This window comes from Paenibacillus terreus, assembly GCF_042138595.1.
GTDB lineage: Bacteria > Bacillota > Bacilli > Paenibacillales > Paenibacillaceae > Paenibacillus > Paenibacillus terreus.
In genome coordinates this window covers 1-57,671 of sequence record NZ_JBHIRX010000011.1, presented here as the reverse complement: position 1 = coordinate 57,671, position 57,671 = coordinate 1, and the positions used below count along the sequence as shown (strand labels likewise).

53 protein-coding genes are annotated in these 57,671 nt (G+C 50.5%); 39 read left to right on the top strand and 14 right to left on the bottom strand.

Annotated features, from left to right (window positions below):
• Nucleotides 1-352 precede the first annotated feature (352 nt).
• From ACE5KN_RS19335 to ACE5KN_RS19295, 9 genes are all read left to right on the top strand, one after another.
• Complete coding sequence (locus ACE5KN_RS19335) at nucleotides 353-1,705, top strand: DEAD/DEAH box helicase (RefSeq protein WP_375524337.1); 1,353 nt, start codon at nucleotides 353-355, stop codon at nucleotides 1,703-1,705.
• Nucleotides 1,706-1,791: 86 nt separating this feature from the next.
• The gene (locus ACE5KN_RS19330) at nucleotides 1,792-2,538 is read left to right on the top strand and encodes an ABC transporter ATP-binding protein (protein WP_375524429.1); all 747 of its coding nucleotides are present in this window, start codon (nucleotides 1,792-1,794) and stop codon (nucleotides 2,536-2,538) included.
• A gap of 2 nt (nucleotides 2,539-2,540) precedes the next feature.
• A complete protein-coding gene (locus ACE5KN_RS19325; protein WP_375524338.1) occupies nucleotides 2,541-3,755 on the top strand; it encodes an ABC transporter permease in 1,215 nt (404 codons plus the stop codon).
• Nucleotides 3,756-4,539: 784 nt separating this feature from the next.
• The gene (locus ACE5KN_RS19320; protein ID WP_375524339.1) at nucleotides 4,540-6,699 is read left to right on the top strand and encodes an OmpL47-type beta-barrel domain-containing protein; all 2,160 of its coding nucleotides are present in this window, start codon (nucleotides 4,540-4,542) and stop codon (nucleotides 6,697-6,699) included.
• Nucleotides 6,700-6,791: 92 nt separating this feature from the next.
• Complete coding sequence (locus ACE5KN_RS19315; RefSeq protein WP_375533134.1) at nucleotides 6,792-13,145, top strand: polymorphic toxin-type HINT domain-containing protein; 6,354 nt, start codon at nucleotides 6,792-6,794, stop codon at nucleotides 13,143-13,145.
• Nucleotides 13,142-13,738 (top strand): hypothetical protein, encoded by a 597-nt coding sequence (locus ACE5KN_RS19310; protein ID WP_375524341.1) that lies wholly within the window; start codon nucleotides 13,142-13,144, stop codon nucleotides 13,736-13,738. Before ACE5KN_RS19315 ends, ACE5KN_RS19310 begins: the two co-directional genes overlap by 4 nt.
• Nucleotides 13,739-13,917: 179 nt before the next feature.
• Nucleotides 13,918-14,382 carry a hypothetical protein gene (locus tag ACE5KN_RS19305; RefSeq protein WP_375524342.1) on the top strand — a complete coding sequence of 155 codons (465 nt, stop codon included), beginning with the start codon at nucleotides 13,918-13,920 and terminating at the stop codon, nucleotides 14,380-14,382.
• Between the two features lie 39 nt (nucleotides 14,383-14,421).
• A complete protein-coding gene (locus tag ACE5KN_RS19300; RefSeq protein WP_375533133.1) occupies nucleotides 14,422-14,616 on the top strand; it encodes a hypothetical protein in 195 nt (64 codons plus the stop codon).
• Between the two features lie 102 nt (nucleotides 14,617-14,718).
• A complete protein-coding gene (locus tag ACE5KN_RS19295) occupies nucleotides 14,719-15,717 on the top strand; it encodes a hypothetical protein (protein ID WP_375524344.1) in 999 nt (332 codons plus the stop codon).
• A 128-nt stretch (nucleotides 15,718-15,845) separates the two neighbouring features.
• On the opposite strand, the gene ACE5KN_RS19290 is transcribed toward ACE5KN_RS19295, so the two are convergent.
• Both ACE5KN_RS19290 and ACE5KN_RS19285 read right to left on the bottom strand, forming a co-directional pair.
• On the bottom strand, nucleotides 15,846-17,144 hold the full coding sequence (locus tag ACE5KN_RS19290; protein WP_375524345.1) for an aminotransferase class I/II-fold pyridoxal phosphate-dependent enzyme: 1,299 nt from the start codon (nucleotides 17,142-17,144) through the stop codon (nucleotides 15,846-15,848).
• A 129-nt stretch (nucleotides 17,145-17,273) separates the two neighbouring features.
• Complete coding sequence (locus ACE5KN_RS19285; RefSeq protein WP_375524346.1) at nucleotides 17,274-18,143, bottom strand: LysR family transcriptional regulator; 870 nt, start codon at nucleotides 18,141-18,143, stop codon at nucleotides 17,274-17,276.
• 157 nt (nucleotides 18,144-18,300) lie between these two features.
• Between ACE5KN_RS19285 and ACE5KN_RS19280 the strand changes: the two genes are divergently transcribed.
• Both ACE5KN_RS19280 and ACE5KN_RS19275 read left to right on the top strand, forming a co-directional pair.
• On the top strand, nucleotides 18,301-19,257 hold the full coding sequence (locus tag ACE5KN_RS19280) for an NADP-dependent oxidoreductase (protein WP_375524347.1): 957 nt from the start codon (nucleotides 18,301-18,303) through the stop codon (nucleotides 19,255-19,257).
• 46 nt (nucleotides 19,258-19,303) lie between these two features.
• Nucleotides 19,304-19,690, top strand: a complete 387-nt coding sequence (locus tag ACE5KN_RS19275; RefSeq protein WP_375524348.1) for a hypothetical protein — start codon at nucleotides 19,304-19,306, stop codon at nucleotides 19,688-19,690.
• Between the two features lie 10 nt (nucleotides 19,691-19,700).
• Here ACE5KN_RS19275 and ACE5KN_RS19270 read toward each other — a convergent pair whose 3' ends face one another.
• Entirely contained in the window at nucleotides 19,701-20,315 is a 615-nt protein-coding gene (locus ACE5KN_RS19270; protein WP_375524349.1) for a pyridoxamine 5'-phosphate oxidase family protein, read from the bottom strand.
• A 147-nt stretch (nucleotides 20,316-20,462) separates the two neighbouring features.
• Here ACE5KN_RS19270 and pdxR point away from each other — a divergent pair, with 147 nt between their 5' ends.
• On the top strand, nucleotides 20,463-21,932 hold the full coding sequence (gene pdxR / locus ACE5KN_RS19265; protein ID WP_375524350.1) for a MocR-like pyridoxine biosynthesis transcription factor PdxR: 1,470 nt from the start codon (nucleotides 20,463-20,465) through the stop codon (nucleotides 21,930-21,932).
• Between the two features lie 325 nt (nucleotides 21,933-22,257).
• Here the strand turns inward: pdxR and ACE5KN_RS19260 are convergent, their stop codons facing one another.
• From ACE5KN_RS19260 to ACE5KN_RS19245, 4 genes are all read right to left on the bottom strand, one after another.
• Nucleotides 22,258-23,112, bottom strand: a complete 855-nt coding sequence (locus tag ACE5KN_RS19260; protein WP_375524351.1) for an aminoglycoside 6-adenylyltransferase — start codon at nucleotides 23,110-23,112, stop codon at nucleotides 22,258-22,260.
• A gap of 114 nt (nucleotides 23,113-23,226) precedes the next feature.
• Nucleotides 23,227-23,802: a GNAT family N-acetyltransferase gene (locus ACE5KN_RS19255; RefSeq protein ID WP_375524352.1), complete on the bottom strand. Its 576-nt coding sequence runs from the start codon at nucleotides 23,800-23,802 to the stop codon at nucleotides 23,227-23,229.
• 106 nt (nucleotides 23,803-23,908) lie between these two features.
• Nucleotides 23,909-24,709, bottom strand: a complete 801-nt coding sequence (gene asd / locus ACE5KN_RS19250) for an archaetidylserine decarboxylase (protein ID WP_375524353.1) — start codon at nucleotides 24,707-24,709, stop codon at nucleotides 23,909-23,911.
• An 89-nt stretch (nucleotides 24,710-24,798) separates the two neighbouring features.
• Nucleotides 24,799-25,923, bottom strand: coding sequence for a YheC/YheD family endospore coat-associated protein (locus ACE5KN_RS19245; RefSeq protein ID WP_375524354.1), 1,125 nt, complete (start codon nucleotides 25,921-25,923; stop codon nucleotides 24,799-24,801).
• Between the two features lie 169 nt (nucleotides 25,924-26,092).
• Between ACE5KN_RS19245 and ACE5KN_RS19240 the strand changes: the two genes are divergently transcribed.
• Nucleotides 26,093-27,271 (top strand): glycosyltransferase family 4 protein, encoded by a 1,179-nt coding sequence (locus ACE5KN_RS19240; protein WP_375533132.1) that lies wholly within the window; start codon nucleotides 26,093-26,095, stop codon nucleotides 27,269-27,271.
• 192 nt (nucleotides 27,272-27,463) lie between these two features.
• On the opposite strand, the gene ACE5KN_RS19235 is transcribed toward ACE5KN_RS19240, so the two are convergent.
• Nucleotides 27,464-29,131: a M4 family metallopeptidase gene (locus ACE5KN_RS19235; RefSeq protein ID WP_375533131.1), complete on the bottom strand. Its 1,668-nt coding sequence runs from the start codon at nucleotides 29,129-29,131 to the stop codon at nucleotides 27,464-27,466.
• Nucleotides 29,132-29,736: 605 nt separating this feature from the next.
• On the opposite strand from ACE5KN_RS19235, the gene ACE5KN_RS19230 reads away from it, so the two are divergent.
• From ACE5KN_RS19230 to ACE5KN_RS19120, 23 genes are all read left to right on the top strand, one after another.
• Entirely contained in the window at nucleotides 29,737-30,465 is a 729-nt protein-coding gene (locus ACE5KN_RS19230; RefSeq protein WP_375533130.1) for a glycosyltransferase family 2 protein, read from the top strand.
• Nucleotides 30,462-31,382, top strand: a complete 921-nt coding sequence (locus ACE5KN_RS19225) for a glycosyltransferase family 2 protein (RefSeq protein WP_375524358.1) — start codon at nucleotides 30,462-30,464, stop codon at nucleotides 31,380-31,382. The genes ACE5KN_RS19230 and ACE5KN_RS19225 overlap by 4 nt, the downstream gene beginning before the upstream one ends.
• Nucleotides 31,373-32,170 carry a glycosyltransferase family 2 protein gene (locus ACE5KN_RS19220; RefSeq protein WP_375524430.1) on the top strand — a complete coding sequence of 266 codons (798 nt, stop codon included), beginning with the start codon at nucleotides 31,373-31,375 and terminating at the stop codon, nucleotides 32,168-32,170. Before ACE5KN_RS19225 ends, ACE5KN_RS19220 begins: the two co-directional genes overlap by 10 nt.
• Nucleotides 32,167-32,898, top strand: a complete 732-nt coding sequence (locus ACE5KN_RS19215; protein WP_375524359.1) for a sugar phosphate nucleotidyltransferase — start codon at nucleotides 32,167-32,169, stop codon at nucleotides 32,896-32,898. The genes ACE5KN_RS19220 and ACE5KN_RS19215 overlap by 4 nt, the downstream gene beginning before the upstream one ends.
• Before the next feature lie 149 nt (nucleotides 32,899-33,047).
• Nucleotides 33,048-33,335: a nucleoside-diphosphate sugar epimerase gene (locus ACE5KN_RS19210; protein WP_375524360.1), complete on the top strand. Its 288-nt coding sequence runs from the start codon at nucleotides 33,048-33,050 to the stop codon at nucleotides 33,333-33,335.
• 25 nt (nucleotides 33,336-33,360) lie between these two features.
• Nucleotides 33,361-33,702: an alpha-helical endospore appendage domain-containing protein gene (locus tag ACE5KN_RS19205; RefSeq protein ID WP_375524361.1), complete on the top strand. Its 342-nt coding sequence runs from the start codon at nucleotides 33,361-33,363 to the stop codon at nucleotides 33,700-33,702.
• Nucleotides 33,699-34,007, top strand: coding sequence for a hypothetical protein (locus ACE5KN_RS19200; protein WP_375524362.1), 309 nt, complete (start codon nucleotides 33,699-33,701; stop codon nucleotides 34,005-34,007). The genes ACE5KN_RS19205 and ACE5KN_RS19200 overlap by 4 nt, the downstream gene beginning before the upstream one ends.
• Complete coding sequence (locus ACE5KN_RS19195) at nucleotides 34,004-34,393, top strand: FliH/SctL family protein (protein ID WP_375524363.1); 390 nt, start codon at nucleotides 34,004-34,006, stop codon at nucleotides 34,391-34,393. The genes ACE5KN_RS19200 and ACE5KN_RS19195 overlap by 4 nt, the downstream gene beginning before the upstream one ends.
• Nucleotides 34,394-34,424: 31 nt before the next feature.
• The gene (locus ACE5KN_RS19190) at nucleotides 34,425-34,619 is read left to right on the top strand and encodes a hypothetical protein (protein ID WP_375524364.1); all 195 of its coding nucleotides are present in this window, start codon (nucleotides 34,425-34,427) and stop codon (nucleotides 34,617-34,619) included.
• A 139-nt stretch (nucleotides 34,620-34,758) separates the two neighbouring features.
• Entirely contained in the window at nucleotides 34,759-35,766 is a 1,008-nt protein-coding gene (locus ACE5KN_RS19185) for a CgeB family protein (RefSeq protein ID WP_375524365.1), read from the top strand.
• Nucleotides 35,767-35,799: 33 nt separating this feature from the next.
• Nucleotides 35,800-36,927: a CgeB family protein gene (locus ACE5KN_RS19180; RefSeq protein ID WP_375524366.1), complete on the top strand. Its 1,128-nt coding sequence runs from the start codon at nucleotides 35,800-35,802 to the stop codon at nucleotides 36,925-36,927.
• 36 nt (nucleotides 36,928-36,963) lie between these two features.
• Nucleotides 36,964-38,502, top strand: coding sequence for a glycosyltransferase (locus ACE5KN_RS19175; RefSeq protein ID WP_375524367.1), 1,539 nt, complete (start codon nucleotides 36,964-36,966; stop codon nucleotides 38,500-38,502).
• The gene (gene wecB, locus ACE5KN_RS19170) at nucleotides 38,499-39,590 is read left to right on the top strand and encodes a non-hydrolyzing UDP-N-acetylglucosamine 2-epimerase (protein WP_375524368.1); all 1,092 of its coding nucleotides are present in this window, start codon (nucleotides 38,499-38,501) and stop codon (nucleotides 39,588-39,590) included. Before ACE5KN_RS19175 ends, wecB begins: the two co-directional genes overlap by 4 nt.
• On the top strand, nucleotides 39,583-40,569 hold the full coding sequence (locus ACE5KN_RS19165; protein ID WP_375524369.1) for a polysaccharide biosynthesis protein: 987 nt from the start codon (nucleotides 39,583-39,585) through the stop codon (nucleotides 40,567-40,569). Before wecB ends, ACE5KN_RS19165 begins: the two co-directional genes overlap by 8 nt.
• Complete coding sequence (locus ACE5KN_RS19160) at nucleotides 40,566-41,441, top strand: dTDP-4-dehydrorhamnose reductase family protein (protein WP_375524370.1); 876 nt, start codon at nucleotides 40,566-40,568, stop codon at nucleotides 41,439-41,441. Before ACE5KN_RS19165 ends, ACE5KN_RS19160 begins: the two co-directional genes overlap by 4 nt.
• Nucleotides 41,375-42,310 (top strand): NAD-dependent epimerase/dehydratase family protein, encoded by a 936-nt coding sequence (locus ACE5KN_RS19155; RefSeq protein WP_375524371.1) that lies wholly within the window; start codon nucleotides 41,375-41,377, stop codon nucleotides 42,308-42,310. The genes ACE5KN_RS19160 and ACE5KN_RS19155 overlap by 67 nt, the downstream gene beginning before the upstream one ends.
• Complete coding sequence (locus ACE5KN_RS19150; protein ID WP_375524372.1) at nucleotides 42,307-43,029, top strand: glycosyltransferase; 723 nt, start codon at nucleotides 42,307-42,309, stop codon at nucleotides 43,027-43,029. The genes ACE5KN_RS19155 and ACE5KN_RS19150 overlap by 4 nt, the downstream gene beginning before the upstream one ends.
• A gap of 43 nt (nucleotides 43,030-43,072) precedes the next feature.
• A complete protein-coding gene (locus tag ACE5KN_RS19145; RefSeq protein WP_375524373.1) occupies nucleotides 43,073-44,302 on the top strand; it encodes a glycosyltransferase family 4 protein in 1,230 nt (409 codons plus the stop codon).
• Nucleotides 44,303-44,329: 27 nt separating this feature from the next.
• On the top strand, nucleotides 44,330-44,503 hold the full coding sequence (locus ACE5KN_RS19140) for a hypothetical protein (protein ID WP_375524374.1): 174 nt from the start codon (nucleotides 44,330-44,332) through the stop codon (nucleotides 44,501-44,503).
• A 152-nt stretch (nucleotides 44,504-44,655) separates the two neighbouring features.
• On the top strand, nucleotides 44,656-45,873 hold the full coding sequence (locus ACE5KN_RS19135) for a glycosyltransferase family 4 protein (protein WP_375524375.1): 1,218 nt from the start codon (nucleotides 44,656-44,658) through the stop codon (nucleotides 45,871-45,873).
• Between the two features lie 49 nt (nucleotides 45,874-45,922).
• The gene (locus ACE5KN_RS19130) at nucleotides 45,923-46,096 is read left to right on the top strand and encodes a hypothetical protein (protein ID WP_375524376.1); all 174 of its coding nucleotides are present in this window, start codon (nucleotides 45,923-45,925) and stop codon (nucleotides 46,094-46,096) included.
• Between the two features lie 124 nt (nucleotides 46,097-46,220).
• Nucleotides 46,221-47,432 carry a glycosyltransferase family 4 protein gene (locus ACE5KN_RS19125; RefSeq protein ID WP_375524377.1) on the top strand — a complete coding sequence of 404 codons (1,212 nt, stop codon included), beginning with the start codon at nucleotides 46,221-46,223 and terminating at the stop codon, nucleotides 47,430-47,432.
• 81 nt (nucleotides 47,433-47,513) lie between these two features.
• Nucleotides 47,514-48,734 (top strand): glycosyltransferase family 4 protein, encoded by a 1,221-nt coding sequence (locus tag ACE5KN_RS19120; RefSeq protein WP_375524378.1) that lies wholly within the window; start codon nucleotides 47,514-47,516, stop codon nucleotides 48,732-48,734.
• A 190-nt stretch (nucleotides 48,735-48,924) separates the two neighbouring features.
• Here ACE5KN_RS19120 and ACE5KN_RS19115 read toward each other — a convergent pair whose 3' ends face one another.
• The gene (locus ACE5KN_RS19115) at nucleotides 48,925-49,272 is read right to left on the bottom strand and encodes a hypothetical protein (protein ID WP_375524379.1); all 348 of its coding nucleotides are present in this window, start codon (nucleotides 49,270-49,272) and stop codon (nucleotides 48,925-48,927) included.
• 207 nt (nucleotides 49,273-49,479) lie between these two features.
• On the opposite strand from ACE5KN_RS19115, the gene ACE5KN_RS19110 reads away from it, so the two are divergent.
• Nucleotides 49,480-50,397, top strand: a complete 918-nt coding sequence (locus ACE5KN_RS19110) for an NAD-dependent epimerase/dehydratase family protein (RefSeq protein WP_375524380.1) — start codon at nucleotides 49,480-49,482, stop codon at nucleotides 50,395-50,397.
• Nucleotides 50,398-50,468: 71 nt separating this feature from the next.
• Here ACE5KN_RS19110 and ACE5KN_RS19105 read toward each other — a convergent pair whose 3' ends face one another.
• On the bottom strand, nucleotides 50,469-51,554 hold the full coding sequence (locus tag ACE5KN_RS19105; protein ID WP_375524381.1) for a glycosyltransferase family 4 protein: 1,086 nt from the start codon (nucleotides 51,552-51,554) through the stop codon (nucleotides 50,469-50,471).
• Between the two features lie 337 nt (nucleotides 51,555-51,891).
• Entirely contained in the window at nucleotides 51,892-52,296 is a 405-nt protein-coding gene (locus ACE5KN_RS19100; RefSeq protein WP_375524382.1) for a hypothetical protein, read from the bottom strand.
• Between the two features lie 223 nt (nucleotides 52,297-52,519).
• Here ACE5KN_RS19100 and ACE5KN_RS19095 point away from each other — a divergent pair, with 223 nt between their 5' ends.
• Together ACE5KN_RS19095 and ACE5KN_RS19090 are read left to right on the top strand one after the other, a co-directional pair.
• The gene (locus tag ACE5KN_RS19095; protein WP_375524383.1) at nucleotides 52,520-53,149 is read left to right on the top strand and encodes a DUF1796 family putative cysteine peptidase; all 630 of its coding nucleotides are present in this window, start codon (nucleotides 52,520-52,522) and stop codon (nucleotides 53,147-53,149) included.
• A 53-nt stretch (nucleotides 53,150-53,202) separates the two neighbouring features.
• On the top strand, nucleotides 53,203-53,829 hold the full coding sequence (locus ACE5KN_RS19090) for a DUF1796 family putative cysteine peptidase (protein ID WP_375524384.1): 627 nt from the start codon (nucleotides 53,203-53,205) through the stop codon (nucleotides 53,827-53,829).
• 157 nt (nucleotides 53,830-53,986) lie between these two features.
• Here the strand turns inward: ACE5KN_RS19090 and ACE5KN_RS19085 are convergent, their stop codons facing one another.
• The 3 genes from ACE5KN_RS19085 to ACE5KN_RS19075 all read right to left on the bottom strand — a co-directional run.
• On the bottom strand, nucleotides 53,987-55,093 hold the full coding sequence (locus ACE5KN_RS19085) for a glycosyltransferase family 4 protein (RefSeq protein WP_375533129.1): 1,107 nt from the start codon (nucleotides 55,091-55,093) through the stop codon (nucleotides 53,987-53,989).
• A 92-nt stretch (nucleotides 55,094-55,185) separates the two neighbouring features.
• The gene (locus ACE5KN_RS19080; protein WP_375524386.1) at nucleotides 55,186-56,292 is read right to left on the bottom strand and encodes a tetratricopeptide repeat-containing glycosyltransferase family 2 protein; all 1,107 of its coding nucleotides are present in this window, start codon (nucleotides 56,290-56,292) and stop codon (nucleotides 55,186-55,188) included.
• Between the two features lie 101 nt (nucleotides 56,293-56,393).
• On the bottom strand, nucleotides 56,394-57,671 hold a 1,278-nt coding region (locus tag ACE5KN_RS19075; protein ID WP_375533128.1), incomplete at its 5' end, for a hypothetical protein.

Sequence of the window (57,671 nt, the reverse complement as noted above, 5' to 3'; positions counted from 1 at the left end):
TCACCTGTTCTCGGCCTTTTGTGCCTGGCGGTATTTGGTGAATGGCGCGTATTCGCATATAATGGATATCGGAAAGAGGATTTGGCAGAACCTTTCACCTCAAAGGTGGAGGGGGATGTAATCTTATAGTGCGAGTTCAAAAAGTCAGGTTTTCAGCACCGAGAAGGTTGGATGAAGCTAGGGACTGAGGAGCGGAGCGTACTAGGGGTACGTGAGCACCGGAAGTCCCGGCTGAATTCAAGATTCGATGTCGAGTCCACTTCCTGACTTCCTTCGTGATCAAAAGATGACTTTTTGAACAACCTCTTATAGATAGATCCGTTTGAATTTACGTTAGGGGTTGGACTTGCTCATGAAATCTAATTTTGCAGCGCTGGGCGTATCCGGCGTTCTTGCCGCCAAGCTGGCGGAGCACGGAATTAAGGAGCCGTCTCCCGTTCAGCAGGAGGCTATTCCGCTGATTCTGGAAGGAAGGGATGTCATAGCCCGCTCCCAGACCGGCACAGGTAAAACGCTGGCTTATCTGCTGCCGATTTTGCAAAGCATCAAGCCGGAGCTGAAAGCTACGCAGAAACTGGTGCTGGCCCCCAGTCAGGAGTTGGCCATGCAGATCGTTCGTGAAGCACAGCGCTATATGGACAGCGATATTGGGGTGCTAGGGCTGATTGGCGGAGCGGCTGTGAAGCGGCAGATTGAAAAGCTGCGCGAGCATCCGCGGCTGGTGGTGGGAACGCCGGGGCGTGTGCGGGAGCTGATCGCACTGAAGAAGCTGAAGATGCACAACATCTCAACCATCGTGGTAGATGAAGTGGATCAGATTTTTCAGCTTGGCGATGCGGGCGAGGTGAATCAGATCATCAACAGCGCGCTGCGCGACCGGCAGCTTGTATTCCTGTCGGCTACGGTCAGCGAGGATATTCGCGCGATGGCCAGCCGGGAGATGAAGAATGCGGCCGAGGTCGGCATTGAGCCGGAACGAGTGACAGCGGCTGGCCTTGAGCATTACTATTTTGTCTGCGAGGAAAGGGATAAGGCGGATATACTGCGCCGTATTGTGCGGACCTATAATCCGCGCAAGGCAATCGTATTTGTCAACATGACCGACACCATCGGAGAGCTGGAAGCCAAGCTGAATCATGTCGGGCTGAAGACAGCCGCTTTGTATGGCGACGCGGATAAAGTAACCCGTGCCACGGTTCTGTCCCAATTCCGCGCGGACAAGCTCAAGTTGCTGGTGGCGACGGATGTGGCCGCGCGCGGGCTGGATATCGAAGGGCTGGATATGGTCATTCAATTCGATCCGGCACCGGATTCGGAGCATTACGTGCATCGCGCCGGCCGCACGGGTAGAATGGGCCGCAAGGGCACGGTCATCTCCATTATCACGGAACGGGAGCGCTTCATCATGAACAAATTCTCCCGTGATATCGGGGAGGATATCCGCGAGCGTATGCTGCGGAATGGAATGGTGATCGAGCCGGGCCAGACAGGCGTGCGCAGAACGGCACCGGCCAAGCCTAAGACGGAGGCGTCCCGTCCGGCTGCTCCTGCTGCAGGCAGAGGCATGAAGGCAGCGCCCCGCCCTGCTGCGCGAAAAGGCGGGCAGGCGCAGAACGGGCTCAAAAGCAAAAGCGAGCGGGAGCGTGACCGGAAGAATAAAGGGGCTCCAAGATGGCTGAAGGAAAAGGGGCAGAAGCCTGAGTAATAGCCGTCGGAGGAATAACGGTAAACAACGGATATCCGGTGGGACCGCCGCAGGGGCGGATTGCCGGATGGAAAGAAGGGGAAGCCATGCAGAAGAATCCTGTTCTGCAAATTAGCGGTCTGACGGGCGGATACAGCGCGAAGCGGCCGGTGCTGCATGATATTTCGCTGGAGGTGCAGCCTGGCGAAATGGTGGGACTCATCGGCCTGAACGGAGCCGGCAAGAGTACAACGATGAAGCATATTCTGGGGCTGATGACTCCGCAGCGCGGCGAAATCCGCGTAAACGGCCATACGAGAGAGGAGAACCCTGAACAGTATCAGGGGGCGATCTCCTTTGTCCCCGAAGCGCCGGAGCTGTATCCCGAGCTGACCGTCATGGAGCATCTTGAATTTACGGCCAGAGCTTACGGAGTAAGCGAAGCGGATTTTCAGTCCAGAACAGAGCATTTGCTGGACCTGTTCCGCATGCAGGAGAAAAGCGGCAGCCTGTCGATGCATCTGTCCAAAGGGATGAGGCAGAAGGTGATGATTATGTGCGCTTTTTTGGCAGGGCCGCCGCTCTATATTATTGACGAGCCGTTTCTTGGCCTTGATCCGCTCGGCATTCGCTCACTGCTTGATTTTATGGTGGAGATCAAGCGCTCCGGCTCTTCAATTCTGCTGAGCTCGCATATTTTGTCCACCATTGAAAATTATTGCGACCGTTTCATTGTGCTTCACCGGGGAGCCGTCATCGCACAGGGCACGCTTGATGAGGTTAAGGCACAGGCGGGGAAACCGGGCATTCCCCTCGAAGAAGTATTTTATTCTCTCGTTCAGGACAGGGACTAAGCATGGATTTAAAAGCACTGCGCAGGGAAAGGCGGGCCGCATTCTGGGGGAAGGTGCTTCCGTATCTCGGCTACGTTATGCAAAGCGGTCTGGCGGCTCTGTTCATGGCCTTTTTGATCACCTTTGCCGCCTGGTATACTTCCTTGATCCTTCACCTTCCGCCGGACCTGCCCATCCGGTGGATTATGATGCTGCTCGTATTGCCCGCGGCCTGGAGCAGCTTCCGTACGTATCTGAATGACGCGGATATCGTGTTTCTGCGTCCGCAGGAATACCGGCTGCACGTATATTTCAGCGGCGCGAGAATCAGCGGAGTGGTGTATAAAATCATCGGCATGCTGCTTCTGTTCATGCTGCTGTGGCCGCTGTATATCCGCAGTGATGAAGCTCCGCGGCCGCTTCTGCCGTTCCTGCTCCTGCTTGTGCTGCTGAAGCTGCTCTTCAGCTACGGTGGCTGGCAGGAGCAGCATATGGCTTCGCGAAGCACGGCCGGCGCATATCGGCTGCTGCGCTGGGCGCTTGCCGTCCTTACCCTCGGCGCCTGGGTATGGCAGCCGCCGCTGCGCAGCCTGCCATTCATCCTGCTGGTGGCGGCGCTGTATTACGTCGTCCTGCGCCTGCCGGCCAAGCATAAAGTCCCGTGGGAGCATCTGATCCGGGTGGAACAGGCCCAGGCGGGACGTGTCATGCGCACTCTCGCCTGGTTCGTGGACGTCCCCGCCTGGACGCAGCGGGTGACGCGGCGGCCCTGGCTGGCCTGGCTCGGCAGCCGTATTCCCTGGAGCCGGGAGGCGGCTTACCGCTACCTGCTGGTGAAGACCTTCAGCCGCACGGAGCCAGCGGGCATCGTGACCCGGCTGCTGATTCTGGGGCTGCTGCTGATCTGGATACTGAGCGGGGGCTGGGCGGGCAGTGCTGTATATCTGCTGTTCGTATTTTTAATCGGCGTGCAGCTTGCCGCCCTGCGGCGGACACATCGGGATTCCCTGTGGCTGCAGCTTTATCCGATCCCGGTGAGCGCCCGCGGGAATGCCTTTCTCCGTTTTTACATGCAGATCATGCTTCCTGCAGCGGTCGTTCTATGGCTGCCGCTGCTGGCCGGCGGAGCGGGACGCTGGTCTGCCGTATGGTTTTCTCTGGCGGCAGGCCTGCTGCTGATTCTGCTGCAGCGCAGAATGCAAGCGAAGAAATGGGCCAGTGACACGGATGAAGAATAGAGGGGAGATGTCCTTCGCTTGATTGCCCCTGTCAAGTAGATTGTTAATAAAGAAATTTAAACAACCTGAGTTCTGTATATATTCAGAGCTCAGGTTGTTTGTTTTTTGGCAAATCGTTTGCTTGGGATACAAAAAAATGTTCGACTAACTTAGTGTTTATCCGACAAATTTCGCTAAATATTCCTTCCCCCTAATTTCCGATATTAAAGTGTTAACATGTATTTTATTGAATATATCATATTGGAGGTATGGACATAGGAATATGGCACAATGACTTCAAGTTAGAGTCTTGATAAAAAAGGGGAACAGTATGAAAAGAAAAAGAGTAAGCAAACAATTTCGTTTTATATTCATCGCAGTATTCCTAATATCGTCTTTTGCAATCTTATATCCATCCAATAATGCAAAGGCAGCAGGTGAATGGAAAGCGATATATAGCAACACTAACAGAGTGGATAGGTATATGAGTAGTTCTTATCTGGTATATGATACAAATATTCCTAGCAGTGAATATGGGAATTACCGAATAGATATTTCCTGGAGGTTTTCTTCTTCTATTGAAGGCGAATATTCGAGCGGTCAGGCGATGGGGTATTACAACATTATAGCGGATGATTCTCGTTTCTCTGGCAGCAGCTTTGTTGTTCCAGACACTACCTTAAAATATTCACGTAATGGCGGTTCCGCGTCCTATATGCTTTCTCAAAATAACAGAGAGTCTATCACAAACAGGATCCAGGTTGGTTTTAAAACCAATAAAACGAATGTTCTAAGCACGGTAAGCATGACCATCTATCAAAGAGATGTAACACCTCCAACGAATCCGGTCATCTCTGTCAATCCTCCGGGATATACTCAGGGCAATGTAACTGTCTCTGTTGGAGGAAGTACGGACTCCAATGGAGTTGCCAGATATGAGTACAGCCTGCAGGGAGCTCATAATTTAGGATGGACGGTATATAACAACCCAATAACGATTACCAACCCTGGGCAAACGATCATCAGTGCAAGAGCTGTTGACGTGGAAGGTAATGTCAGCGGGGTCAGCACAGCCAGCGCTTACATAGACCGGGCTGGTCCGGCTGCACCGGCAGTCTACATCAGCCGCCAGGGCTGGAGCAATACGGATGTCACAGTCGGAATTAGCAGCCACGGGGCAGATAGCCAATCAGGCGTATCCCGCAGTGAAATTGCTGTAACAGGCGCCACCAATATTGGATGGCAAACTTATACGGGCACCTTCAACATATCCTCAAATGGTCAGAGCGTCGTTCATGCCCGTACCATTGATAATGCCGGCAATGTGGGTCCGGAGAGCACAGGTGTTGTTTATATCGATAAGCTGGCTCCAAACCGGCCTACGATCTCTATGGATGGCAGCTGGAAAAGCAGCAAGCAGTTTACCCTTCAGCACGGAGCGGATAATGGGGCGAGCGGCGTCAATCGAAGCCAATACAAGCTGGGAGACAGCGGGGCCTGGACGGATTATACGGGACCTGTCACCGTCAGTCAGGAAAGCCTCGTGGTGTATGCCCGCACGATTGATAATGCCGGGAATGCGAGTGAGGCTGCGCAGTTGAACGGAAATATTGACCGAACTGCTCCGACTTTGCCAGCTATTACTTTAAGCGAGACAACATACACTTCCAAGGATGTGTCGGTGACCGTAACGAATGGACAGGATGGCATGAGCGGTGTGCTGAAATCTCAATACCGCATCGGTAGTTCAGGGGCTTGGACGGATTATACCGGGCCTTTTAAGGTGACAACCGAAGGGGCAACAACAGTGTATGCACGAACAGTGGATAAAGCGGGGAATGTAAGTGGAGAGGCATCTGCCGTGGCCAAAATCGTTCGGACGAAGCCCGTAAAACCGGCAGTGAATTTAAATCCTGTTGATTGGACAACTCAGAGCGTTACGGCCTCGGTAATAAATTCAAACAACTCTAGTGGAAGCATCTCTTATAGAGCGCAGTACAAAATTGGCGATACAGGCAGTTGGACAGATTATCAGTCTCCCATCACCATCGGGGATGAAGGCATCAAAGTCTATGCGAGAGTCGTCGATATTGCTGGAAATATGAGTGATGAAGTGATGGTAGAACCCAGAATCGACCAAACGGCTCCGACAGAACCTGTTATTCAGAGCGTTTTAAATCCTAGCGGGACTGGGGCCAATATCACAGTGACACCCGGAATGGATTCCCTTAGTGGAGTAAGCAAAACCGAGTACAAAATTGGTGACCAGGGCACTTGGATAGCTTATACCTCAGCGTTTGACGTAAGCCTTCAGGAAACTGCGACGGTCTATGCGAGGACAATAGACAGGGTTGGCAACGTGTCGACTGAGGCCGTTGAAATAATTGAGGGGAATATGTATGAAAAAGCGCTGGTAGAAGCCATCAAAGCAGTTGAAAAAGCAGAGGCTTCCAAACTTCAATCCGATATGAATACCGCTCGCAGTTTAATAAGTGATCTTAAGACTTCCGACCAGCAGCCATTACTGGAAAGGCTGAATCGGATTCAGATTATTCCCGATGTGCCGCAGGACCAAACCAAACCGTCAGCCCCTGTTGGCCTGATCGGAACGAATGTGACGCCGACCAGCATCAAGCTTGCCTGGAAAGCTGCAACGGATGATGCCGGCAGAGTCAGCTATGAAATTTATGATGGCGGCCAGCTCGTTGGTGAGACAAGAGAGCTTTTTTATGAATTGAACAATCTAAACCCGCAGCAAAGCTATGTGTTTACCGTGAAGGCGAAAGATGCTGCCGGGAATTACTCAGATCCAAGCAATGCGGTAAGCAAAGGGGTGTCCAAGAATTACAAATATATTTATGATGCGGCCGGAAGACTGGATAAGATCGAGTTGGACGGTAGGGTGCTATTCGATTATCAATATGACAAGAACGGGAATTTGCTGCGAATCGTGCCTAACCCGTAAATGAACCATGGATTGAATTTGATAGGATGGGAGATATTCTTTTGAAAGCTAGTTGGCAACGGATCATTTCAATTATATTAATCACTGTTTTTATGTTCGGTTATGTGGGAAACATCATTCCGCAAAATGTGTTCGCCGATGAAGAGGAAGAGGCCTTTGATGAGGCCTATAATCTTACCATAGATCGGATTTTGCAGCAGTTCCCGAACGTATCCCGCTCCTTTGTCGAAGCAGAATTGGCCAAGGGACATACATTGCTGCAAGTTTTCAGTGCTTTGTCTGTGGCGGAAGAAAAAAATATGAGCTACGAAAGCGCGTTTGACTTCCTGTATCCGACGGAGGTCAATCCGTCGCAAGACGTCACAGGCGACGTCTATAATTCATTCTTTACACTTGCTAGTCTGCAAGGAGTAGCTGAGGACGTGTATGGCCAGCCTCCGATCCATGCGGGAGCTTTTATAGAGCTGGGTGAAGATGAGTTGCCGCAAACGGTGTTTGGTAATGTATATGGAGAGAAACCGTTAACACCGGTGGTTGATGATGTATACACAGAGTCAGCGGATGAAGTGAAGGTGAAACAGAAACGGGAAGCATTTCTTGCCGGGCCAAATACCTTCAGTGCAATGGCTGCCACCAAGCCGGATATTATCGAACAACCGCCGGTCTATGATAAAAACAAGCTGAATCAGGCTCCTTTTTCTATAGGAGAAAGCGGGGAATCCATTTCAACGTTATCCGGCGGCTTATCTTTGGAGAGCACAGACATGTCTCTGCCTGGCCGTAATGGTCTTGGTTTTACCCTGAAACGTCAGTATAACTCCAATGATGCCCAGTTTTATGATATGACCGTAAAGGATCATTCTTACAATCAAGGAGTGTTTAAGCATTGGGTCATTTATAATATCATCAAAAAGAAGATTATTGCTCAATATATGCTCGACTACAAGGAGCGCAGGTGGAAGCAGTATGATTACAACAATGACGGACTGGTTGATACGGAAACGACTTCGTATATTATAAGCAGCGAGAAAGGCCCTTATAATTCAGAAGTTCAAGCGCGGAATGTAGGAGCGGAAATGAAGACCTATACGATTCCGGCGGATTCCAGACGTGTAACGGACTCCAGAACGGGGAAAACCAATCAATTCCCAAGTCCGCTTTCGTATAACAAAAATGGATACTCCGGAAAGCTGTACTTTGACGGATCACCTGTTGTCATTTCAGGCAGCTATTCTCCGGGCGGAACGAAAACGGCAACCAAGACATGTACAACAAAAATCGAGGGCAAATACGATGCCAATGGGGTATGGAAGCAAACCGGGAGTAATTCCCCATCATGTCCTCAATCCTATAAGTATGACAGTGATGGCTATAAGGGAACGTTAACCAGAACAACAACGGAAACTGTAAAGGCGTGTCCATCTCCGAATAAAAGCTACAAGAACTATAAATGTACAAAAACGTACAGAGCTAATTATTCGGGCAAGGTAAGCAAGCCGGCCGTTGATACCCGTACTTGGAAGCAGAGCTATAGTGGAACGGTAACGAAACCCGGATACACGAGCACGATCGGCTACAGCAACTGGGTGAGCGATGGCCGGGGAAGTATGGTGCGGGATGCTTATACCTTGTCCGGAACCCCTTCCGTGAGACAGATTGAAGGGGAAGGCAATCCGGAAAAGCAGAAAGTATCTTATGGGTACACAGAAGATCCTGACGACCCCAAATTTGATCCTTACCAGCAAGCCAAGGCAGAGGCAGAAATTATCAATGATGTGCCTGGCGGGATCTTGTTGGAGAACAAAGGGGGCTATCGTTATTATACCTCTGCTATTCCAAACGCATATGTGTGGACGGAAACCATTGGTTCCTATCGTGTTCGTGTGTACAACAATGAGCTGACCAAACCGACGCGGGACAAGCTGTACCCGATTGGTAAAGGCTGGACCTGGAAGCTGCCTTATATCGAGACTGAACTGGGCACACAATACATCCGATTGGCAGATGGCGGCAGATATGAGATCGAAGGTAATAAACTGAAGGGATACGAGTGGGAAGGCTTGTCCTTTAAACCGGATACTTCCGTTACCGTCAATAATGAAAGATCGGCCTATGTGCTTACTTCCATGGATGAGACATGGAAGCAGCATTTTACGGCGGATGGGCGTATTTTGCAAATCTCGGACAATTACAATAATCAGGTGCTGTTTGGCTACACAAAACAAGCGAACGGGGAAACATGGCTCACCTCCGTTCAGGATGCGATAGGCAACACCATCCGTATTGCTTATTCTGCTACAGCTGTCGTGTTAACCAAAGGCAATGAGCGGGTTGTCTACCAAAAACACACCGAACAGAATGTGGATATCCTGGATGCGGTGACCGATGCCAAAGGGCTCAAAACGTCTTATGGTTATAAAATAGCCGGGGCCAATGTCAATCTGGTGGCGTATGATCCGGCGCGGGGCTTGTCCAACCCTTATGTGCTGCTGACCAAGGTGCAGCATCCGACAGGAGCAGAATCACGGTATGAATATGAGGGCAGTCCGGTTAAACGGTATATGGGCGAGAAATCGTATAACGAAGCTTACCGGATAAAAACGCGTGCGGATCAGATTACGTATACCAACGGTTTTGTCAATGAATTCAATCCGCAGACGATGTTTTATACCGGGGACATGGGTTCAACGTACAAACAGAATATTCAGTTCTCGGTAGCCGTTGATAACGGTCTGCAGGTCAAAACTTACAATTATAAGAAAAACTATATCGATGATAAAACGAGCGAGCAATACTATCTGGATTCGGTGGTAGAGAAAGCGGAAAGCTTGCAGCGCACCACCACCATGAGTTATGGCAAAACGGTAACAGGCCGTGCTTACCCGGTATCACAGCCTACGACAACGCGCTTAACCAACAGCATGAATGCAGATACGCTGGTGGCTGCGACCGAGTATAACGATTACGGAAATGTGCTCAAGCAGACGGAGCCTACAGGAGCAACAACCGTTAACACATATGACGGCAAGCAGCTGCTGCAATCGACAAAGACATCGGCCAACGCCAACGGTGACGTATATGTAGAATACACGCGTAATTCATACGGTGATGTCACACGTATGGTGGTCCGGCAGGATGGACCGTCTGGTAAAGTTCTGCAGCAGGTCGATTATAACGGGTTTGATTCGTACGGAAATGTCACGAACCAGACGATTTATAATGATAACAAGCAAATCGCGACCACGACCGAGTACAGCAGCTCCTACGCAGGCGCTTTCCCTACGGCGCAATCCGTGACCGTGACCGATGCGGATGGACGTAAGTCTGTGGTACAAGTACATTCAGAGTACGACCCCGCAACGGGACTTATGACTTCGTCTACAGATGGGAAGAACCAGCGCACACAGTATAAATATGATGTTTTAGGCCGTGTAACAGAGGTTGTGAACCCGGACGGTACGCAAATTCAGGCCAGCTATGATGATATACAAAACACGGTCACGATCCAGGATGAGCTTGGCACGAAATCCCGTACCCGCTGGAATGCGCTGGGCTGGCAGACGGAGAGCGGATTGTTTACCGGACAGGGCTTCAAAGTACAGTCCCGTGCAGATTATGACGCGTTTGGCCGTTTAAGTTGGGAAGCCGATGGGCTAGGCAATACAACCAACTACTACTATGACAACTGGAGCAGACCGGTGCAGACGAGCTACGCGGATGGCTCAGCGACCAGAGTACAGTACAATGATGCTGCGCGTACAACAGCTACGTTTGATGGAGAGTTTAACAAAGTCATTCAAACCTTTGATCCATTTGGGCGGCAGGTAAAAACAGAAGAGGCCACTGCTCTGGACGGCACATTGCGTCAGGTCGAGAAGAAAAGCTATGATCCGATTAGCGATAATGTAACCAAGGCGTGGGATGGGAACGATCAACCGACCTCTTACAGCTATGATTTTTTAGGACAACTGACTTCGGTTACGAATGCCAAAGATGAAGTGACCAAATATTCCTATGATCAGTTAGGAAACAACACGGCGATTCAACATCCGGACGGTAACCGAAAACAAAAGACGTATAACGAGTTGAATCAGATCGTTTCCCAAACGGATGAAAAGGGCCAGACCACCAAGCTGTATTATGATGCTAACAACAACATGACGAAGCGGATCGACCGCAACGGGAACCAGACGCAGTATGAGTACGATGCCCGTAACCGGCTGGTGAAACAAACGAGCCAAGATCAGACCGTATCCTTCACCTACGATGATACCGGCAAACGGCTGAGCATGACGGACAATACCGGCAAAACATCGTACCAGTATGATCGGTATACAGGATTGCTCAAGACGGTGACCTATCCGGATGGTCTGAAATTAACGAATGAGTACGATCTGAATGGAAACCGAACGCAAGTGACAGATCCGTTTGGTCAGGTGACCAAGTACGTATATGACGGTCTTAATCGTGTCACGGCACTGGGCTCGAATGTAGCATACCCGGTGGCGAAATATGCGTATACGAAAAATGGTCTGGCCGCAAAGACGCTTTCCCGCAACGGAGTAGTCCATGAATCCCAGTATGACGGCGGAGTTTTGGCAGAATTGCTGGTCAAGCAGAATCTCATGACAGCCAACACGTTCAAGTATACAAGGGACGGCAATAAAAATATCGTTGGACGTGAGCAAAACGGGGCTATAGATACGTTTAAATACGATCAGCTTAGTCGGATTGCCGCTTCCAGCGAATTCAACGAGACGTACAGCTATGACCAACGCGGGAACCGTCAAACGTTAACGACAGATCAGGCACCGAATATATCACCGTCAGAGTACACTTTCGATGCCCAGGACCGGTTAACGCAGGTGCAGAGAAACAGTAAAACCGTTCAGTATAAGTACAACGGAGACGGACTGCTGGTAGGGCGTATTCAGGATGGCGTAGAAACCAGGTATTATTATGATGGCGATCAGATCATCGCAGAGGCTGTGGTTGAGAGCGGCACACCGAAGCTCAAGGCCAGTTATGTGCGGGGCAGCAAGCTGGAGGCGATTGTCTATCCAGACGGAAGCGAAGCCTATCCGGTGTATAATGGACATGGCGATCTTATCGAGCTGCGGGATAAGATCGGCAATATACTGAATAAATACAGCTATGATATCTGGGGCAATATTACTAATTCACAAGAGCAGGTTCATAACCCGTTCCGCTATTCCGGAGAGCTGTGGGATGAGGATGCAGAACTACAGTACCTCAGAGCCCGCTGGTATGATCCGGCTGTTGGGCGATTTATTAATGAGGATACGAATGAAGGGGAAACGACAAATCCGCTGAGCTTGAATTTGTATACTTATGTTGTCAATAACCCTTTAATCTATATGGATCCGAGTGGACATTATTTTGAGACACTTGATTATCAAGAACTCAGAATATTATTAAATGAAGCCAGTGATAAATCGAATTCGAGTAAGAATCAGAATTATAAGCTGTACAAGGATTTCATACGGGAAAGATACGACTTTGCATCTATCTTCGGTGGGGAGAATCGGTACAATTATTTATACGACTTATTAACGGGAACAAGTGGCTATAAGAATAGCGCAGGCAAATCCGATTGGGCACGAGAACAGTTATTGGATGCATATCAAAAGTGGACTGATAAACAAGTTCTCGAGGTAGCTGCAGGCGGATTGGTTGGTGGAGGCAAGTACACTGGTAAAGGAAAAGCCAAATCAGGAACAGTAAAAGCAGGAGCAAGAGGGTGTAACTGTTTTACAGCAGGAACGAAAGTGCAAACAGACGAAGGGGAGAAGAATATCGAAGACATTGAGGTCGGAGATAAGGTTCTCGCCAAGGATGAGAATAACCCTGATGGAGAATTGGCTTACAAGGAAGTCACCAATCTTTACCGCAACCAACGTGATGATATTATTAAATTGCATGTTGGGGAGCAAATTATCGAGACTACAGACAACCATCCATTCTGGGTTGAAGGTAAAGGGTGGGTCTTCGCTGATGAGCTTCAAGTAGGTGACAAACTCCAAAAGGCTGATGGAAGCAACCTAACAATTGATAAGGTTGAGTTCGTTAAACTGGATGAGCCAGTTACGGTTTATAACTTTACCGTTGCTGACTATCATACGTATTATGTAACGGATATTGGGATTTGGGTGCATAATACTCAATGTGGTTACAAAGACATAACAGTAGGGAAAAGTGTAAGGAATATTGAAACTAATGTCACGAGAGTAGATTTTGAAAAGAGTCTTGTGAAAGATGGTTGGACTAAATCTGTAAGTAAAGATGGAAAAAGTACTATGTATTCTAAAGACGGAGCATCATACCGGATTCGGGATAAATCAGATCAGGGATTACAAACTGCTGATTATTGGGCTAAGGGCGCGACAAAGGTAACTACTAAAATTAGATTGGGGGCTACCGATTGAGTAAAATTATTAAAGACACAACTGATTTTGAAGAAGCGCAGCACTTGGTTTCAAACGTAGTTTATGTTGAAGAGCGACTGCCAAACCAAGTATTTAAAGTTCCATTTCAAAATAAAGTTGTACTTGATTTCGATCATGCAATGAGTTATGGTTTTTGGAACGAAGTGGAGCAACTTACAGGCATTTTTGATGATTCTTTCGTCATCATGGCTGTGTTAGACCCACACCCAGTAAACTATTATTATACCGAATTTTCTCAGTATAATTGGTGCATGCTAAATAAAGGAACAACATCGGATGAGTACTGGAATACTCTTCAGCAAAGCCCTATAGAAAGTCCTGCAGATTCCATTTTATCTAATTCTGAAGTAATCGTATGGCTACCATCTTCGATGAAATGGGCGTTGTGGGGAGAAAGGAGTTACGGTATTTGTATTCTTGGTTTCAGTGACGATATTGGTGACTACAAAAGTGAATCATGGTTTACTATGGATAAAGCTATCACCGATCTAGTATCACTTAACTTTAGAAATTATACCGTTCCCGATGAGATTATCTCAAAGTTAATGAAGTACTACAGCAGCATTAAGTAAGAATTTATTAGACCTTGGGGGCCACAATCCTCAGGGTCTTTCTTTTACCACACCCAATGCCGAATGAATTTGTGCGGCGTGACCTAAATGAATGTAACTATCAAATTGCATATACTATCTATATTATAAAAAATAGAGTTTCCAGTTAAAATATACAACAATCTATTAGTTACATCAATTTGGTAAGCGACAATCAGGACGGTATGCTGGGGGGCGCCGCCTATACCTTGTATGAAGCTTCTCACGACAACGACCGAGTACAGCGGCTTTACGGAGGAGCCTTCCCTACTGCGCAATCCGTGACGGTTACCGATGCGGATGGGCGCAAGTCTGTGGTGCAAGTCAAATCGGAGTACGATGCTTCTACAGGACTCATCACTTCATCTACAGATGGGAAGAATCGGCGTACCCAGTACAAATATGATATTTTGGGCCGTGTCACAGAGGTTACTAACCCGGACGGTACCCAAATTCAGGCCAGCTATGATGAGGTGCAGAACACCGTTACGATCAAGAAGGCACCAAGTCCCGTACCCGCTGGAATGCGCTGGGCTGGCAGACGGAGAGCGGCATCTATACCGGACAGGGTTTCAGAGTGCAGTCCCGTGCGGATTATGACGCGTTGGCCGTTTAAGTTGGATTAACGCAGGTACAGAGTTCAATACAAGTATAATGGGGACGGATTGTTGGTAGGGCGTATTCAGAACGGCGTGGAAACCCGGTATTATTATGATGGGGATCAGATCATCGCAGAGGCTGTGATTGAGAACGGCACGCCGAAGCTAAAGGCCAGTTATGTGCGAGGCAGCAAGTTGGAGGCGATTGTCAGGGACAAAAGGGAGTCGACGCATTTCTTAAGTCAGCCAATAAAGGCTTAGTAGGCGAAACAGGACAAAACGGTATTAAGGCGCTAAGTGGTGAAGAAATAAGAATAGGTGGAATTAAGTATAATTTTGAGAAGTTCGTAAATAATACGTTATGTGACATTTGAAGTAAGGGGGAGATCTGTCATTCAACCAAAAATCGATAAAAATGCACGTCAATTTATTGCTGAATTTATTCGAAATTTCAATCAGAACATTTTGAAGTTTGACCCCAACAAAAAAATGCTAATTAATGATAAAGAAATAATTAATACCATAAAATATATATATTCTATGATTAAAGAAAATTATAGAATAGTGCATAAAAATTTAAATGAGGACCTAACACTTTCACTAGTTGGATTAACTTATACTACATACTTTAGTCTTGCTGTAAACCAAGATGATCACTCAAATCCAATGAGTAAAGATTTTAATGATGAAAACTTAGGAACTCTAAAACCCAATGAACTGTATGAGAATATGATAGGTATTATTAGCAATCATATATTGTCAATTATAAAATTAATAGAAGGTGGACTTGATACCTCAGCACGAGCATTACTTAGAGTATTAGCAGAAACAATTTACATTTTTATTATAGTGTTCTCCAGTAAAAAACATTTTTTAAGCTATTGTAACGGGATGAATGATGAAGACGCTAGATTGATTTGGTATAAGTTCTTCACTCCCAAGAAAACAGAAGTGGAGCTCAGAAAGATTGAAAGTAGAATCGGATTACCAGACAAAATAATTAGTGAAATTAATAGTATGAGGACATCAATCTATAAAGAATTTTCCAGTGTAGTTCATTCATCGGCATATACAAGTATCATAGGATCATATGCTTTTGACTTTCATGACGATAAATTGCATATAGGAATCGGAGGGAAAGCATCTAAGGCGTCTAAAAACACACTTGCAACGCTGAATTGGTTATTATTCTACTTTGCGCTAATGACTAAAGGGATTTTGAATCAAATATTTGAATTTAAACCTCGATCAGATAACCAAATGTGGAGGGCGGTCTTTCCAATTAGAGAGTGTTTTATTGGAATGTATTTAAAAATCACATATAAAGATGAGTATGTAGGCAATACATTGAACGTCACATAACATTATATTGGATCGAAAGGGGGCCTGGCGATCGCCTACCGTCAGCCAAAGGCAAAGACCGGGTTTCTCGACAAACTAAGAAGGATGCTCTTAGCCGTATGGCTTCGGGCATCCTTCTTTTAGATTGATTAGGCTTCAAGTAAATCCTGTACCCCTTGATAGATAAGATTGTATAAGTCCTCCAGGGAAGCTTCTTCAATACAGGAGAAAGCAACGCGCAAATCCTGCTCCCCAAGGGCAATCGTGCCGACCCCGTACTGCTGCAGCAAATGGGTGCGCAGCGCCTCGGCCTGGACCGTCTTCAGCTTCAGACACATGAAGTAGCCCGAGTTGAAAGGGTAATAGTCCCATGCGTCATCGTACTTGCCGCTGTCAAGCAGCCTTTTGACGGTATTGGCGCGGCCCTTCATGACGGCGAATTTCTCGGCTTTCTGCTGTTCGAACTCCGGCGATTTCAATGCCTCCAGCACAAAGGTCTGCGAAGGATGCGGTCCGCTGGAAATGGTGGCACGAATAATGCCGAGCGTCTTCTGCTCCAGCGCCGACAGCACTTCGCTGCTGTCCGAAGCATAGGTGATGAAGCCGACGCGGAAGCCCCACACATACTCTTCTTTGGTGGCGCCGTCTACCTTGACAGCCAGCACACGCGGATGGATGGATGCCAGCTTGCCGAACAGCGATTCCTGCAGGGACTCCTCGAAAAACAGGCCAAAATAGGCGTCATCCGTAACCGCAACCACATTGATGCCGGCTTCGGCGGCCTCGCGGACGGCGGCGACGATTTCCTCGCCTTCACGGGCTCCCGGCGTGTAGCCGGTAGGATTGTTGGGGAAGTTGAGGATCACGATGGCTTTGCCTGCATCCTTCTGTGCCAGCAGTGCGTCACGCAGCCCCTGGCTGTTGAAGGTCATCTGCTCCGTGAACAGCGGGAAGTTGACGAGCCGTGCGTGGCGGCGGATGCCGAAGGTCAGCTCGTAGTTTTCCCAGTTTTTGTCCGGATAGATCACCGCATCGCCCTCGTCAGCGAACAGATCGGCTACGACGCTCAGGCCATGGGTCAGCGCATTGGTTACAATCGGATTTCCGAACGATTTATTGTGCAGCGAAGGATTCTCCTTCAGCATCTTCTCACGCCATGCGGTGCGCAGTTCAGGCTTGCCGGCAGGCGGCGCATAAGGATACAGGTCCTTTGGATTGAAGGCCGACAGCTTTTCATGAATGACGTTAAGGTGCATCGGCCCGCCTGCTTCCGTGGCAATCCCGATTGTAGCATTGTATTTCTTGGCCAGCTTGCCCGCTTCTGCGGACTGGCTCAAAATCCCTTCCTTCGGAAAATAAATTTCCTTGCCGAGCTGGGACAGCATATCGTACACATGCTCGTTACTTGTCTGAATACTTTGGTTTAATTGCACAGCCAGTGGATTCATCCCGGTTTTCATCCTTCCAGTCATGTAAGGTTATTGCAGGAATGCGCAGGGATCGCCATCATACGGTCCGCTCTGTTTTCTGCTGCCAATTATTATAGCATTTCACCGCGTTACAGTCACGGGAAAAGCTTACGTGAATTGCTTGATAAGAAAGTCACGAAATGTACGTGCCGCCACGGATAAATAATGTTTTTCGGACCAGGTTAACTGATAGGTGCGCCGGCAAACGGGCTCTAAAATACGCAAATAGTGAAAGGGATTCTCTTTTTCCAATAAAGATTCTAACCAGAAAGCAACTCCAATTTCCTTTCTGACCAATTCTATGATCGTCTTTGAGTCATCGGTTTCACATATGATGTTTGGTGCAAACCCTGCCTTCCGGCATATTTCATCCGTATCCTCCCGGAAGGAATGTCCCTTTTTAAAGTGTATGAAAGGCTCGTTTGCAACCTCACTCAATTTAATACTTTGCCGATTTGCAAATCGATGTGTAATGGGTACTGTCAGTACAATTTCTTCCGTTAATATAGGCATATTGTAGATGCCGCTCCGTTTAATCGGGTTGCAGGAAATGGAAAAGTCTATTTCTCCAGCTTCCAGCAGCCGCTCCCTTTTCTCCATTGTTGAAACTTGAGAAATACGAAAATGAACATCGGGAAATTTTGAGCGAAACATATTCATGGTATCTGAAAATAGCGGTAGAAAAGTGGTGTCTATAGAAATGGTTCCCCGTTCTAATCCGGCCATATCTTTAACTTCCCGCTGCCCCTCTTCGAGTAGTTTCAGCGCCGGCTCTACTTTTTCCAGAAAGGCTTCCCCATATTTATTGAGGCGAATCTGTCTCCCTTGACGATCGAAAAGAGGAACTCCCAAATCCTTTTCTAACTTTGAAATGGTTTGACTTAAAGAAGGCTGGGTGATGTGCAGTTCTTGCGCCGCTTGTGTCAAATGATTTAATCGTGCAATCTTCTGAAAATACCTCAACTGAAGTAAATCCATTTTGTTCGCCCCTATCATAAGTTTAGAGTTATGAATATATAAACAAATATACATTTTTAATTATTTATAATCAATCTTACAATTGAGTTGTCAAAGGAGCAGTAAAGAAGGATCTTCAATTGTTTCCCTATCAGGAAGATCGGAAAGGAGTTTTATGATGAATACACCTATGATAAAAGCTGTACGTGTCCATCGATACGGAGGGCCAGAAGAACTCAAGTTAGAACAAATTTCACGCCCAAATCCATTGGCTGGAGAAGTATTGATTCGTATTTATGCGGCAGGCATTCTCCCCTACGATTGGAAGTACCGTCAGGGACGCTTTGAAAGCATTCGTCCTGCAAAATTTCCTTATATTCCTGGCTCCTCCTTTGCGGGAATTATAGAGGAGGTAGGCGCAGATGTCACTGAGTTTCGTAAAGGAGAAGCCGTTTTCGGCCGCAGTGACAACGGCACCTATGCTGAATATACAACGGCTGCTGCCAAAGGACTTTTTCTTAAACCGGAAGGCCTAACTTTTGATGAGGCAGTTACTATACCGGGGAGCGCCTTGCCCGCCTGGTTAACGCTATTTCATGATAGTGGATTAAAGCCAGGCCAAAAAGTGCTGATTCATGCGGCCGCAGGAGGGTTTGGAACGTTTGCGGCTCAATTTGCCAAGTGGAAAGGAGCTTATGTGATCGGTACCTGTTCAACAAATAATGTTGAGCTTGTGCATACTTTGGGTGCAAATCACGTGATCGATTATACCTCGGAACGGTTCGAACAAAGCGTTTCAGATGTTGATCTTGTGATTGATACCGTGGGGGGAAATACATTGGAGCGGTCATGGTCTGTTGTAAGACAGGGAGGAATACTTCTGTCTATTGTGGAGGAGCTGTCCCTGGAAAAAGCAAAAGCACGAGGGGTGAATGTAATAAAACCGGGTATAAATTCCATGCCTTCACCCGAAGAATTACAGGAGATTTCTCAGCAAATTGCTCAAATGATTGTGGAGGGACAAATAGAATCCGTTATAAATAAAAAATTCCCCTTACATGCAGTTCAACAAGCTCATGAGCTTAGTCAAACCGGGCATGGAAGAGGACGAATTGTTCTTCAAATTGCAGATTAGAAAATGAATAGGGCAAGCAAAAGAAAAACAACTGGAGGCGAGAAAATTGCTAGGTCAAAAAATCACTTTAATTGCACGTATTGTATTCGGGCTTTTGTTGTTAGTACCAGGTTTAAACAATTTGATAAATCCGTCATATTCAATGGAATTTTCTGAACCTGCTAACAAATTCATGATGGCTTTAGCTGAGACAGGGTATATTATGGTCATCGTCTACAGCTTGATGGTTCTTGCAGGTTTCTCTCTATTGATAAATCGTTTTGTACCATTGGTACTCGTTGTGTTTGCACCTGTTTCCTTAAATATGGTACTTTTTCATGTGTTTCTGGATTTAAAATCCATTATTCCTTCCTTGATCATGTTTTTTCTAAATATATTTCTTCTTTTTGCTCATATTGCGAGTTATCATCTTCTTTTCAAAGCGAAAAGTTAACCAATTTTTACTATGTGTGATACGGGCAATATTGGCGCATCAAGTCCGCTGTTTCCTGATCGCGGTTTTGCCCGCGCTCTTGCAGCTGCCGGATCAGGCTTTCTCTGTCGGCTTGCTCCAGATTTTGGCCGAATTTAAACTTGGCGGTGATGGAATCCGGGACGATGCGTGTCAGCGATACAGCTTTAAGGGCGACCCTGTAGCGGTCATCCTGCGGATCAATGGGAGCATATCCGCCCTCTGGCTGCAGCTTGCTCATAAAGCTTGTGAAGATCCGCGCCTTCTCCTCCAGATCGCGTACGGCTTCCGCCCGCCCGGAAGCTGTTACGCTTTTGAAGTAGGACGTAGCTGGACATGCCATTTCGGGGTCGGAAAAATAGGACGGAATCAGCGCATATTCATCGGCCACGGTAAAGCTTACAACGTCGCTGCCCTGCAAATGTTTCATTTTCTCTCCGGCGTAGCTGCCGTGGAAGTAAAAATAGCCGTCCACATATACAAAATTTAGCGGTGTAACACGCGGCCGCCCGTCAGGTCCGACGGTGCCCAAAAAGCCGAAGCTCATTCCCTGCAAAAAGCGGCTGATTTCCTCTTCCTCTGTTACTGTGAATTCTTTTCTTCTCATGTATGGATCCTCCTTAATGAAACTGGCGGGATATTACCCGATAACTTGTTCTTCCAGCATAATCTGCAAATTGACATGTAATAAGAGCCAATTTAGAGTATTTATATTAAGCCAATTTGACTGCTGGAAGGAGTTCGGTCATTCATTATGGAGTTCATGCTGCCGTTTGATTCCTATCTGGAAAGGTATCATTATAAATATGCCGCGCTATATCACGCCCTGCGGGACGCCATCCTTAACGGCACGCTACAGGGTGGGGCCAGGTTGCCTTCGTCGCGCTGGTTGGCGGAGCATTACGGGCTGTCCCGGGGCTCGGTTGCGGAAGCTTACGATATGCTGCTTGCCGACGGGTATGTGCAGGCCGAGGTCGGGCGCGGCACGTTCGTTGCGCCAGCGGCCAGCCCGCAGCCCCGGGCCGGTCGGGAGGCAAGCATCGTGCTCTCGCCCTGGGGGCAGCGGCTGATGCGGATAAAAGACTCCGGACAGGAGTATGCCTCACAGAATACTACCATTCCAGGGTGGCAGGGGCCAGAACACAAGGATATGATCAGACTTGTTCCACAGGGAATGCAGCAGGAGCATTTTCCACATGAGGAGTGGAAGAGCGCGCTCTATGCCGCGGCCCGGGAAGCGGCGGAGCCCGGGGCGGAAGACGGCGCGGGAGCCGCCGAGCTGCGTGAAAGCATCGCCGCCCACCTGCGCCTGACCCGCGGAATTCGCGCAGAGGCGGACGCCATCATCCTTTTCAGCGGTTCCATGCAGGGCATTGCCCTGCTGACACAGCTGCTCGTCGCGGAGGGAGAGGATGTCGTGCTGGAGCAGATCTGCTACCCGGGCATTCAGGCAGCGGTAAGATCATGCGGAGGCAGGCTGCTGCCGGCGGCACTGGACCGGGATGGCATCATCCCCGGCAACTGGGACTCCAGGCTGCTGTTCGTCACGCCTGCCCGCCAGTTTCCGACAGGCGCCGTGCTCAGCCTGGGCAGACGCCGTGAGCTGCTCGGCTGGGCATCCCGGCACAATGCCGTCATTATCGAGGACGATTATGACAGCGAGTTCCGGTGGGGCGGCAGGCCGTTCGAACCGCTGAAGGCGCTGGACACGGAAGAACGTGTCGTCTATATCGGCTCCTTCTCGAAGACGATGCCGGCAGGCTTCCGCCTGGGCTATGCGCTTGTGCCGCCGGCTCTTGTCGGCCCACTGCTGGAGGCCAAGCAGCTCTACGATCCGCTCCCGCCCGGGTTGCTGGAGCAGCGCGCCCTTGCCCGCTTCATGGCCCGCGGCGGCTACGCGCGCCACCTGCGGCGCATGACCAGGCTGTATGGTGCCAGGCATGATCATTTCCGCAAAAGCATGAGCCGCCATACTGCCGGGCTGTTCGAGCTGGAGCCGGGCGATGCCGGACTGCATATCTACGCTCGCTGGAAGCAGGACCCGGCCCGCTATCCAGCTTTTATGGAGGCCGCAGCGGCGCACGGGGTCATTCTCCGGGATATGTCTGCTTATCATCTTGTCCCTGCTTCCCCGTCTGTCAGTTTGGGATTTGCACACCTGGATGAGGAGCGGCTGGAGGAGGGGGCGAGACGATTGGCGGCGGCATGGCAAAGCTTGAAGTAAGCCCGTTTTATTTTGCGGTAGGACAGAAAAACCACCGGAAAGGAGGCAGCACCTCCAACCGGTGGTTTTAAATACAGATGCAATTGTCCTGCTCTTGCTATCGTTAACAGATCGCGTTCAAAAAATCAGGTTTTCAGCACCGAGAAGATTGGATGAAGGTAGGGACTGAGGAGCGGAGCGTACTTGGGGTACGTGAGCACCTGAAATGTTTCCGTAGGAAACATGCTTCGGAAGCATCTGCTTAGTCCCGGCTGAATTCAAGATTCGATGTCGAGTTCGCTTCCTGACTTTCTTCGTGATCAAAAGATGACTTTTTGAACAACCTCTAATAGATCGCGGTCGCCCCAGGTTCTAGATGGCGCACCCGCTGTAAATGAGCTGTAACCCGTCTGTCGTCTTCCTGGGGATATTCAAAGTGCAAATGTTTTGCGACATCCTGCGCGGTGCTGCGGAACAGCTCTCCCATCACAAACAGGGCGTTCCAGATATCCTCGTAGCTCCCGCCTGGATAGGTACGCATAAGCTGCAGCCAGCTCTCCCTGTCCATATATTTCTCCAGATATTTTCCGTTTTTTCCTGTGCTTACAGAAAAATCGGTGTTTACGCCGACCTGCCATTCCAGCATTTGTATAAGCATGGGCCTTACATACAAGTTCAGATGGTCCATTGCGTATAGAATTTCCTGTCTCCACAGCCCCTTCGCCACGTACGTGGATACCCACCAAAACTCGTTGCAGCAATCCGCATAACCTTCGGCTGATGGCCGCCGAACCCGGTAATCCTCATCTGTTGGAGCCGCAAGCTTGGGGAGGGACTTATCCTTATCCAACAACACCACGGACAGTTTGTCGCCGCCGTTCCAAACATCCCTTTTTTCAACAGGGCATAATGTAAGGTCGATCCGGTTGCCGTCCGTAAACAGCATCAGATAAGAGAAGTATCCATCCAATACAGGCTCCGGTGTTTGCATGATAATCCGGCTGCCGAAGTAATCGACCCACTGGGGATGATCAACAAAAGAGTGTATGTCCTTCACGACAAAGACAATGTCATAATCCTGAAACACGTCCTTAGGCGCATTTGGATTCGTTCGGGAACCATTCATGCCGACTGCTCTTATACGCTCATCATTTCTGGCAAAGCCCAGAATCAGCTCCATCATTTCTTTTTCGCTTCTCATTTTCCAGCCTCCATATTTTTGTTGTGGAAAAGCTTCACCTGGAAAAAGGAGGGGACTTTCCCCCTAATGTAAAAACAGCAGCCGTAGATCACAATATGGAGCCTCTGGCTGCTGTTAGTCGAAGGTTTTGATGAAATTTTTTTGTTCCTTTGTGAAAATATATCCTCTGTGCTCATAGAGCCTGTGTGCGTGAATTCTGCTCGGATGGGACAGCAGCTTAATTCCGGAAAATCCGTTGTCTTTAGCCCAAGCTTCAAGGCTTGCAATCAATTTGGTCCCCACACCGCGCTTTCTATATTTCTCTTTCACCACAAACCCCAAAATGTTGACCAAAGAATCAGAAAAAAGCAGCTCATGAGGACTTCCGTGAATGTAACCAATAACCTCGTTATTATATTCGCCGACTAAAATCATATCATTGGTACTGCGAATAATCCGCTCGATCCGTTCTTTCACCCGATCTTCAGAAAAAGAAGCCAGTCTGGGATTAAAGTCTTGATTTAATAAATAAATATGAGGATAATCTGCTGCTCTTATTTTTCTTATGATCAACTCTTTGATATACAAGCACCCCAATTCACGATTGGATTGATGAACCTGAAATTTATTATAGACGCAGGCTGATGTTCCCGGCAACCGGCCTTGAAAGTGAGTGAGAGCTTCACATCCGGGGACTGCCGTTACGCTCATTATGCCTGTCTGGACTATCTTCACGAGCAAGAGGCCAGGAACGGGGATGTTGTCTTTGTTCCTGGCCTCTTTTTTAGGCGAGCTATGTGTGCGGAAGCGGAGGGGCCTAAGCCCCGGGCTTGTCCGATTTGAACTGGCCGAGTGCTTCGCCCATGTTCACTCTGTCTCCCTGGTGCAGGGAAGGATCGGGGGAAAAGGTGCCGCTCTCCGTCAGCAGCACAACCGTGGAACCAAACTCGAAATAAGCCAGTTCGTCGCCGGCCGTCCAAGCCTTGGCGTCTTCATCGCTGTAGCGGATGCTGCTAACATTCATGGCGCCGACCTTCACCAGGGCAATTTCCCCGTATTCGTGGGCAATATATGCGATTTTGCGTTCATTGCGGCTTAACACGGTTCTCATATGGGTAAGTCCGAATTCATTTACCGGATACACTTTACCCTTTACATGCTCTTTTTCAACCAGATTTCCCGTCACAGGGGCGTGAATCCTGTGATAATCTGTTGGGCTCAGATAGAGCACAAATGCGTGCCCGTGCGTATATTTCTCAAGCCGGGGCGAGAAATTAAGCAGTTCTTCCAATGTGTAATCCTGTCCTTTGACATTCAGCAGCGTACCGTCAGTGACCTCGCCGTTATACGTGATCAATGCGTCAACAGGGCTGACCATAACATCCGGAGCCGTATGTACCGGTCTTGCGCCTGCCTTCAGCCTGCGTGTAAAAAAAGCATTCAGCGAAGGATACTGCCGCCAGTCCTGCTCGGCCTCCTCCGCTGCAATTTGATAGACTCGGATAAATGTAGGGATCATATGCCGGCTGGCACCGCTTTGAGCAAAAGCTCCCATCAACCGGCAGACCCATTTGCGGGATGAGAGCTCTGTCATCAGCCGCAGCCACCGTTTTGCCATTACTGCTCCCCCTTGTCATTGTTCAGGGCCTTACGAACCGAATCGTGTCCGACCGCTCTGCATTATATTGACATATTACGTGATGTAAATCAATATGGCAGGTTGTGGGGGAGCTGTACGCCTTGATCCAGCAGCCAGCGCGCGTAGCCCATGGGATGGGTATAGGACATTTTCCATTCACGAAGCATGCCCGCCTGTTCAAAACCGTAACGCAAATCGCGCCCGTTGCATTCAATGAAGAAGAACTCACCCTTCGCCGTAATTCCGACGTCAAGCCCTACATCGGCAAGGTGCGGAAGTTTTTCTGCCAGCGCTTCAGCGAGCTCCAGGGCAAAGCTCCTCAGCTTGCTGATCAGCGACCGGGTATCGAGGCCGGGAAGGGCGGAGGAAAGCGTTTCAGCAACCGAAGCGACCGAGCCGCCCTGCGCTACATTGGAGACAAATGTATAGGGCGGAGCGATTTTGGCGAACATGCCGGTCAAATGCCAGCCTCCGCCGTAGCTGCGCTGCACTGTCATGCGAATATCGAACGGACGCCCTTCCTGGGCAGCCAGCGGAATGGTCTGCTGAATGATGCAAGGCTCTCTTCTTGTTATTTTGCCCACTCTATGGATCGCCTCGTGCATGCCCAGGTATCTTGTTACCCAGTTTTGCTTTCTCGTCCCTGATTGTCTGTTCTGCTTATATTGAAGCTTCCAGAAACCGCCGTTCTTCTGCAGACGCATAATCCCTTTGCCGACACTGCCGAAGCAGGGTTTTATGATAAGGTCTTCATACTGTCCCATCATCTGCTGCAGAGCGGACCGCCTGAGCGGCAAGGTTGCAGGCACATGGCGGCTCAGCTCCGGATGTTGGGATAGTATCGTATGAATATCCCATTTGCTGAAACGGGTCTGCAGGTTGTAAATCCGGACACCCTTCTTCCACAGAGCCGCAAGCTTCTGCCGGCTTGCCCGGCCGCTGTGTATGGCGCGATTGTGAATTACGGAGGGCAGCGGGATCACCGCCCTGGTGAAGCGGCCATTATATAAGAGATATGCGATGCATTCGTTAGCGGAAGGATTGATGTCCTTCAGGCGCAGATAACAGGGGATCACCCCGTAGCGGCCACCGGCTTCTTCATAATTCATCAGCCATTCATGACCCGTCCGCCCTGTTGGAATTTTGCCGTATGCGGCAGAGCTCAGCAATATACCGGCGTACTCGAGGGGCATGGCCAATCCTCCTTGTCAGGCACAGTATCGAACAATGGCATTATATGTGCCCGCTTGGCCGAAGGGACTGGACAACCGCCTGAACTTGCGGCGGATGACATGAATTGGGCCGGAACCCGTACTCAGGAGAAGGAGCTGTATATGATGTATTCAATGCTGTATAAGCCGATTGAGAAAGGGTGTGAATGCTCCAGTGTATCCTCCCAGACTGGCTGTCGTGACACCGGGATCCTTTGTCATTCCTTCATCCCGGAGCAGTTCTGTTGAACGTGTGATCGAACATACGATTCCCCCGGTGGCTGATCCGCAGCGGACGCGGATTTATGGAATCCGGGGAGAAGGGCTGCCTGCCCGGGGCAGGCTGAACCGTATCCCGTGCATCCGTTTTCCGCGCGGAAAAAGATACATTCCCTCGGTTATCAAGGCTTTGAAGAGATGGCCCGCACAGCTCGCGGATGTGCACAACCGTCCTTTCGCCGCTTACAGGATCAAGAAGGCATGTCCCCGTATACCCGTTATTTTGACGCTTCATTCCACGACCTTTATGCGTCCTCCTTATATGATCCCAGGAAAGGAGAGCATGCTGCTTGCGCCGCTCGACCGGATCGTGGTAAACAGCGAGTATGTCAAACAGGCCATCATCAGCAGGGTGCCACAGGCGGCGGAGAAGATAACAATCAATTACCCGGGGGTTCGGATAGACCATTTTCGGCAGCGGTGGACTGCAGAAGGCGAAGCGGCACGCACGGCGGGATTGAACAAGGCAGGCTGGCATAACAGGAGAATTCTTCTGTACGTGGGCAGGCTGGTACCGGGTAAGGGAGTGCACCGTCTGCTTGAGGCGCTGCCCCGGATCATTGCTTCCTGTCCGGATGTGCTGCTGCTTGTGGTCGGAAGCGCTTTTTACGGCAGCCGCCGTTCCACAGCATATACAAGGAAGCTGCGGGCACAGGCGGTGAACGTAAAAGACCACGTGCGTTTTATCCCTTATACCCCCCACGAGGAGCTGGCAGGCTTGTATCAGCTTGCCGATATTGTCGTTGTGCCATCGCTGCGGGATGAGGCCTTCGGTCTGGTCAATCTGGAAGCGATGGCGGCAGCGGTGCCCGTTGTGGCAGCGCGTACGGGAGGAATTCCGGAGGTGGTAAAGGACGGCATTACGGGTTTGCTGATCTCGCCCGAACGGATAGAACAGGAGCTTGCCGAAGCGGTGATACGCCTGCTGCAGGAGCCGATGACAAGAAGGCGGATGGGGCTCGCGGGATTGAGGGAAGCAAACAGCCGCTTTTTGTGGGAGCACTCTTCACGGCGGTGGGCGGAAATCATTGAACAGGTAGCCCGTAAATGAACGGAAGAGAAACAAATGCGGCCTGTAAGCCTGTATGTCCTTCATCGGAACCGCAGGTACAGGCCGTTATTTGTTCAAGAACAATAGGAGCGGACCGGGATGCACGTTATTATGAGAATATACGTAATATTTTGAAAATAACGGATTCTCGGTCCGCGACGATGTCAACTGCGGATGGCCTTGCCCTGCAGATTAATGGACGCCAACCGCATCGAATGCCAGACCGACAGAGGTGGCCTCGGCTGAACCTGCCCCGTACAGATCAACGGCGGATTGCACGAGGGCATCACGTGCGGCTGCGAAGTTGGACGTTGGCGTCAAATAATAGACAAAGGCGTTATAGTAGATTTCCACAGCCTTGTCGCGTCCGATTCCCGGCACGGTCACACCATGGTGCGTTCCGCCTGCAGCCGTCAAATAGTACGCTTTGTTAATAATGCCGCTGTTGATATGAACACCGCCGTAATCCGCAGTACCTCTATAACGGTCATCATAATGGTCAGGTTGATTAAACAGTGTCGGGTTTGCCAAGGATCTTAGTGCATCTCCCGGGATACCGGGTGTATAGATCTCATTGCCGATGAACCAATCCTCCCGTTCTACATCATTTCCGATAATATCGGAGAAGGCTTCGTCAAGCGCTCCGGGTTCGTTAAGATATTCCAGGCCCGAGGTGAATTCGGTAACCCCGTGAGTCAGCTCGTGGCCGACTACATCAAGGCTGCCGGACAACAGGGTGAATTCGACACCATCGCCGTCACCGTACGCCATACCGACGCCGTTCCAGCCGGCATTATTATAATTCACGCCATAATGAACCGTTGAACGAAGCTGATAGCCGTTGCCGTCCAGACTGTTGCGGTTGAATTTGTCGAGATAGTAATCGTACACCTCGGCAGCGTAAGCATGGGCATCGACCGCCGCGGCGTCTGTCCAGACATTATCCGCATCTGTCAGCAATGTGCCGGGCCAGGTATATCTTCTGTTCGCGGTATAGGTTAGGATTCCGTTCCCCCTGGTCGTATCTCTTAGCTGATAGGTACTGCCAGACTGGGTTGTTGTGAATGTTTTGGCATCGCCAAGCACGCCTGTCCCCCTGCCTGTAGCCATGGCCAGGATATCGTATTGGAACACGATGCTGCCGTCCAGTGCATCAATGAAGTAGCGGGTGCGGAGCAGGACAGGATCAAGCAAATTGACCTCTGTCATATACACCAGCCGTGCTGACTCCCCTTCCGGATAAATGTACAGCTCCGCTTTAGGCTCTGCCGCACGTTCACCCAGAACGGAATCCGATAGCGAAATTCGTTCTCCATCCGGACTGTTTTCCGCATATACGTCATCTGTTACCTCGGCAGTCTTCAGGTCCAGTTCCTTGGCGATACGGGCAGCGGCTTCCTGCTCCGCAATATACACGGCATCACTTGCGCTGATCTTCGGCGTTGTGCCGCCGGGGATGTTTTGATAGCTTTCGGCGATTGCGGCACCGAGAAGGGAGGTAACCTGTTCGTCCTTATCCAAATGTACCGTCTGCACCGCTCCGTAGACCGGGATTCCGTCAATATACTGCTGCAGACGGTAATGAAGCAGCCCTTGTTTGTCCTTTTCACGTTTGACAATTTTCAGCTGTTTCTGCACTCCCTCACTACTCAAGCCGAGTGTTTTGGAGCTTTTCTGCAGAAAGTTCAATACCTTCTGGTCATTGGAGGCAAAAGCCGGTGTCTTTGCGACCTCTGCTACAAACTTTGGCGTTAATTCCACAGGACTACTGTCCGAAGGTTCAGCGCCCACACCCGAGGCAAGTGCGCCAAAAAGCAGCGTGCCTCCTGCCAGGAGTGTTCCTGTTTTTTTCATCCGCATTTCATCCACTCTCCCATAAACAGATTTTTAGATATGCTGGAAACCGACTTTCCGGCATCAGGTGTCTGGTAGCCGATGGAAAGAAAAGCATCGTTAGCAGGATCAGGAAGCAAGCTGATTTGAAGTAGAGGTCAAAGAGGAAAGTCATTTCTGTGTACGATTGTCGTAGAGTTGTTAAGCAGAAGTATAAAGGCAGGGGTTGTACAAGTCAGATGGGCAGTCCTCCCTTCGCGATAGGATAGATGTGCAGCCGGGATGCAGAAGGACAGGGGTTGGAATACATAAAAGTTATTATTTGTAAGTCCTTCGAATCTGAAATTGATATTATCACAGAGTCATAGATTCGAGAAGAGGTTTTTTGAGATTTTTCTCTGAAATCCGCTGAAATATGGCAAGCTTTTTGTACAAGGAACTTTGATAGAGTAGGACAAATGCCGTTGCGGGGCACTGACGGGCTTCATAAAATGCTGAAGGCTTGCAGCGTTGATGCAAGGGAGGACGATAGACCAATGAAGAGAACGCAACGGAGGTTTATTCGAACAAAAAAATCCGCACCGGCAAAGCTAACCGGCAGGGGTCTCCTCCGCCGAATGGTACGTCCCCTGGTGTCCGTTATCATCCCTGCGATGAATGAAAGCCGAACGATCGGCAGAGTCGTCCATGAGGCTGGCCGGGTCAGCAATCCTGTGGAGGTCATTGTCGTGGACAACGGGTCGAAGGATAACTCCGCTGCGCTGGCTGCAGCGGCTGGAGCCAAGGTGATCCGCTATGCCGAGCCGCTTGGTCATGATGTCGGGCGCAGGATCGGGGCCGAGGCGGCCGCAGGAGAGATCCTTGTCTTTCTTGATGCAGATATGGTCATCCCGGCTGCTGAACTGCAGCCCTTTATTGAAACCATCCTGCAGGGAGCCGATGTAGCGCTGAATAGCTACAGCGGACCTGTGGACCGGAATCCGGTTCATCGGGTCGTAGAAGCGAAATTCATGCTGAACATCCTGTTAGGCCGTCCCGATTTAAAGGGAGCCTCCTTAATGGCTGTGCCTCATGCGCTGAGCCGCAAAGCTGCCCAATTGGTTGGGAAAGCTTTGGGCCAGCCTCCGCTTGCTCAAGCAATGGCTGCCGTTGCGGGTTTGGATGTCAGAACGGCAGCAGGTGTGCATGTAGGAAAATTAAATGTCAAACGATGGTACGGCAGCAGCCACGACCCCTTGGAGGATGTTGTGCTGGAGGATCACGTGCAGGCGATCCGCTGGTTAACCAGTCAGTTGGGCCCCCGTGCCGGATTCAGTGATCTGGAGCGAAGACGCAATGCAATCGGAGGGGGAGCGCCATGATTCGGGGGAACAGAAAATCCGGTTCCAGGCTGCAGCGCCGGTCGATCCGCCGGGTGCGGACCAAGGGCATACGGAGGGTTCGGCCCGCTTCGGCACAGGCTCCGTTAAAAAGAAGCAGGAACGGGCAGCCGGCTGCCGCCACCCCTTTTGTCTTAAACAGAACCGCAGCAGCCGTTGTAGCAGCCTGCAACGAAGAGGCTACGATTGTCGATGTGCTTAATGAGCTTAAACGACTCCCTTTGCAGGAGATTATCGTTGTACTGAATGGTTGCAGTGATGGAACATACCGCAGGGCGCTTGAAATTCCGGGGATTCGGATCGTGAGCATTCCTGAAAAGCTTGGATATGATGTGGGAAGGGGGGTTGGCGCCCGCCTGAGCACGGCGGACTGCATTTTATTTGTGGACGGCGACATGGTGATTCCCGCAGAGGAGCTTTATCCGTTTCTGTCAGCTATCGATCATGGATACGATGTGGCGCTCAATCATTTGACTCCGCTGCTGCCGCCGTTCAAAAGGCAGGACAGCGTGACCCGCTGCAAGGGATACCTGAACAGGCTGCTGAAACGTCCCGACCTGGGAAGCGACTCCATGACGGCTGTCCCTCATGCGCTTTCCCGCCGCGGCTTGAAGGAGATCGGGACCGAAGCACTTGCCGTACCGCCGTTAGCCCAGGCAATCGCAATGCTGAAAGGGATGAAGGTTGCCTCTGCCCATACAGTAGATGTGCTTATCCGTAACAGAAGGCGCAATTCATTAAACGAGGGTAAAGGAAATCCGGTGGAAGCGCTGATTGTGGGAGACCATGCCGAAGCCATAGCTTACGTGCTTTCCATGACGGGCAGAGGCGGGCTTCCGGCAACGCATTCCATGACCCGGATTGAACTCGCCAGAAGGAGGAATGGGCTATTCCGTTGACCAGCATTATTATTCCGACTTACAACGGCCTGCATTTGCTGCAGCCGTGCGTGGAGGCAATCCGCGCTTTTACGGACACCCCTTATGAAATCATTGTTGTTGATAACGGTTCGAGTGACGGAACATGGGCTTACTGTGAAAAAGAGCGGCTCATCAGTATTTGGAATCCTGACAACAGCGGTTATGCAGCTGCCTGTAATTTAGGATTAAGGCTGGCGTCGGGGGATCTTCTGCTTCTGATGAACAACGATGTGACTGTTATGCCAGACTGGCTGAACAATTTGCAGACCGCGCTGCACAGCAGCGAGCGGATCGGAATGGTAGGGCCTGTCACCAATTATGCAAGCGGCATTCAGAAGGTGGAAACCGGGGCGGACAGCATGGAGGCTTTTATGCGGTATGCTGCGGACAACAACCGGAGCGACCCGTCCCGCTGGATCGAAACGGAAAGGCTTGTAGGCCTCTGCCTTTTATTCCGCAGAGAGCTGCTGCAGCGGGTAGGGTATCTGGATGAGATCTTCAGCGGAGGCCATTATGAAGATGATGACTACTGCTTCAGGATTCGGGCGCATGGATTCCGCTTGCTAGCATGCGCCGATTGTTTTGTTCACCATCAGGGAAGCGCCAGCTTCAATTTAATGGCGGAGGAAGAACTGAAGGCATTGATACAACGCAATCATCAACGGTTTGTGGATAAATGGCAGGTGGATCCCGAATGTTTTATCGAAAAACCTGCCGGAACCATACAACCCGTGCTCAGACGGGATAAAGAGGGAGTGAAGTTATGAAGGGGGTTATTTTGGCAGGAGGCAAGGGTACGCGGCTGCTCCCGCTGACTTCAATCGTCAACAAACATCTGCTTCCGGTAGGCCAATATCCGATGATTTTGTATGGGATTGAACGTTTGAGGCAAGCGGGCGTTACGGAAATTATGCTGGTTATAGGCACACAATCAGCCGGCCTGTATACCGAGCTGCTCGGCAGCGGGAGCAGATATGGTGTGGAAATCACGTACCGCATTCAGGAAGAGGCGGGCGGAATTGCCGAGGCGTTGATGCTGGCTAAAGGTTTTTTCAAGCCACAGGAGAGATTTATCGTCCTGCTTGGGGATAACCTTTTTACGGATGATTTGCTGCCGGTTATGCAACGTTACCAGCAGCAGCAGCCAGGGAGCGCAAGAATTCTGCTTAAAGAAGTTGAGGATGCAAGAAGATACGGGGTCCCTGTATTTCACTCGGACAACCCGCACAAGATTGAACGAATTGAGGAGAAGCCGGAGCATCCGCAATCCTCCTTCTGTGTCACCGGCATTTATTTATACGACACGTCCGTGTTCGAGATCATTCAGCAAATCAACCCGTCTGCCAGAGGAGAACTTGAAATTACAGATGTGAACAACCGTTATGCCGCCGCGAATCGTTTGGAATACGACATCCTGCAGGGTTATTGGGGCGATGCCGGAACCTTTGAGTCCTTAAGCGAGGCAGGATTGCATATGGTGAACAGACAGATTTGAAACCGCCAAGCGGTCCCGGTCTGGCCGAATAGGCGCTTGCTTATGAACCAGGAGCCCTTGTTTTGAATAGTTATGTATAGACGTCAGCACTGATTCTCTGCAGGGAGAACGACGATTCGGAATGGGGATAACCGGACAAGGGGGGACTTATGGAACAAAAGGTTGACGAAATACTGCTGCATGTATCCCAATCCCAGCAGCAGCTGACCCGACTCCTGGAAACGGAAAGGCATGTTGCCGTCCGCATGGCGCAAATTATTCATAATTTGCCTGACGAGGATCCGGAGTTCGGCAATTTGGGCGGGCTGATGGACAACTCGTCCGAGGTGAACAAAAGTGTGATTGCTTACCTGAATGGTCTCGCCGATCTGCAGGAGTCCATGGCAGAGCTGTTGGAAAAGGTGATGAAGGAATTAAACGGACAGGACGAGGAGTAGATGTGAACCGGGCGGTGATGAAAGCATGAGCAGAGAACAGGCCATGATGCATATGCTGGAATCCGCTGCGAAAATGCAGTGGGATATCGCTATGATTCTGGAGGCCAAAACGGTTGAAGCTGAGAAAGCCCGCAATTGGATTATCAATCATGTCGGAACTCAGGCTTTCGAGCAGCACGAGGACCAGCTTAAAAAACCGCTGGAAATTCATGAACAGCTGGTAGAAATGCTGGAGGGGCTGACCCGGGTACAGACAGGGCTTTGCAATAACATGAAGGCACTGCTGGATTCTGACGGGGGCTCCGGGGGCGGCGGCATGGGAGGAATGTTTGGCGATGCCATGAGCGGGGAAGATTTCGATACATGAACCGGGGAAACGAGCAGGAGGTAAAGCTTTCTCTTCTGGAATCGATTGCTGTTAGCCAGCAGGCTGTGGCAAGGATGATGAACAGCGTATCGGATGTCATCCCGCATTCGGGCATGTCCGCCAAGAGTCTGGAGGAGACGCTTCGTCTTCTGACGTCTTACCAGGAACAGATTACCCGTATGATCGCAGGGATCTCGCTGAATCGGCGGCTGGAGGGAAGCCCTGGCTTGCCGTGGATGAACAGCATGGAAGGCTTATACGCCCCTGTATCTGACCGGCATGCAAGGGAAGGAGGGACCGAATGAAACCGAAACCTGGCATCAGGAGGAAAACACGCAAAAATAGATTGGGTTACGGCAAACCCCTTTTAAAGAGAAGGCGCGTCCGCAAGCTGAAAGCGAGGAAAAGAGGACTTGTCCGGCGTAAACGGACGCCAGGGCAAGCGAGGAAACGGCGCATTCTTCGTCGTAAGCGGCATGTCCGGCCGCGGGATTTTACCGTTCCGGTTGAAGCTCCTCATATTCCTGCTCCGGCGCCGGGAGTTGACCCGCAGGCACTGGAGCCCGCAGCGGCGCTGCCGCATGATGGCACGGCCTTCAATAAAGGATACGAGGATGCTTACGAGGAAGGCTTTAATCAGGGCTTTTCTAAAGGCTACGAAGAGGGCAGCAGCCTGGCCAATCAGGCATAGGCACCCCCGCCAGTACAGGCGAACGGAAGAAATGGCAGACGCTGCAAGCAAATGCTTGCGGCTGTCTGCCATTTCTATTTTTGACATCAAAAATATTAGCTTTGGCGGCCTGATATTCCTGTTTTTGCTAAAAAAACTACTGCTGACGGTGTTCTGTCTCTTGATCATAGGCGGATTAAGAGAGGGCAATCGCCGCTTTTTCCCTTACGGAGGCAGTCGTCCATGATGTATTTGACCCCACGGCATATATAGATTAAGAGACGGAAGTCGAGTCTACAAAAAGACAGGTGATGCTGGTGGCGATAAGCCGAGATCCAAAAATGACAAGCAGTATTTTCCGAATGGGATACAGGGAAGGTCGAAGAATGGGGGGATGCCAGGCGATGGTGGAGCGCACTCCGGTGAATCCGCAGCTGGTGGATTGCCGGGTGCTTTTTATCCCGCAAGGCTTTCCGGCCATAGACAGCGGGGTGACGAGGGCGCTTCAGCGGTGTACCAAGGAGTGTATGGTAGGAACAGCGGAAACCATGTTTGAGTCGGCAGCGTCCTTCCGCCCTGATCTGATGCTGGTAATGAACGGGCTGCATGTGTTCCCGCCGGATCATCTGGAGCAGGTGGAAAAGGTAAGGTCACTAGGTATCCGAACAGGGATCTGGTTTGCGGATGACCCTTACTTTACAGAAGACACTTCCGCCATCGCGCTTCATTATGATGTTGTATTTACCCACGAGCTGTCCTGTGTCTCGTTCTACAGGTCGCTTGGTGCTGGAAATGTTCACTACATGCCCCTTGGGGTGGATGAAGAAATGTTTCATCCCCGCCGGGTAGATTTCCGGTATGATGTCTGCTTTATAGGGAACGCCTTCTGGAACAGGGTGGAGCTGTTTGATCAGCTTGCGCCTTTTCTGGCGGATAAAAAGGTGATTATTGTAGGCGGGCATTGGGACCGTTTGAAGCGAACCGATCTGCTCGGAAGGTTTATCCATGACCGCTGGATGGAACCGACGGAGACGGTGAATTATTACAATGCTTCGAAGATCGTGATCAATCTTCACCGCCCCAGCGAAATGGGCATGGATAACAGGAACACCTACCGGCAGCCGGCGATGTCGATCAATCCGCGAACCTATGAGATCAGCGCGTGCGGGACACTGCAGTTGACCGATGTAAGGGATGACTTAACGAGTCATTACCGCCCCGGTTACGATCTTGAGACGTTTGCGAACGCGGATGAATTAAGGGCCAAAATAGCCTACTATCTGAGATTCGGCAGGCAGCGCGAGCATATCGCTTGGCGGGGCGTGTATACGACACGCCGAAATCATACCTATACAAGCAGGATACCGAAGCTGCTGAACATCGCCTTGAGTTAGAAGCCGGAATTCCAACGAACAGGAGTGAACTGCATGGAAGAGCAGCAACCGGTAAATGTAAATTCATTGGCTGCGGCTGTCTCCTACAACAAAGGTCGCGAATACGGGGCGCATGCCGGCTATGAAGAAGGATATCTCAGGGGGAGAGCGAACGCCGTTGCGGCCCGAATCGAAACAAAGTTTCCAAAACGCCCGCTTCACATTTTGTACGTGTCCTCCGGCAAGCAGTATCCTTATTCACCGATCGATCAGGCGATTCATACAACGCTGCAGGACATGGTGCATCATGTGACGCTTGCGGATCCGCGCCAGCAGGTTGCCGATATCGCCGCGCATCTCAAACCTGATCTGGTATTGGTGCTGGATGGCTTGGAGCTGCCGGTAAATCAGGTGGATGAAATCCGTAAAAAAGGAATTCGGACAGCGGTATGGCTGACAGACGATCCTTACTATACCGATATTACAGCCAAAATGGCCCCTCATTTTGATGATATCTTCACACTGGAAATTAATTGCATTGATCTTTACCATAAATTAGGCTGCTCTTCTGTACACTATTTGCCCTTTGCAGCTTACAGGAGCCATTACTTTCCTTTGACAACCCCGTCCACGGTGCGGAGGGAGGTTAACTTTACAGGATCTGCATACTGGAGCCGCATCTACTTCATGAACCCCATCATGCCGCAGCTGATGTCCCACAACACGGGCATTAACGGCCTCTGGTGGGACCGGATCGAGAACTACCACATGTACGCGGATAAAATCGAGGTGAATAAATGGCATGATCCGGAAGAAACGAATCAGGTGTACAACGGCACCAAAATCGTCATTAACCTGCATCGCTCGCATTTGGACGATTCCGTGAACAATAATTCAAATTTGAAAATCCCGCCTGCTTCACCCAATCCGAGAAGCTTTGAAATTTGCGCGGCTTCAGCCTTTCAGCTCACGGATGCGCGGGACGACATGGCTCGTTTCTATAAGGCGGGGGAGGAGATCGAAACCTATACCACACCGCAGGAACTGATAGAAAAGGTCGAATACTATCTCACTCATGAGAAGGAGCGCCAGGAGATTGCGCTGAGAGGCCTCAAACGGACCTTGAAGGAGCATACGTATGCTCACAGGCTTCATCAGATGCTGTCCATCCTGTTTCCATAATGAAGACGCTGAATTGAAGCTGGAGAAAGGAGGCCGATGGCAATTAAACCCCGTATGATGCTGTTCAGCCATGTCAGTAACGCCTATACAATCACGGGCGCCGAAAGGCTGCTCCTGCGCTTCTGTCAGGAAATGTCCGCTTATTTTGAATGTGTGCTGGTCGCACCGGATGAAGGGAAAATCACGGCGGAAGCGAGGAAAAGGGGAATCGCTGTCGAGGTTCAAATCTTTCCGCTGATCTATAACATGTACACACCATATGAGGGATTGGAGCATGAGGTTGAGAAGTTAAAAGATGATCCTTATTTTGAGAAAATTGTGAATTTGATCAGAGCTGTTCAGCCCGATTTGATTTTGACCAACACCTGTGTGAACGTCATGCCTGCCATAGCAGCAAAAGCTCTTGGGATTCCGGTCGTGTGGAAGATCACGGAAATGATCAGAATCAATGCGCACACCGCTGAAGCGGTTCGGATGATCGATCGCTACAGTGACTGGGTCATCGGGATATCGAATACGGTGCTCATCCCCCTAAGGGAAGGATTGGCGGAAGAAAAAACAAGTGTGATCGAGCCTTCGCGAAGCATTACCGCGGCGGACCTGGAAAAATTGAGCGTTGTCAGAGAGAAGAAAAGAGCTCAGTTGGGACTGAAAGGCTCCCATTTTTGTGTAGGATATATCTCTTCATTTATTTACGAGGCCAAGGGTCTGCTGCACTTTGTGGAAATGGCCATAAAGCTGTGCAGAATCTATCCCCAGTGCAGGTTCTGGATTATCGGCAAACCGTCCGACTCCGTCTATTATTCGCAGTGCATTGCGATGATCCGGAAATCGAGGTATAGCAAAAGGTTTGTGCTGACTGCATTTGAAGAATCCCTTACGACAGTGTACGGCGTGATGGATGCTGTAGTGGTGCCGAGCATGGTGGAAGAAGGCTTCGGCCTTACCGCACTTGAGGGGCTGTTGTATGGCAGACCGGTCGTTGCCTTCGCCCAGGGCGGATTGGCCGAGTTGATGCATCAGACGGGCAATGCGGAATTCCTGGTGGAGCCCGGTAACAGCGACGGCCTGGTGGCTCGCGTGTCCCGATTCATCAATAACCCGGAGGAATGCAGAGCGATTGGCTGGCGGAACCGGCAGGAGGCTGACCGGATTTACGGGCTTGAGTCTTATCAAGTCAAAATAAGAGGTACAGTTGAGCGTTGGATGAACGAACGGCCGGAATGGTTTACTGTGCAGCGATCAGAAGGAGAGACTGAGATCATCGCGGGGGAACACAGTCCGCCGCCGGAAGCAGCAGGGCCCACGCTGATTGCAGAGGAGCAGGGAGCTGCCGCATCCCCTGATGCTGCTATAAAGAAACGTCGCACCGGTGGTCCGGCACGTCCCCGCAGGAGAGTACGGTTAATCCTCCGCATTACCCGGCGCGGCAAAAAAAGGAACCGCCTTTCGGCCAGGCGCCATCGCAGGCTTCCCAAGCGGATCAAGCGCGGAAGGCATAAACTGAGACTTACAAGGAGGGGCAGAATGAAAACCGGCTCAGCCGGCTCACGCAGAAAGGGTGCTGGGAGATGAAAATACTGACGATTCTGGGTACAAGGCCTGAAATTATCCGTCTCAGCCTGATTATTCGGAAATTGGACCGATGGGCTGGGAAGCATGTGCTCGTGCACACCGGGCAGAACTACACCGAAAGTCTGAGCGGGCAGTTCTTTCGTGAATTGGGCCTTCGCACCCCGGATTATGTGCTGCAGGAGAAAGCGGGAAGCCTTGGCTCACAATTGTCCGCCATGTTCTCTCAGATGGAGGAGATCCTGCTGCGGGAGCAGCCGGACCGTGTCCTGCTGCTGGGAGATACGAACAGCGCGTTATGCGCTGTGCTGGCCGAAAGGCTGGGCTTTCCCGTGGTGCATATGGAAGCAGGGAACCGCTGCTTCGATCTGGATGTGCCCGAGGAGAAGAACAGAAGGGTCATCGATGCCATATCAAGCATCAATATGCCTTACACGGAGCAAAGCAAACAGCACCTGCTTCGCGAAGGCTTTCCCGTGCAGCGGATTGTCATAACTGGGAATCCGATTCATGAAGTCATGAAGCACTACGAGCCCCAGATCAATGGCAGCGATATATTGACAAAGCTGGGACTCTCCAAGAACGACTATTTTCTGGTTACTGCACACCGTGCGGAAAATGTGGATCATCCTCTTCATCTCAAGGCGATTCTTGAAGGGCTCCACAGGGTTGCGGAAAGGTTCGGACAGCGGATTATCTGCAGCCTTCATCCCCGCACGGCCGCAAGAATTGCAGCCGCTCCGGGCATCAGCCTGCATCCGCTAATTGAGCTGCATGAGCCTTTCGGTTTCTTCGATTTTGTTCATCTGGAGCATCATGCGCGGTGTGCGCTGACCGACAGCGGAACCGTGCAGGAGGAATGCTGTATTCTGCAGGTGCCGACGGTTACGATGCGCCGGACGACAGAAAGGCCGGAAACGGTGGATTGCGGCAGCAATATCGTGTCAGGCCTTGACGGACCTGCCATCGAACGTGCTGCGGTGCTGATGACGGAGATGAACAAAGGCTGGCAGTGTCCAGCCGGATACCTGGCCGAAGATGTTTCCGACAAAGTGGTCAAATATTTGCTTGGGGGGAAAAAGCATGTTTAAAAATAAGCGAATTCTGGTAACTGGTGGCACGGGTTCCTGGGGATATGAGCTGGTTGCGCAGCTGCTGCAGTTTGAACCTCGTGAGATTATCGTGTTCTCACGTGGTGAGTCAAGCCAGGTCGCGATGAACAGGCACTTCGAGGACAGCCGGCTCAGCTTCTGCATCGGCGATATCCGGGACAGAGAAGCTCTGATGGCGGCCTGCCAGGGAGTGGATTATATCTATCACCTGGCGGCTTTAAAGCATGTACCTGTATGTGAAGATCAACCCTACGAAGCCCTTAAAACGAACGTTGTCGGCACGCAGAACGTGATCGAGGCAGCGCTGGCCAATAAGGTGGAAAAGGTCATCTATATTTCAACCGACAAAGCGGCCAACCCCTCGAACTTCTACGGAATGACCAAAGCCATTGGCGAAAAGCTGATTGTGTACGCCAATCTGCTTAACGGCCCGACCAAATTTGTCACGGTACGGGGTGGCAATGTGCTTGGTACCAACGGAAGCGTCGTTCACCTGTTCAAAAGCCAGATTCGCCAGAAAGGTGTTATATCCATTACCGATATGAATATGACCCGTTTCTTTTTTACACTGCGTGATGCCATATCCCTTCTCTTCAAGGCTTCCATCGAGAGCGTGGGGGGCGAAATCTTTGTCATTACCATGCCGACGTGCAGGATCATTGATCTGGCTCAGGTGTTGATTGAAGATTCGGGTGTGGAGAATGTGCAGATTGTTGAAAAAGGAATTCGCCCTGGCGAAAAAATTCATGAAATTCTGATGAGCGATTTCGAGAGTCTGACAACCGTTATGTACGATGATCAGTATCTGGTTATCCTGCCTACACTGAATATACCGGGTCTTAAAGAGCGTTATCAGCATTGCCCTCCGGTCACGTTCAGCAGCTTCAGTTCAGAGCATAATTTGATGTCCAAAGAAGAGATTCGGGCTATTCTGCGGCAGGGAGGCTTCCTCCAATGAATATTCTCGTTTTTGGCGGAAACGGAATGGCCGGGCATATGCTGGTTCAATATTTCAGGCAGCAGGAAGATCATCGCGTATATTATACGACACGCGACCCGGGAGATCCGGATGGCCTGCTGCTGGATGCCTCGAATTTCGGTATGGTGGAGTCCATCATTCAGACCGTACGGCCATCTGTCATTATTAACGCGGTAGGCGTACTAAACCAGTTTGCTGAGAAAGACAAAGTGAGAGCCTACGAGATCAACAGCATTTTGCCGCATCGGCTGCGTAAAGCAGCTGATCTCGTCGGCGCAAAGCTTGTTCATATCAGCTCGGATTGTGTGTTCTCGGGCACACGTGGAGGATACAAAGAACGGGACCGGCCTAATGGAACCAGTGTCTACGCAGTAACGAAGGCACTCGGAGAAGTTGTAGAGGGCGGGCATCTGACGATACGGACATCCATTATTGGCCCGGAAATCCGTGAAGGCGGCATTGGCCTGTTTCAATGGTTTATGCAGCAAAAAGGCGAAGTTAGCGGATACCGGCATGTCATGTGGAACGGAGTGACTACGCTTGAGCTTGCCAAGGCCATAGATGTCCTCATGAAGCAGGAGCTGTCCGGCCTCGTTCACCTGGCATGTCCGCAGCCTGTGAGCAAGCATGATCTGCTGCAGCTGATGCAGCAAATTTGGGACAAAAAAGATGTGACCATCATCCCTGTGGATGTACCTGTACAAGACCGGACGCTGCGGTCTACACGCCCGGACATGAATTATGTTGTTCCCGAATACCGCGAAATGCTGGAGGAATTGCATTCATGGATAAGAAATTCCCAAAAAAGCCAGTCATCCTCGTTACGGGTGCTTCCGGATTTACTGGCATAAATGCTTGTCACCATTTTGCTTCGATCGGAATGAAAGTGGCGGGACTCGTTCGCGAGTCCCGGCCCCAACCCGAAGGATTGGATCATGTTTCCTACTTCCAGTGCGATCTACTGGATCATCAGCGTCTCCGGGAGCTTGCTGCCAGTCTCAAGCCGGATTATGTCCTTCACCTTGGCGGTAAAAATGCGGTGTCCGAATCATGGGAGCATCCTGTTCGCTTTATGGAAGCCAATGTGATGGGGACGGTATATCTGCTGGATGCGCTGCGTCAGCTTCCACAATGCAGAATTCTGGTGGCCGGGTCGAGGCTAAAGGCTCCGCTCGATGCGCCTGAGCAAGTTATTCACCCCTACGGTCTCAGTAAAGGGCTGCAGCAAGCTGCAGCCCGGTCCTGGGCCGCGCTCTTCAAGCAGGAGGTCGTGACGGCGGAGTCCTCCAATCTGATCGGTCCTGGTCCGTCCACCGGATTTTGCGCTCTGCTGGCACGTCATATTGTCCGTTCCGAGCGGAAAGGCTCCGCTGGCCCCTTCCGTGTCTCTTCACGAAAGGCGGTCCGCGATTTCTTGGATGTCCGTGATGCGCTGCGGGCTTATCAGCTGCTGCTGGAGCAGGGAGAGAGCGGGAAAGTCTATCCGGTGTGCTCGGGAACCGAACAAGAGCTTGGCACTGTGGTTGATCACATGCTTTCCCTGTCCGGAAGCGGCCGACAGGCTGAGATCGAATGGGGACAGAATGGGGAAGCAGCCTCAGGACAACCGCAGCGGGCGGAGTGGCTTGAAGCGAAGGGCTGGAGCCCGTCCATTCCATTACACCAATCGCTGGCTGATTGCCTGGATTATTTTCGAAACAGAGAGGAAGGAGAGGTATGACATCGAGACCGAAGGTATCGATTATTATTCCGTTTTATAACTGCAATTACGTTGAACACGCTTTGGAAAGTGCATTGAATCAGAGCTACCGGCCCATTGAAGTGATCCTTATGGACGACGGATCGACAAGTCATAAGGAGAGGGTGACGCCTTACCTCCCGTATATACACTATCTCGGCAAACCTAACGGCGGCACAGCCAGCGCATTGAATCACGGAATCCGTCATGCGAAAGGAGATTATATCGCCTGGCTGAGCTCAGACGATATCTTCCACCCAGATAAAATCAATCACCAGGTTCATTTTATGCTTCAGTTTAATTCATCCATCTCCCATACCAATTTTAATTACATCGATGACCATGGCGGATTAACCCAGCTGCGCGCGGGCGAGCCGTTTCTTTCCACCCGGCAATATCTGGAGCGCTTTGCCACGGCCAACCCGATTAACGGATGTACAGTCATGTTCAAAAAGGAGCTTTTTGATCGTATTGGCTTGTTCGATGAGTCCCTTCCTTACACGCATGACCTGGATATGTGGTACCGTGTTCTGCTCGGAGGCCACTTCACCATGTACCTGGATCAGGCTTTGACGAACTACCGTGTGCATAGCAATATGGGCACACGACTGCACTCGGATAAAATCAAACTGGAATATGAGCAGGTACAGTCCCGTTACCAGCCCCGCTTTCAGGAAATGCTGCGCCGCATTTGTGCGTGATTTTTCCTGAGCAGGTTATCTTTCAGGCAGGAGTGACGATCTATTGAATATTTTACTGGCAACGTACTGGGGGATTCCTCATTTGGGAGGGGTCTGGCCGTTTATGCTGCAGATTAAGCGAAGATTGGAGCAGATGGGTCATACCGTTGATCTGTTAGGGAATACGCCGGATAGTTCTAAATTTCATTTGGTCAACCAGGGAAGGGAGCTGGGGAAGGAGCTCATCCTTCCTGTTCTGGAAAAGAGGCTTGATGAGATGGCGGCACCTCTGCTGCATGCGGATTCCTGGGTTCGCTTCATGGAGCTGGACCGATACTGCATGGAGCTGTCCGCGTCGTATTTCGGCCTGGACCATTACGACATCATTCATACACAAGATGTCATCTCAACGCTTGCCATGAGCAGGGTGAAAAAAAAGCATACCGCGCTGGTCGCCAACATCCACGGCTCGATTGCCAGGGAATTCATGCTTTGGCAGCATGACTACGAATACCGGGAATCGCCGGTGTGGAAATACTACTGGGCCTTGGAGCATTACGGAGCTAGTGCTGCGGATGTAACGATCGCTTCAACCAACTGGATGAAGAACATTCTTGTACAGGATTTTGAGGTTCCCGAACAGCAAATCTGCACCTTCCAATATGGTCTGGACACCGATCAATTCTGGTCCGTCAGCGCCAAAGGCACGGATATAACCGCCCCTTACGGAAAAAAGGTGATTATTTGTCCTTCCCGTTTGGTGCATATTAAAGGGTTGCATTTCCTCATAGCTGCTCTGCAGCTGCTGAAGCAGCACCGGAGCGACTGGGTATGTTGGATTGTAGGGGAAGGGCTTATAAAAGAGGAGCTAATGAACCAGGTGCTTCAGGCGGGAATTGGTGAAGATGTGATATTTCTCGGGCATCGCGAAGATGTTCCTGCTTTGCTTCAGGAGGCTGATATCTTTGTGCATCCCAGCATTCAGGATAATATGCCTTTTTCAGTGATGGAGGCCCAGGTATCGGGATTGCCTGTCTTGGTGTCCAATGCCGGGGGACTCCCGGAAATGGTTCAGCATGAAGTTACTGGCCTAATCTCCCCCGTAGGGGATGTCAATACGTTAGCCTCCCAACTTGATTTTCTTCTGACATATGATGAAGCCCGTGTCAATATGGGAGCGGCGGCTAAAGCACGGGGGACGGAGCATTGGTCCATGGATCAAATGATCGGAAGGCTTCTTCAGGTTTATCATAGGGCTTCAGATCAGAAACGGAGTTGTCAGATATCAGTGTAGGACAGACAAAGGAAGGTGAGGGAATTTATGAAAGTTATGGTAATCAGTGATTTATACAACAGAATATTTGCAGTTCAGCAGTCACATCCGGATTTGTATGTGGAATACAGCATTTGGAACAGAATCAATATGGGACTTCCCGAAGAGTATACCTTACCCGATCAGAGGGTGCTGTCAGTGTTACTGGAAGATCGCAAATAACATGTGAAAAAACCTCACATCCAAGTGTATGATGCCCTTTGGAGTGAGGTTTTCACTGCGGAAGTTGGGCAGAACAAAACCACAGCGGCAGGTTCCTCGTACACATGTGCTCATTTCAACAGGTTATCTTTCAGACAGGGAGTGACGATCTATTGAATATTTTACTGGCAACGTACTGGGCAATTCCCTATTTGGGTGGGGTTTGGCCATTTATGCAGCAGCTCAAGTACGGACTGGAGCAGCTTGGGCATACTGTCGATCTGTTTGGCAATGGGACGGGGAACCCTAAATATCATATTGTCAACCAGGGGAGGGAACTGGGAAAGGAGTTCGTTCTTCCGATACTGGAAGAAAGGCTAAATGAGAAGGCGGCCCCCTTGCTGCATGCGGATTACTGGATTCGCTTCTTCGAGATGGAACGGTATTGCTTGGAGCTGTCTGCGTCGTATTTCGGTCTGGGCCATTACGACATCATCCATACACAGGATGTCATCTCAACGCTTGCCATGAGCAGGGTGAAAAAAAAGCATACCGCTCTGGTTGCTAACATCCACGGTTCGCTTGCAAGGGAATTAATGCTTATGCAGGAATTGAATCAGGACTCCAATTTTCAGGCATTACCGGCGTGGAAATACTACTGGGCCCTGGAGCATTACGGAGCTGGTGCCGCAGATGTAACGATAACTTCAACTCACTGGCTGAAGAACATTCTTGTGCAGGATTTTGCGGTTCCCGAGCAGCAATTCAGCACTTTCCAATACGGCCTGGACGCTGATAAATTCTGGTCCGTCTGCTCCAAAGGCACGGATGTAACCGCTCCTTATGGAAAAAAGGTGATTATTTGTCCTGCCCGCCTGGCTCAAATTAAGGGGCTGCATTTCCTCATACCTGCACTGCAGCTCCTGAAGCAGCGCCGAAGCGACTGGGTGTGCTGGATCGCAGGGGATGGGGAAAAAAAAGAGGAGCTGATGCAGCAGGCGTTTGCGGTGGGCATCGGCGAGGATGTGATGTTTCTCGGACAGCGCGAAGATGTTCCTGCCTTACTTCAGCAGGCTGATATTTTTGTACATCCAAGCGTTCAGGATAACATGCCCTTTTCGGTGATGGAAGCCCAGATATCGGGACTTCCCGCTGTAGTGTCCAATGCCGGGGGGCTCCCGGAAATGGTTCAGCATGAAGTTACGGGCCTTGTTTCAAATGTGGGGGATATCGATACTTTAGCCTCCCATCTTGAGTTTCTCCTGGCACATGATGAAGTTCGTGCCAATATGGGAGCGGCGGCTAGGGCGTGGGGGACAGAACATTGGTCAATAGATCAAATGATCGAAAGATATCTTCACGTTTATCAGCGGGCTGCAGCCATGCACTGAGTCTTCTGATATAAGCGTGGGACAGGTGAAGAATAAGGGAGGAAAAGCCATGAAAGTTCTGGTGATCAGCGATTTATACAACAGGATATTTGCAGTTCAGCAGTCACATCCGGATTTGTATGTGGAATACAGCATCTGGAACAGAATCAATATGGGACTTCCCGAAGAGTATACCTTACCCGATCAGAGGATTCTATCGGTTTTGCTGGAAGAACGCAAATAACATTTTAAAGACCCTCCTTACAGAAAAAAAGATGGGCTGCCGGAGATGGCTCAGCAAGAAGTGACAGGTCTTGTTTCAGCCGTGGGGGACAGACGAAACCTTTCAGACAGGGAGTGAGGGTTTATTGAATATTTTGCTGGCAATGTACTGGCCGATCCCCCATTTGGGAGGGGTCTGGCCGTTTATGCTGCAGATGAAGCGCGAACTGGAGCAGCTTGGGCATACCGTCGACCTGTTTGGGAATACACCGGATCGTTCTAAATATCATATGGTCAACCAGGGGAAGGAACTGAGCAAGGATCTCGTCTTTCCTGTGCTGGAAAGAAAGCTTAATGAGACGGCAGCCCCCCTGCTGCAGATGGATTCCTGGGTGCGCCACCTTGAGCTGGACCGGCACTGCATGGAGCTGTCCGCAGCTTATTTCGGATTGGACCATTACGACATCATTCATACGCAGGATATCATCTCAACACTTGCCATGAGCAGGGTGAAAAACAAGCATACCGCTCTTGTCGCCACCATCCACGGCTCGCTTGCCAGAGAATATATGCTTTGGGAGCAGAATCCCGGATACCGGGAATCGCCGGTGTGGAAATACTACTGGGCTTTGGAGCATGACGGAGCCGCTGCTGCGGATGTAACCATAACTCCTACCAATTGGTTGAAGAATATTCTTGTGCAGGATTTTGCAGTTCCCGAACAGAGAGTCAGCACCATCCCAAACGGCTTGGACATCGATCAATTCCGGTCCGTTTGCGCCCAAAGCACCGATATAACCGCCCCCTACGGAAAAAAAGTGATGATTTGTCCTGCCCGTCTGGTGCATATTAAAGGGCTTCATTTCCTCATCTCCGCTCTGCAGCTGTTGAAGCAGCGCCGGAGCGACTGGGTATGCTGGATCGCAGGGGAAGGGGACAAGAAAGAGGAACTGATGCAGCAGGCGTTGGCGGCGGGAATCGGGGAAGATCTTGTTTTTCTTGGTCAACGTGAGGATGTTCCCGCCTTGCTGCAGCAGGCAGATATCTTTGTACACCCCAGCATTCAGGACAACATGCCTTTTTCGGTAATGGAGGCTCAAGTTTCAGGGTTGCCGGCTGTAGTGTCCAATGCCGGGGGACTGCCGGAAATGGTTCAGCATGAAATTACGGGACTCGTCTCTGATGTAGGGGACGTAAATACATTAGCCTCCCATCTTGAGTTTCTTCTGGCACATGATGAAGTTCGTGCCCATCTGGGGGAGACGGCTAAAGTGTGGGGGACGGAACATTGGTCATTGGATCACATGATCGGGAGGTACCTTAAGGCTTATCAGCGGGCACTATGGCCAAACAAATGATTCACCTGATCCAAAAGTGTCATGCGGGTATGCGTAGTAAGATTATTTACAGGTATCTTTCAGAAAGGGAGTGAAGGGCAATTGAATATTTTGCTGGCAACGTACTGGCCGATTCCCCATTTAGGCGGGGTCTGGCCGTTTATGCTGCAGGTCAAGCGCAGACTGGAGCGGCTTGGACATACCGTCGATCTGTTTGGGAATGGGCCTGATGCTCCTAAATATCATATTGTCAATCAGGAGAGGGAACTGAGCAAGGACTTCATTCTCCCCATGCTGGAAAGAAAGCTCAATGAGAATACGGCTCCCCTGCTGAGTATGGATCCCTGGGTTCGCAATGTCGAGCTGGACCGATACTGCTTGGAACTGTCCGCGGCTTATTTCGGGCTGGACCATTATGATGTTATTCATGCACAGGATGTCATCTCAGCGCTTGCATTGAGCCGGGTGAAAAGCAAACATACAGCTTTGGTTGCCAACATTCATGGCTCACTTGCAAGCGAAGTTATGCTTTTATTGCAACGGAATCAGGACCCCAGATACCGCGAAACGCCCGTGTGGAAATACTACTGGGCTTTGGAGCATTACGGGTCTGTTGCCGCGGATGTTACGATAACTTCAACCACTTGGATGAAGAACATTCTTATGCAGAATTTTGAGGTTCCCGAACAGCAAATCAGCACCTTCCAATACGGTCTGGATACCGACCAATTCTGGTCTGTCTGTGCCCAAGGTACCGATCTGGTCGCGCCTCCCGGAAAAAAGGTGATTATTTGTCCTGCTCGTCTCGTTTATATTAAAGGGCTTCATTTCCTTATATCCGCCCTTCAGCTCCTCAAGCAGCGCCGCAGCGACTGGGTGTGCTGGATCGTAGGGGACGGGGACAAGAAAGAGGAGCTGATGAAACAGGCAATTCGGGCCGGAGTCAGTGGGGACGTTATGTTTCTCGGCCATCGGACGGATATTCCCGCTCTGCTGCAGCAGGCAGATATCTTTGTACATCCCAGCATTCAGGATAACCAGCCTTTTTCAGTGATGGAGGCCCAGGTATCGGGATTGCCCGTTGTTGTTTCCAATGCGGGAGGGCTGCCGGAAATGATTCAGCATGAAGTGACAGGCCTCGTCTCATCCGTGGGGGATGTCAATACGTTAGCCTCCCACCTTGAGCATCTCCTGGCTCATGATGAAGTTCGTGCCAGTATGGGAGCTGCGGCAAAAACTTGGGGGACAGAGCATTGGTCAATGGATCAAATGATCGAAAATCTGCTTAAGGTTTATCAGAAGGCACTTTGGCCAAGCAAATGATTCTGACTACACATCTCTGAACTGAATGATTGATTAGAAGGGGGCTATTCCTTAAGTCATTGAAAATGGCTTATGGCAGCCCCATTCGTATAATTAGAATCATATTTTTATGCCATGAAAAATGCACCCCTATAATTCATCGGTAGGGGTGCAGTTCTTATGTTAGAGTATGTTTTTTGGTTTTTTTAAATTATTCAAAAACTGTAAAGTCCCTGTTCGTATGGCTGGCAATGATCGTACTGCCTTTCATAAGCTCTACGAGTACAAGCAGGGTATCCTTGTTCCGAGTATTCGACACAACTTGCAGCATGAATGGGTTTCCGTATGTGGAAATATTTTTGAGCATGAATAAAGACGGATAATCATTCTGAGTCTGCAAATTGCGGAGCTCACGCAGCAGTAAGCCGTCGGGGCTGTCTACCTCCACCAGAACGTCAGTTTGGTGCAAACCACAGTTCTGGATGGTTATTTGGATGGCGTCAATTTCTTGGCATGGATAATGGATATGCTGTTCGGTGGACAAGCGGAACACAGACATAGGTAAAGCCTCCTTTTTTAGCTGGCTGATTTCATTATATGGAGGAAAAGGGATGACGGCTTGGACGATTGCCTTTTTTGGAATAATCCTGTATTGGTCCATACTCTTTGTCGAAATCATGCATTTAATGAATTATCAACTGATGAGGAGGTAAGCCGGAAGTTATTCATTCCTTCGAAATGTAAATTGATCAGGAGGGTGAGGCCATTGAAGGCTGTTGTAACCGGAGGAGCCGGATTTATCGGGACCCATCTTGTTCATGCCTTGATTGATTCCGGATATGAGGTGCACGTGCTGGATAACCTTTCAACCGGAAGTGCTGCTGGGCTGGATCCAAGAGCAGAGTTTCATCAAGTTGATATCCGCAGTGTCGAGGCCGGAGAGATCGTCAAGCGGGAACGGCCTGATGTCGTCTTTCATCTGGCTGCCCAGGCTGATGTACAGTATTCCATCCGGCAGCCATTCCAGGATGCCGATGTTAATATTATGGGTACGATCCGCATGCTGGATGCCTGCCGAGAGACGGGCAGCAAGCTGGTTTTTTCCTCTACCGCAGGGGTGTATGGCGAACTGCAAAAAGAACGGATCGAGGAGGAGGACCCCACCGTTCCGATCTCGGGTTACGGCCAATCCAAGCTGGGAGCGGAAAACTACATCCGTTTGTTTCACCGTCTTTATAACGCAGATTATACTATTTTGCGTTATAGCAATGTATATGGACCGGGTCAAGGCGTAAAAGGTGAGGGGGGCGTAGTAGCCCTGTTCATGGACCGGCTGATGAAAGGGGAATCCCTGCAAATTCATGGGGACGGCGAGCAGACGAGGGATTTTATTTATGTAAAAGATGTAGTCCAAGCCAATATAGCTGCTGCCCGTAAAACCTGTCAAAGTACGGTCCATGTCAGCACAGGCCGGACTTCTACAATTAACGGTCTGGCTTCCTATCTGCTTGGACTGCACGGTGGAGGTTTGGAACCTGCACACACACCGGCCAAAATGGGAGACATCAGGCACAGCTGTCTGGATAATACCAAAGCTGCGCGACTGCTTGGCTGGGAGCCAGCTTACAGTTTTGAAACAGGGCTAAAGCAGACTTATGATAGTTGGTTGAACCATGTTGGATGAAATTCATTCGGACAAGCAGCCCTCCGGTGACTGAGGGAGGGCTGCTGCAGGTTACCGGCCTGCGTTAACCACTAGTCGGCTAATCCCAGCGAATGGAGCATGGAGCGGAAGGAATGGACATACGAATCAGGGCTCAACAGTTCGGCGACCGTATCCCTTCCCTGCTGGCGGATATGCTCGCGCAGGGCATAATTCGTTATCAATTCTGCTCCTTCTGCTGCCGCTTGATCAAGATCCCCATGCCCATAAAATTTCCCCGTTTCATTATGTCTGATCAAGGTGCGTACCCCGTGGGAATCGGTGCTAAGCACCGGGCAGAGACAGGCCATGGCTTCTGCCACGGCATATCCGAAGCCTTCGAGCAGGGAGGTGGAGAGCAGAAAACCTCCAGAATCGCCGATCATGGAGTAATAATAAGGCATTTTATGATGCGGGACATTGTTTAACTTTTCAATAACATTGGATAAGCCATGGGTATTGAGCAAGTACTCGAACTGATTCCTGTCATCAGGCTGTGAAAGGGTATCGTCATAAAACATCCACAACCCCAGGTTGGGGAATTGCTGTCGCAGCAATAAAGAGATATCCAGAAAATGTCTCCAATTTTTATTGGGCTCAAGCCTTCCGATCCAGGCTGCAACCGGATGGGAAGGGGGGATGTTTGGTGTATAGTGGATTGCAGATGTGTCGAGCACATTCGGAAAAGAGAAAAGCTTGAGCGATGGACATAGCCTGGTGAACAGCTCAACAAGATATGAAGTTGTCGGCACAAGTACCCCGTTGCAGCAGTTATAGAGGACCGGCGCGGCCGAGGTCACCGTATTTTCAGCCTCTTCGAAAGTTGAAAATCCCTGCGCTTCATAAATGAGCACACCGTTATAGCCCGATTGGCGCAGTTTGGTCAGCAAATGAAAATCCGTGGCAATTACGACAGCATCGTATTGGTTGGCATGAACAATCTTCAGAACCTCGTTATCGTCAGAGACGACAAAAACCGGGATATCATTTTTCATAAGATTTTGCTTGCCGGTACCAATTTGGTAATACAGCAGGTGACATTCAATTCCGCTGCGTGCGAGTACTGTGCAGCGCTGGCGATTCAGTGTTTCCATTCCCCCGCTTGGTACAAAAAAGGTGAATAATATTTTAATTGTCATTCTCTCCTTTCCCGGAGGCATGTAAAGGGGCAGCGGTTAAGGCTTTATGACCCGGATCAGCTCATTTCGCTCGGTACTTCCATTCCGACATGTTACTCGCCATAGACTCATCAAAGCACAGCGTCCCCACCCCAAGTCGGCTGTAGACATAGCCAAAATGCCTGGTCAAGGTTTCGATACAGGCTTCCCACTGCTGATAATACATATATTCACGTCCCATATAATGCGTGTACGATTATTTCTCCGGACATTCGCAATGATAAAAGCCTCACCCGAAAATACCATTACGGCTATTCGGGCTGAGGCTTTATATGCGGAAGTACATAAGACAAAAATATTAGACATTGGGTGCGTACACATGGGCGCTCATTTCAACAGGTCCTGTCACACATGCCCGATTGTCCACCGACTGTACAGTAAGACAGTAGATATGTCCCTCAGGAATATGTCCCGTATCCTCAAAAGAGAGTCTTACGATCCCGCGCTCGTAGCAGGACTCCTGTGTCCACTGCAATACCGGACCGGTGGTGCTATTTCGCCGCAGCCGGACGTCAAGCTCCCCTATATCCCAGTTTAACAGCGGATTCTCCCATTCCAGAACCGCTTCAATGATGATCTTGTGCTGAGGTTCGGCTTCCGGAATGATGATGGTGGACAATACGGCTTCTTCACTGCTTGCATAAAAGGGAAGCGCATGAGTCCCTGGCTCGGCCTTATTTTGAATGGTGTACTTTAACATCATTCTCTACCTCCCGCAGTTATTCAAGAATCGTAAAGTCACTGTTGCTATGTTTGACCGTGAACAGCAACGGAACTGTAAATTACTGTTCTTATTATATGAAGGAAGAGGAATGACGGATTGGATGGCTACCTTTTTTGAACTACTTCTGCTATGGTCTATACTTTCAGCCTTAAGCACGCATTTAATGAATTATTAAAACGATTGTTGACAAGGAGGTGCATTCATGCAGCTTGAAGAACTGCGTGGCGCCTATGACGCCGTTTTCAGCCTTGGACAGAATTGTACGCCGGCCATCCAGATGGAAAAGAACGGACTCAGGCCGTTTGCCGGGGTGCTGGATTGGATGATGTCCGACACCCTGGCTGACGTCAATCGGCTTCTTCGCGGTCGTTTTTCCGGATTTATGGAGTTTCCCAATCTCGTTGTGACAGGAAAGGGTCAGTTCAATTATATGGTCAAGGATACGGCCTTCAATGTCATATCCGTTCATGATTTCCCGCAGAGCCGGAACACGCCCTCCAATCTGGCCACCTATCCCGAGTTTAAGGTGAAAATGGACCGTCGGATCCAGCGTTTTCTCGAAAAGGCGGCTGCCGCCCGGCGTGTGCTGTTCGTAAGAATGCTGGGAACAAAAGAGGAAGTGACGGAGCTGAATGAAATATTGGGTCAGCTTGTCAGCTATGAGTACCGCTTGATTATCATCAATTATTCACCAGCCTCCGAACTGCTGGAGGTAGATTGGCAATTACCGAATGTGTGCGCACTGGAAATGCCTTATGCAGATATTTGGAACTATCGGAGTGACCCGCATTGGTCCAGAATCTTTCAGGGTATTGAGCTGTCTGCAGAGTAATTTACACAAAGCAGCAGCGTGGAAGAGCAATTCCTGAAAAAGGAGGGCACCCAATGTTAAACCGATTGCAGGGAGAGTATGATGCTGTCTTCAGTTTGGGAGGTCACTGTCTGCCATCCATTCAGCTGGATAAAAACGGTCTGCGCCCCTATTCAGGCCCTATCGATTGGATGATTTCAGGCAGTCTGTCGGATGTAAACCGGCTGCTGGCCGCCCGTTTCGCCGGCTTTATGGAATACAGCAATATGGTCATCAGCGGTCATGATTATGGTGCCTACAATTATTTACTGGAAGATGTGGCTTACCATATTACTGCAGCGCATCACTTTCCGGTATCTGTGAATTCACCGGGAAATCTTGTTTCATATCCGGATTTCAAAGCTACGCTTGACCGGCGTATCCAACGCTTTCTGGATAAGATGGATAATGCATTGAAGGTTCTGCTCATCCGCGTCGGGGGCCTCAGAGAGCAGGTAGTGGAACTGGAAGCAGTGCTTTCTACTATAGTAAAACATGATTTCAGGGTCTTATTTGTGGAATATACTGGCATGGGGGGAGTAGGGGAGCTGAATTGGGGGCTCGGCAGGGTCATTTCCGTTGAACTCCCCCCGGAAGATATCTGGAACGGCCAGGATGAATTGTGGAGATATATGCTGGAAGGGGTCCGTCTGTCAAATTAATGTATCCAGGAGATGAGCCGGTGAAGGCTTGCGTAACCGGATCATATGATTACTGGAAGAACAATGCCTGCCGAAAAAAGTGAATAAACAAACAGCCCTCCGGCGTGTCGCCGGAGGGCTGTTGCAGGTTAAGTAGACTGCAGTATGAACCTTTCAGTCAACCAACCCCCACCGAGTGCAGCATGGAACGGAAGGAATGAACATAGGAATCCGCATTCAGCAGTGCGGCGACAATGTCCCTTCCCTGCCCGCGGATATGTTGGCGCAGTTCATAATTCGTGAGTAAATCCGCTCCTTCTGCCGCCGCCTGATCAAGATTCCCGTGCACATAAAATTTCCCCGTTTCATTATGTCTGATAAAGGCCCGTACTCCGTCGGAGTCCGTGCTAAGCACCGGGCAGCGGCAGATGATAGCCTCTGCCGCGGCATATCCGAACCCCTCCAGCAGGGACGTGGAAAGCAGAAAGCCTCCGGAATCGCCGATCATGGAGTAATAATGAGGCATCCTGTAATGCGGGATATTGGTCAACCGTTTCAGCATATCAGATAATGCATAGACGTTAACCCAATGCTCGAATTGATCCCTATCCTCCGGCTGCGAAAGGGTATCATCATAAAACATCCACAGCTTCAGGTTGGGAAATCGCTGCAGCAGCAACAAGGAAATGGACAAAAAATGCTTCCAGTTCTTGTTTGGCTCAAGTCTTCCGACCCAGGCTATAACGGGATCGGAAGGTGGGATGTTCGGCACATAATGGAATGTGGACGTATCGAGCACATTCGGAATAGAAAATAGCCTGAGCTCCGGGCATATTCTGGTGAACAGTTCAACAAGATAGGCGGTTGTCGGTACAAGAACGCCATCACAGCAGCTTTGCAGAACCGGCGCAGCCGAAGTTATAGTAATTTCAGCCTCTTCCCGGGTTGCAAAGCCCTGTGATTCATAAATAAGAGCGCCGCTATATCCCGCTTGACGAAGCTTGGGAAGCAAATGATAATCCGTGGAAACTATAATAGCATCGTAGAGATTGTGCTGAACAATTTTCAGAATCTCGCTGTCGCTCGGGGCGATGAAAACAGGGATGTCGTTTTTTTGCATCAGATTTTGCATGCCTGCGCCGGTCTGGTAATACAGCAGATGGCATTCAATTCCGCTGTGCGTAAGTACTGTGCAGCGTTGGCGATTCAGTGTCTCCACTCCGCCGCTTGGCACAAAGAAGGTGAACAGTATTTTAATTGCCGCTCTCTCCTTTCCCGGAGGCATGAAAAGAAAATGGTGGATAATAAGTATATTCACGTCCCGAAGCATGCGTGCAAAACATCCTCTTTTTTAACTCAGCACTTTCAAGCGGCGCGTCAGGATTCCTCCTTGGTGACTGTCTGGGAATTGCCGAGCAGATCATTCAGCAGCTTGCGGTTATGCAGAACAGACGGATCAGAAGGAATGTATTCTGCGGCCTTCTCGTTATGTTCATAGGAGCGGACATAGTCCCCAAGCTTGTAATAGCAAATGCACAGTTGTATGTGAGGCACCCACGTCCAGTATGCATCCTGAAAAAAGCCCATCGTTTCGGGGCGCTTGATCTCTGTCGCAAGGGTATACCATCGGGCTGCCTTGTCTACCTCGTTTCGCTCCATGTGGTATCTGCCCATACGGCAGCAGAGTTCCGCACGGGGGCTGTCATATTTCAGGCTTTTCAGGCCGGCTTCCACACTCAGCTCTTTTTGTCCCAGCGTCTCATAACAGCTGGCCATTTTATCGCAAGCCGCGATGGCATCCTCATCCCAGCATGCATTGGTATCCAGAAACAGCTGGTAGTTTTCAGCTGCCTGCTGGTACAGGCCATTATCCCGGAGCTCATTGGCATAATAGTACTGGTCCCGGGGGGTCAGGGAATGGCCCTGGGCAATCTGCTTTTCATAAATTTCCAAATTTCTGCGGGGATTCCCGGCTTTGAGGTGCTTATGTTTATGTGTTACAGCGATGTCTGCGTGATAAATAGGACCCGCGACGGCCAGATACTCGTGTACGGCACCGACCCAACGGAATCCGGCTGAACGTTTAACGAGCCTGTTTCTGCGGTAACTAAGGGTAACATTCCCGTGACCGTCGAAACCGACATTGTAGATCATGGAGACCGACTGGTAATGAGGCTCAAGGGAATGCTTTAACTCCTTGAGCTTGCGGGCGTCCTCTTCCTCAAAAACATCGTCTGCATCCAGCCACAGAATGTATTCCTTGGTGGCTTGATCAAAAGCGTAATTGCGGGCTTCAGCGAAGTGATCTATCCATGTAAAGGGGAAAATACGGTCTGTATACTTGCGGCAAATTTCAGACGTCCGATCCTGTGATCCAGTATCCACAATGTTGATTTCATCCACGATGTCCTGCACGGAGCGAAGGCAGGCATCAATGGTATGCTCTTCGTCCTTAACGATCATGCACAGGCTGATGGTAATCAAATTCATCTCTCCTTGTTTTATCGGGTATTCAAGTTTTATCTTCGTGAAAAAGCATGAGCCTGCCGCTTAAGCGGCAGGCTTTGCTGCATTGAGAGAGGATTCTATAAAATATCGCCAGTTGGCCCGGTCGGTCCGGTGTCGCCAGTAGCGCCAGTGGCACCAGTCGCCCCAGTGGCTCCGGTCGGTCCGGTGTCGCCAGTAGCTCCCGTCGCTCCAGTAGCTCCCGTCGCTCCAGTAGCTCCGGTCGGTCCAGTGTCGCCAGTAGCGCCCGTAGCTCCAGTTGCCCCAGTGGCTCCGGTCAGTCCGGTGTCGCCAGTAGCGCCCGTGGCACCAGTAGCACCAGTCGGCCCGGTCGGTCCGGTGTCGCCCGTGGCTCCAGTAGCTCCAGTAGCGCCGGTAGCTCCCGTCGCCCCAGTGGCTCCGGTCGGTCCAGTGTCGCCAGTAGCGCCCGTAGATCCAGTTGCCCCAGTGGCTCCGGTCAGTCCGGTGTCGCCAGTAGCTCCAGTGGCTCCAGTAGCGCCGGTGGCTCCAGTAGCGCCGGTGGCTCCAGTAGCGCCGGTGGCTCCAGTAGCGCCGGTGTCGCCAGTAGCGCCGGTGGCTCCAGTGGCTCCCGTGTCGCCAGTGGCTCCAGTAGCGCCGGTGGCTCCAGTGGCTCCCGTGTCGCCAGTGGCTCCAGTAGCACCAGTCGCCCCAGTGGCTCCAGTCGCTCCGGTCGCACCCGTGTCGCCAGTCACTCCAGTCGCTCCAGTGGCTCCCGTGTCGCCAGTGGCTCCAGTAGCGCCCGTGGCTCCAGTGGCTCCAGTCGCTCCAGTCGCTCCAGTGGCTCCAGTCGCACCCGTGGCACCAGTCGCTCCAGTCGCTCCAGTGGCTCCAGTCGCCCCAGTCGCCCCAGTCGCCCCAGTCGCTCCAGTCGCCCCAGTGGCTCCAGTCGCTCCAGTGGCTCCAGTCGCTCCAGTGGCTCCAGTGGCTCCAGTGGCTCCAGTCGCCCCAGTGGCTCCAGTGGCTCCAGTCGCTCCAGTCGCTCCAGTGGCTCCAGTAGCACCAGTCGCTCCAGTCGCTCCAGTCGCACCCGTGGCTCCAGTCGCACCCGTGGCTCCAGTCGCTCCAGTCGCTCCAGTGTCGCCAGTCGCTCCAGTAGCTCCAGTGTCGCCAGTCGCTCCAGTAGCTCCAGTCGCTCCAGTCGCTCCAGTGTCGCCAGTCGCTCCAGTAGCTCCAGTGGCTCCAGTCGCTCCAGTCGCTCCAGTGTCGCCAGTCGCTCCAGTAGCTCCGGTGGCTCCCGTCGCTCCAGTAGCTCCAGTGTCGCCAGTGGCTCCAGTGGCTCCAGTAGCGCCGGTGGCTCCAGTAGCTCCAGTAGCTCCAGTGGCTCCAGTGGCTCCAGT

Coding starts and splice junctions, on each gene's coding strand:
- ACE5KN_RS19335 (WP_375524337.1), top strand. CDS start 353: ATGAAATCTAATTTTGCAGCGCTGGGCGTATCCGGCGTTCTTGCCGCC.
- ACE5KN_RS19330 (WP_375524429.1), top strand. CDS start 1,792: ATGCAGAAGAATCCTGTTCTGCAAATTAGCGGTCTGACGGGCGGATAC.
- ACE5KN_RS19325 (WP_375524338.1), top strand. CDS start 2,541: ATGGATTTAAAAGCACTGCGCAGGGAAAGGCGGGCCGCATTCTGGGGG.
- ACE5KN_RS19320 (WP_375524339.1), top strand. CDS start 4,540: ATGACCATCTATCAAAGAGATGTAACACCTCCAACGAATCCGGTCATC.
- ACE5KN_RS19315 (WP_375533134.1), top strand. CDS start 6,792: ATGTTCGGTTATGTGGGAAACATCATTCCGCAAAATGTGTTCGCCGAT.
- ACE5KN_RS19290 (WP_375524345.1), bottom strand. CDS start 17,144: ATGAATCCACTGGCTGTGCAATTAAACCAAAGTATTCAGACAAGTAAC.
- ACE5KN_RS19285 (WP_375524346.1), bottom strand. CDS start 18,143: ATGGATTTACTTCAGTTGAGGTATTTTCAGAAGATTGCACGATTAAAT.
- ACE5KN_RS19280 (WP_375524347.1), top strand. CDS start 18,301: ATGAATACACCTATGATAAAAGCTGTACGTGTCCATCGATACGGAGGG.
- ACE5KN_RS19270 (WP_375524349.1), bottom strand. CDS start 20,315: ATGAGAAGAAAAGAATTCACAGTAACAGAGGAAGAGGAAATCAGCCGC.
- pdxR (WP_375524350.1), top strand. CDS start 20,463: ATGGAGTTCATGCTGCCGTTTGATTCCTATCTGGAAAGGTATCATTAT.
- ACE5KN_RS19260 (WP_375524351.1), bottom strand. CDS start 23,112: ATGAGAAGCGAAAAAGAAATGATGGAGCTGATTCTGGGCTTTGCCAGA.
- ACE5KN_RS19255 (WP_375524352.1), bottom strand. CDS start 23,802: ATGAGCGTAACGGCAGTCCCCGGATGTGAAGCTCTCACTCACTTTCAA.
- asd (WP_375524353.1), bottom strand. CDS start 24,709: ATGGCAAAACGGTGGCTGCGGCTGATGACAGAGCTCTCATCCCGCAAA.
- ACE5KN_RS19245 (WP_375524354.1), bottom strand. CDS start 25,923: ATGCCCCTCGAGTACGCCGGTATATTGCTGAGCTCTGCCGCATACGGC.
- ACE5KN_RS19235 (WP_375533131.1), bottom strand. CDS start 29,131: ATGCGGATGAAAAAAACAGGAACACTCCTGGCAGGAGGCACGCTGCTT.
- ACE5KN_RS19225 (WP_375524358.1), top strand. CDS start 30,462: ATGATTCGGGGGAACAGAAAATCCGGTTCCAGGCTGCAGCGCCGGTCG.
- ACE5KN_RS19215 (WP_375524359.1), top strand. CDS start 32,167: ATGAAGGGGGTTATTTTGGCAGGAGGCAAGGGTACGCGGCTGCTCCCG.
- ACE5KN_RS19210 (WP_375524360.1), top strand. CDS start 33,048: ATGGAACAAAAGGTTGACGAAATACTGCTGCATGTATCCCAATCCCAG.
- ACE5KN_RS19205 (WP_375524361.1), top strand. CDS start 33,361: ATGAGCAGAGAACAGGCCATGATGCATATGCTGGAATCCGCTGCGAAA.
- ACE5KN_RS19200 (WP_375524362.1), top strand. CDS start 33,699: ATGAACCGGGGAAACGAGCAGGAGGTAAAGCTTTCTCTTCTGGAATCG.
- ACE5KN_RS19195 (WP_375524363.1), top strand. CDS start 34,004: ATGAAACCGAAACCTGGCATCAGGAGGAAAACACGCAAAAATAGATTG.
- ACE5KN_RS19190 (WP_375524364.1), top strand. CDS start 34,425: ATGGCAGACGCTGCAAGCAAATGCTTGCGGCTGTCTGCCATTTCTATT.
- ACE5KN_RS19185 (WP_375524365.1), top strand. CDS start 34,759: ATGGGGGGATGCCAGGCGATGGTGGAGCGCACTCCGGTGAATCCGCAG.
- ACE5KN_RS19180 (WP_375524366.1), top strand. CDS start 35,800: ATGGAAGAGCAGCAACCGGTAAATGTAAATTCATTGGCTGCGGCTGTC.
- ACE5KN_RS19175 (WP_375524367.1), top strand. CDS start 36,964: ATGGCAATTAAACCCCGTATGATGCTGTTCAGCCATGTCAGTAACGCC.
- wecB (WP_375524368.1), top strand. CDS start 38,499: ATGAAAATACTGACGATTCTGGGTACAAGGCCTGAAATTATCCGTCTC.
- ACE5KN_RS19165 (WP_375524369.1), top strand. CDS start 39,583: ATGTTTAAAAATAAGCGAATTCTGGTAACTGGTGGCACGGGTTCCTGG.
- ACE5KN_RS19160 (WP_375524370.1), top strand. CDS start 40,566: ATGAATATTCTCGTTTTTGGCGGAAACGGAATGGCCGGGCATATGCTG.
- ACE5KN_RS19155 (WP_375524371.1), top strand. CDS start 41,375: ATGGATAAGAAATTCCCAAAAAAGCCAGTCATCCTCGTTACGGGTGCT.
- ACE5KN_RS19150 (WP_375524372.1), top strand. CDS start 42,307: ATGACATCGAGACCGAAGGTATCGATTATTATTCCGTTTTATAACTGC.
- ACE5KN_RS19140 (WP_375524374.1), top strand. CDS start 44,330: ATGAAAGTTATGGTAATCAGTGATTTATACAACAGAATATTTGCAGTT.
- ACE5KN_RS19130 (WP_375524376.1), top strand. CDS start 45,923: ATGAAAGTTCTGGTGATCAGCGATTTATACAACAGGATATTTGCAGTT.
- ACE5KN_RS19115 (WP_375524379.1), bottom strand. CDS start 49,272: ATGTCTGTGTTCCGCTTGTCCACCGAACAGCATATCCATTATCCATGC.
- ACE5KN_RS19105 (WP_375524381.1), bottom strand. CDS start 51,554: ATGACAATTAAAATATTATTCACCTTTTTTGTACCAAGCGGGGGAATG.
- ACE5KN_RS19100 (WP_375524382.1), bottom strand. CDS start 52,296: ATGATGTTAAAGTACACCATTCAAAATAAGGCCGAGCCAGGGACTCAT.
- ACE5KN_RS19095 (WP_375524383.1), top strand. CDS start 52,520: ATGCAGCTTGAAGAACTGCGTGGCGCCTATGACGCCGTTTTCAGCCTT.
- ACE5KN_RS19090 (WP_375524384.1), top strand. CDS start 53,203: ATGTTAAACCGATTGCAGGGAGAGTATGATGCTGTCTTCAGTTTGGGA.
- ACE5KN_RS19085 (WP_375533129.1), bottom strand. CDS start 55,093: ATGCCTCCGGGAAAGGAGAGAGCGGCAATTAAAATACTGTTCACCTTC.